Genomic DNA, 56,695 nt, shown 5'->3' with positions numbered 1-56,695 from the left:
TTATGATATGTTAGGTAGAAGTCTAGCTTCTAATGCCTTTTATCCTAAAGATATTTATACACTTTTACTTGAAGGAAATCTTTCACATTTTTTATATTCTAAAGATTTAAATTTTAATCATGAAAATTTTGATGCCATCATCTTGCCAACAAGCCCTTTGCTTCATCAAGACATACAAAATTTAAGTCTTTTTAGACGCTATCATGAAAAACCTATTGTGCAATTTGATTTTATTTTTGATGAATATCAAATTTTAGAAAGCTTAGTATATGGGGCTGATGCATTTATTGTATTTCCTAAAATGCTAAAAACTATGCAACTAAAAAAACTTTATAATTTTGCAATACATCTTGGTTTAGAGGCTATTTTTTACCTTGAAAGCAAAAGCGATCTTAATAATGCTATTTTAGCTGGAGCTAGAATTTTTTTATTAGAAGATGAAAAGCTATTACCTTTGATACCAAAAAATAAAGCTCTTATAAGTAAAAATATTAAAAATCTACATGCTTGCATAAAGGAGAGTTGATGGAGTATTTATACGCACCTTGGAGGGATGTATATTTTAACAATAAAGATAAAAATTTTTGCCCTTTTTGTCATTGTAAGCATGAACTTAATGAAGATGAAAAACTTGGGGTGATTTTTAGAGCTAAAGAATGTTTTGGCATTATGAATAAGTACCCTTATAGTCCAGGTCATTTTATGATTATCCCTTATGAGCATTTAGAAAATATAGAAGATTTAAGCGCTGATACATGGCTAGAAATTAGCCATTTTGTACGTATTGGAGTTAAAATTTTAAAAGAAAACTTTCACGCTAAGGGTGTTAATATAGGTATGAATTTAGGCAGTGCAGCAGGAGCTGGCATAGCACCACATTGTCATTATCATTTAATCCCAAGATGGCAAGGGGATACAAATTTTATCACTACCATAGGACAAACTAGAGTTTGCGGGAGCGATTTGGAAAAAGTTTATATTACCTTATGTAAAGCTTTTAAAGACTATGTATAAAGAAGTTGATTTTGAAAATTTTTTAAAATTTAATTTTGATCTTTTAATTGACGCAAGAAGCCCTAAAGAATACAAACTTGCTCATATAAAATCTGCACAAAATTACTACGCACTCAATGATAATGAATTTGAAGAAATAGGCACACTTTATAAGAAAAACAAAGGCTTAGCTAAAGCAAAAGGCGCAAGTTATATTTGTAAAAATATGAGCGAGCATATTAATAAAATTTATCAAAATTATAAAATAGGCTCTTTGGTGGGAATTTATTGCGCAAGAGGTGGTAAAAGATCAAAAGCTATTGCTTTAATTTTAGCTGAACTTGGCTATAGGGTTGTAAGATTAGAAGGTGGATATAAAGCTTATAGAAGTTATGTGAGTGAGTTTTTTAGAAAAGATTTAAATATTGAGTTTTTATGTCTTTGTGGTAATACAGCAAGTGGCAAAAGTGATTTAATCCAAACTTTAGATAATGCTTTAAATTTAGAAAAACTAGCCAACCATCAAGGATCAAGTTTTGGTAAAATTTATGGAGAACAACCAAGCCAAAAAGCTTTTGAAGATGAATTGTTTTATTTTTTAAAAGATTATACTTATAAAACTTGTTTTATAGAAGCTGAAAGCAGACAAATTGGAAATTTAACTATCCCGCTAAATTTATACAATAGCATGCAAAAAGCTAAGAAAATTTGGTGTGAATGTGACACGAATTTACGCATTCAAAGAGTTTTAAAAAACTATACTCCAATGGATAAAAAAGTATTTTATCAATGTGTTGAAAAAATATCACCTTATATCAGCAAGGATTTTAAATTAAGACTTTGTCAAAATTATGAAGAAAACAATTTAGAACTTTGTGTAAAAATGCTTTTTGAATATTATGATAAAGTATATAAAAAACCTTCAAAAATTGATTATTTTATCAATAGTTCTAATTTAGATGAAGCTAAAAAACATCTTATGAGTTTAAACTCATAAGATTGTGTTTACAAAGATAATAAAAATAATACTTGAAAGAATTCCAGCAACTGGTAAAGTAATCACCCATGCTAAACCAATAGGTTTCATCATAGCCCATTTAGCATTTTTATTAAATACCCCTATACCTAAAATAGCACCGATTAAAATATGGGTTGAGCTAACTGGAATTCCAAGTTGGGTAGCTAAAAGTATAACAATACTTGCGCCAAGTTCAGCACTAAAGCCTGTTGTTGGTTTAATTTCAGCAAGTTTTGAACCCACAGTTTGAATAACTTCTTTACCCAAAAACCAAAGTCCAATAACTAAAGCTATACCAAACATAAGCATTACAGCAAAAGGAACTGGTGAGCTAGGATTAATGGTGTTGTTTTTAAGTACATCTAAAATAGCAGCAAATGGTCCAAGAGCATTAGCTATATCATTAGCTCCATGTGAAAAAGCAAAACTTGAAGCAGTAAAAATTTGAAACCATGAAAAAATCTTTTCTATAGTCTTATTAACCTGAGTTTTTTTCATCAACCTCACAACTGCTAAAGTAACAATATAAGCAAAAATAGAAATGATCGAAACTATCCATAAATTTTGCATTACATCTAAAGTAGAAACATTATTTAAACCCTTAAATAAAAACATAGAAGCAATAGTCAATGCACCTACACCTGCTATTAAAGGAACATGAAATTTCATTCTTGAGAAAACATCTATGTTTTTTTCTTTTTCTTTTAACTCTTTGATTTTTAACTTATATTCACTTCTTTTTTCATCATCATCTAAAACAATAGCACTAAGTTCTTTGATTTGCTCTTCTTGGCTTTTGTTTTTTAAATTTTTAAAATATTCTTCTTTAAATGCTTTTTTTTCTTTTTTAATTTCTTTTACCACAAGAGTTATTTCTTCTGATGGCTTTAGGATTTTTTTATAAATATAAGCATAAATTAAATACGCCACAAGCCCACCAAGCAAAGGCGAAATAATCCAACTCATAGCTATTTTATAAATACCATTCCAATTTACCATAGATAATGCTTGATCTTGATCAAAAAATACAAAGCCCATAGCAATACTTGAACCTACAATACCTCCTATAATACTATGAGTGGTAGAAACTGGAAGTCCTTTTTTGGTCGCCACAAAAAGCCAAATTCCTGAACTTAATAAAGCTGAGAGCATTACGCATACAAATACCATAGGATTAATTCCATCAGGTAAAACTACTATACCACTTCTTATAGTATTTGTTACTTCCCCGCCTGCAAACACAGCCCCGCTTAATTCAAATACCGCTGCAATAATCAAAGCTTGTTTTATAGTAACTGTTTTAGCACCCACACTAGTACCAAATGAATTTGCTACATCATTACCACCAACATTAAAGGCCATAAAAATACCAAATACACTAGCAAGGATAAATAATATCATGGAATTATTAGGAATATAATTATACCCCCAAACAAAAAAGCATAAAACACTCACAATAAAAATAAAAAATGCAATAGCATTATCTTTACTCAAGCATTCTCCTTAAGAATTTATTTTAATGAATTAATTTTAGTAACTTTTACTTAGTTTTTTCTTTGATCTTTAAAAATTGCAAAGCAGATTTCACTGCTTGCATATAACTTTGTAAATTAATTTTTTCATTTTTATAAGCCCTATCATAAGCTGTACCATGATCAACGCTAGTGCGAATTATAGGTAAATTTAAACTTACATTGATACTTTTTTCAAAATACAAAGCCTTTAAAGGAGCTAAGCCTACATCATGGTACATACTCACTAAATACTTGCATTTACTTAGTGCAAAAGGGGTAAAAGCGCTATCAGCCACCAAAGGCTCACTTAAATAAGTATTTTCCTTACAAGAAAGTTCTTTTTCTTTTTGACTTAAAAAATCTTCATTTTCTAAATTTTGCAAATTCAACGCGTAATCTTTTAAAAATACATTTGCCATTCTTATAGCTTTTTTTATTTCCCTCTCTTCTTCTCCACCTATTACACCATTATCACTTGCATGAGGGTTAAAACTTAAAACACCAATTTTCTCAAATAAAGTGCATTGATAAAAATTAATTAAAAATTGCGCAAGTTTAAAAGCCTTAATCTCTTTATAAACATCTCTTAAAGCCATATGCTCAGTATATAAAGCCACAAAAAGCTCATCACACCCTAACATCATAATAGCATCTTGTTTGAAAAAATCTCTTAGTGCCTCAGTATGACCTTTATAACTCACTCCCCCCATTTGCCAAGTCTTTTTATTAATCGGTAAAGTTACCAAAGCATCTAAAAACAAATGCGTGCAATAACTAGCTCCTTCAAAACTTAAAAAAGAATAAACCCCACTTTTAGCGTCTAAATTCGCAGGATTTAACTCAAAATCAAAATCAATAATTTTACTAGCTTGATATGAAAACTCATAAATTAAAAAATTTTCTTTTTCTTCTTTAAAAGCAAAATGTGGTTTTAAAGCATTAGAAATTTCTACTAAATTGATTTTAGATTTAGGATTTATTTTCAAAAGCTTACTTGCTTTTTGAAATAATTCATAATGTACAAAATAATATGGCTCACAAATTTTTACTAGTTCATCATGACAAGATAATAAAATTTGCATACCTATACCATTTAAATCTCCTATGCTAATAGCAATTTTTTTCATCTTTTAATCAAAGCTTTCATTTGCAATATAGCTTTTTCTAAGCCCACAAAAACCGATCTTGCTACTATACTTTGGCCTATATTTAACTCTTCTATTTCTAAAATATCTACGATATTTTTTACATTTTTATAATTAAGCCCATGACCAGCTGCTACTCTTAAATTTAAACTCTTAGCCAAACTTGCACTTTGTCTTAATCTTTGGAGTTCATTTTCTAAAAGCTTTTTGAGTTCATTTTTACTTAAAATTAATTCAGGCAATGCATAAGAAGTTTGATTGATATTGGTATATAGTGCATTATGAATATTAGCATACAAGCCTGTATGAAGCTCTATAAAATCAGCATTTAAAGAAGATGATTTTTTGATATCTTCTAAATTTGGATCAATAAATAAAGAAACTTCGATTTGCTCTTGTTTTAAAGCATTAATGGTTTCTTGTAATTTTTCATTATCTAAATTTAAACCGCCTTCTGTTGTGAGTTCTTGTCTTTTTTCAGGTACTAAAGTAACGCGCGAGGGTTTGTATTTTAAAGCATATTCTATCATATTAATAGAACATTCTAAATTCACTACACATTTGCAATATTTTAAGATACTTTCTAAATCAAACTCATTAGCATGGCGACGATCTTCTCTTACATGGATAGTGATTTGATCAGCTAAATTTGCACTCAAAAACGCAGCTTCAAGTAAATCAGGATCATTTACTTTTCTAGCTTCTCTTAAAACTGCTATATGATCGATATTAACCCCTAAAAGCATAAGTTTTCCTTATAAGTTTTTTGCTATTATACTTTAAATTTTTTAAGGAGAGCTAGTGCTAGGTATTGATATGGGTTCAAATACATTAAGAGCTGTTTTAATGGATGAGAATTTTAATAAATTAAAAAGCGAAGAATTTATCATAGGCGCAGCTAAAAATATGCAAAATGACACCATTAGCGATGAAGCCATAGAAAGAATTTTTAGCGCTTTAAAAATCTTAAAAGAAAAAAATTATGATTTAAGTCAAGCCAAAGCAGTCGCCACAGCTGCTTTTAGAAAAGCAAAAAATACTGAGTTTATTTTTGAAAAAATTCAAAAAGAATTTAAACTTGATATAAAATTAATCGATGCAAAAACCGAAGCAAAACTAAGTATTTTAGGTATGCAAGAGCGTCTTAAAGCTCTTAAGCTTTTTAGAAAAGACCTAAACTATTGTGATTTAGGCGGTGCTTCTTGTGAAATTTCAAATGATAAGTTTAGTAAAAGTTATGATTTTGGAATCATTAGTTTTTATGAAAGAATGCATTTTAAAGCCATAAAATCAAGTGCTTATGTAAGATTTTTAAAAAAATATCCTCAAAATCTTGCACGTATTAAAGATGAAAAATTAAAAATTCATCTAAGCCCCTATCCTACACATCTAAAACAACTTGTCTTAAAAGCTTTTAATCTTAGTAAAGATATAAAATTAAAAGGAAATTTTTTCATATTAAATTCAGGAGTACCTACCACACTTTGTGCTTATAAACAAAACATAAAATACAAAGATTACCTAGAAGAAAATGTAAATGGCAAAATACTCAAACGCAAAGATTTTTTTGATTTTGCTTTAAAAATTTGGAATTTAGAACAAGAAAAAGCTAAAATTTATCTTGGGGAAAATAGAAAAAAATACCTCATAGCAGGCTCAATGATACTTTTTGCTTTATTTAATAAGCAAAAGCTCATTGTAATTGATGATGGTGTTAGAGAAGGTGTGTGTATAGCACATTTTAAAAATATCAAATTTTAAAGGAGAAAAAATGGGTTTAAAAGATCAAATTTTAGAAGATATTAAAGAAGCTATGCGTAATAAAGATGATTTTAAAAGAAACACTTTAAGAACGCTTAATGCTAGCTTTAAACAAATAGAAGTTGATGAGAGAATTACGCTTAGTGATGAAAGAATATATAAAATCATTGCAAGCGAGATTAAAAAACGAAATGAAGCAGCTTTGGCTTTTTCTAAAGGCTCTAGAGAAGATTTAGCACAAAAAGAACTCCAAGAAGTAGCTATTTTAAGTGCTTATTTACCAAAACAACTTAGCGATGAGGAATTAGAAAATGAGCTAAAAAAACTTATAGATAAATTACAAATTAGCTCTTTAAAAGAACAAGGTATTTTGATGAAAGAAGCTAAAGCAGCTTTTGGCGCAAGCGTTGATGGTAAAAGACTTAATGAAATGGTAAGAAAGCTTTTAGCATGAAAAAAGTTTTAACACTTTGCGCCTTAGCTTTAAGCTCTTTTGCTTATACTCAATATGAATTGCATCCTAGTTTTAAGTCATATTTTAAAGAATGCTCTTTATTGATGGATAAATATTATTATATTAATTGTTATGATTATAATTATAAAGGCACTAAGGCTATTGCTTATAAACTAGAAGCTAAAATTTTAAATCAAGGACACATCAAAAAACGCCCAAGATTTCAAGAAGATACAAATATACCTAAAAAATACAGAACTTATTGGGAGGATTATCTAAGAAGTGGTTATACAAGAGGGCATGTCGTGCCAAATCAATCCATGAATGCGACCCCACAAGCCCAACTTAGCACTTTTTTAATGAGCAATATCACCCCGCAAAAAAAAGATATTAATGCAGAAATTTGGAATGAAATCGAACAAAGAGAAAGATATTTAGCAAAGAAAAATAAAGAATTAGAAGTCTTAAATTTAGTACTTTATGATGATAAGCCAAAACGCATTAAAAACAACATAGCCATTCCTAGTTTTTATGTCAAAATTCTTAAGGCTAAAAATTTCAGCGAATGTTATAAAGTGCCAAATAATGATAATTTTGCAAGATTTGATAGAAATTATTTTAAGGAAGATTGTAAAAAATATATTGATTAAACTAGAAGCCTTGTTGCTTCTAGTTTAGTTTTTACTCAACTTCAGCATCGATTACATCATCGTCTTTTTTCTTTTGAGCGTTTGGTTCTTCTTTTTTATACATATTTTCTGCTAATTTATGAGAAACTTCACTTAAAGCTTTCATTTTGCCTTCGATTTCTTCTTTAGAAGCATTAGCATTTTTCAATATCTCTTTTAACTCATCTAAAGCTTTTTGAATATTTGCTTTATCATCATCGCCTACTTTATCTCCAAGCTCACTTAAAGATTTTTCTACTTGATGTACTAAACTATCAGCAGCATTTCTAGCTTCTACTGCTTCTTTGCGTTTTCTATCTTCTTCTTTGTGTAGCTCTGCATCTTTTACCATGTTATTGATCTCTTCTTCACTTAGTCCACTTGAACCTGTGATTTTAATCTCTTGAGCTTTACCTGTAGCTTTATCTTTTGCACTAACTGTTAAAATACCATTTGCATCAATATCAAAAGTTACTTCAATTTGTGGCATACCGCGAGGCGCTGGTGGAATTCCTTCAAGATTGAAATTTCCTAAAGATTTATTATCACGGCTAAATTCTCTCTCACCTTGTAAAACATTGATAGTAACTGCGCTTTGATTATCTTCAGCAGTTGAGAAAACCTGTTCTTTTTTAGTTGGTATAGTTGTACCTTTTTCAATGATTTTAGTCATCACACCACCTAAAGTTTCAATACCCAAAGAAAGTGGAGTAACATCAAGCAATAATACATCTTTAACATCACCTTTAATAACCGCACCTTGAATTGCCGCACCTATTGCAACAACTTCATCAGGATTTACTGATTTATTAAGCTCTTTTCCAAAAGCTTTTTTAACTTCTTCTTGTACCAGTGGAACACGGGTAGAACCACCCACCATAACGATTTCTTTTACTTCGCTTTTATCAAGCCCTGCATCTTTTACTACTTCGTTAATCTTACTAATAGTTTCAGCAACTAAGCCATCAATCATACTTTCAAATTTAGCTCTTGTTAGAGTTTTAGTTAAGTGTTTTGGACCACTTGCATCAGCTGTGATAAATGGTAAATTAATATTAGTTTCATTAGCTGAACTTAATTCTTTTTTAGCATTTTCAGCTGCTTCTTTTAATCTTTGTAAAGCCATTACATCGTTTTTAAGATCAATACCTGTTTCATCTTTAAACTCATTTGCTAAAAAGTCGATTAACTTATTATCAAAATCATCGCCACCTAAAAATGCATTACCACCGGTTGCTAAAACTTCTACAACATTATCACCTGTTTCAAGCACAGTAACATCAAATGTACCACCACCTAAATCATAAACTACAATTTTTTCACTTTCTTTTTTATCAAGTCCATACGCCAAAGCTGCTGCAGTTGGTTCATTGATAATTCTTAATACATTTAATCCTGCAATTTGTCCTGCTTCTTTTGTAGCTTTTCTTTGTGCATCATTAAAATACGCTGGAACAGTAATAACCGCATCTTCTACTTTCTCGCCCAAGAAAGCTTCTGCATCTTCTTTTAATTTCATTAAAACTTTTGCTGAAATTTCTTGTGGAGTATAAATTTTACCTGCTATTTCAATCGCACAAGCCCCATTTCTTTCTGTGATATGATAAGGTAAGCGATTTTTAGCTTCTTTTGCTGCTTCTTCATTGATCATTAAACCCATAATTCTTTTTATAGAATAAATAGTTTTTTCAGGATTAGTAACCGCTTGACGCTTAGCGCTATCTCCAACTAAAACTTCACCTTTATCTGTAAAAGCAACTACTGAAGGAGTAGTGTTTTTACCTTCTTTATTTGGGATAACTTTACTCTCACCTCTTTCATACACGCTCACACAAGAATTTGTTGTACCTAAATCTATACCTATAACTTTTGCCATTTTTTATCCTTTTTATTAAATTTTATTTTGCAACACTAACTTTTGCTGATCTAATCACTCTATCATTCATCATATAGCCCTTTTGTAAAAGCTGGACAATATGATTGCTTTCATAATCAGCACTTTCAACATGAAACATCGCTTCATGTAAATTTGGATCAAACTCACCATCTGCTTCTATTACTTTAACCATATGTTTTTCAAGTTTTTTCAAAAGCAAGTCTAAAGTGTTTTGAACCCCTTCTTTGATTTTCAAACTTATTTCATCATTAGCTTCTACATTAATAGCCGCCTCTAATGCATCAACTACATCAAGCAAATCTTTTGCAAAACTTTCATTTGCATAAATTGTTGCTGAAATTTTTTCTTTTTCCATTCTTTTTTTGATATTTTCAAATTCAGCATTTGCTCTTAAATAAGTATCTTTTAACTCATTATACTCTGCTTGAAGTTTTTCTAATTCATTGTTTTGACTTTCTGAATTTTCCACTGCTTCTTCTTGCATTTGCTCATTTTGCTTTTCTTCGCTCACGCAGCCTCCTTTATAATATTTAGCATTGTTTTAAAATCAGAATACACACTACCGGCAAAAACCACATTAGATTCTTTACCTAAAAATGTACTCTTAAGCTTTAACCCCATAAAACCCTCTTCAAACAAAGGATCAAATTGCAATTTATCATTAAAATAAAATCCAATTTGAGGAGATAAAAGCTTAGCAAATTCATCATTTTGATAAATTTGATAAGCCTTACTCTCATTATATCTATAATAAACCATAGCTTCTTTTAGCACGACAATTTTTTCCAATAACTCTTTAAACTCAACTCTAAAAGCTAAATTTTCAATACTTTTTAGATCAAGCCCTATAAGTCTTTGCAAGAAAATCAAACTATCTTGGCTAAATCTTAAAACCAACTCATTTTGTCCAAAATCAAGTATGATAAATTTATCATTAACCTTAGTAATATCTTGCAAAATAAGCTCATCACCACCATAAACTAAGGTATAAATTTCAAACTTATCAAGCAAAAACTCTAGCAAAGCAAGATCATTAATTACAATCTCATTTTCGCAAAGTTGCTCATACCAATAAGCCTTCATAGCACTAAAAGTTGGTATGCGACCACTGCTAATATGAAGTTGTGTTAATACACCCTCATCGCTTAATTTTTTAAAATAAACTCTTATAGTAGAAGCAGGTATGCTAACTTTATGATTTAACTCATTAGAACCCACAGGATTATTACCCTCTAGATAGGTCTCAATGATGGTTTTTAAAATTAAATCTTTTTTACTATAAGACTTCACTACAAAACCTTAGTTTTTTATTTTAGCACTCAATGTTTTTAAGTGACAAAATAATTATACAACTTTAGTATAATAATGTCAAGTTATTTTTAAATAAAAATATTTAAAATTATTTAGTCTATATAACTAAAGTTTATTTAGCCATTTATATATAATATATAAAAATTTCTTTTTCAGTTTTTTTAAAAGAAAAGATAATATAATTGCGTCTAGCAATATTTTTTAAAAGGTTTACAATAATGAAAAATCTTACTTTAAGAGAAAAGCAAGATCTTGAAGCTTATGTGTTTTCCAATATAGAAAGAAAAAAAATGGCTTTGAGTAGAATTTTAAAATTATATTATTTAAGATTTTTTAGATTAGTTTTTTAATTTATATTTTCTCATACCCTCTTTTGTGAAAGATAAGTCTTTAAAATCAGGGGATGAGATTAACTCCATACAAGTTTTATCCAAATTTTCCATTCCGCTTACTTGCATACTAGCTTGCAAATTCTCATCTAAATACAAATCAAAAACTACACAAGCTTGATTATTAACTTTATAAAGAATTTTTCCACCTTTTTTCTTATCTAGTTTATATGCTTGTAATTTATCATTTTTACTCATTTTCTTAATTTCATTTGCGAAAGATTGATGTAAAGTATAATAAATCATAAAATCACGCATAATATTTTTAATATCAGCAATTTCTTTTCTTAGTTTTGATAAATCTTTAGCGTATAAACTTATAAATTGCGTATTTAAGTATTCATTTAGACTTTTTTCATTTAAATTTTCACACAGTGGATAAATTTTAACCACGAAAGCCTTATTTTTAGCAAGCACTATATCCACACAAGCTTGTTTGTTTTGTTTGTATTCTAAAAATAAAGCTTGACTTGAGCTTAAATTTAGCGTGTTTTGTTTATTGTAAGCAAAATCACTTAGATCCTCATAAATATTTGCATAAGAAAAAATTCCCGCAAAAAGCAATAATAAAATTTTCATTCAAATAAATCTTTATGATGATTTTTTAAGTACTCTACTACTTCTAAGATCTCATCAACTCCTTCTTTTTGAGTATTTTGACAAACCTCATCAATACAATCAATATAAACCTCAATTGCTTTTTCTAATTTTGCTCTTTTTACCCCAGCAAACAAAAGCATTGCCTCTAAAACTATGCTTAATTCATATTGTAAATTTTCTATTTCTTCTTTAAAATCATGATTTGTTTTCATTATTTTCCTTTAATTCTTTGCTTTTAATTAAATCTACAAATTGTGCTTTTATGAAATCATAATTAGAGCTATCTTTATACGCAGCAAACAATCCACCGCTAGCATTTTTATGCCCTCCCCCATTGACCAAGCTTTTAGCCATCAAACTCACATCGATTTTATTATTTGCTCTAAAACTTAAGGTTTTTCTTGAACTAAGATCAACAAAAAAATCAAAATCGGGATTTTGCATTAAAAAATCATTTCCAATTACAGAAGTATTGCCTATATTTGAAGTTAATAAACCTTTACTTCCTTTATAAAATACACTAAATTTTTCTTTATTTACACTTAGTCTTTCTACCACAAATTTGGAAATTAAATTACTTAAAGTATCATCATTTTCTTTTTTAAAAAAAGATTTTTTTAAGCCATGCAAGTCATCATCTAAATTAATATGAGCATTTTTTTGATGAATGTATTTTCTACAAACATCAAAAAGATAAAAAAGATATTTGATATTTTCTTGTGCAAACATTACTCTATTGATTTCTTTTGCTCCAGAAACCATACCAAGCAGTACTTTTCCAAGTTCAAAATTCTCATCTTCACTCAACCAAATATCTACTGCATTTACCACATCTACAAATTCTGACAAAGCCTTATTTTCGCCATAACATTTACTAAAAAAATCATAAACAATCTTAGTAGCACATCTTTTATCATCTAAAAAATACCAAGGATATTTTTGCATACATTCTAAGCCACTTTGATGATGATCTAAAAGTAAAAGCTTGATTTTTTTACCTTCTATAGCTTTTTGAAAATCTTCACATTGACTTAAAGTTAAATTTAAATCCGTGATTAAAATCACAAATTCTTCATTAGGATTTTGCTTTAAATCTTCCTCTATATTTTTAAAAATCACATTAAAATTTTCATTAATCTCTTTACCATAATTAGAATTATAAAAATAACAATTCTTAAAATAAAAATCTAGCACATACTGACAAGCATAACCATCTAAATCGGTATGTGAAAGATGATAAATTTTCATATTTTTCCTTTATAAATTATCAACTTTTATGATGCCTTCTGTTTCAAATTTGGTATTTTCTGCAATCTCAGCAAAACTTAAAACCGTAATATTAATACCAAAATTAGAACAAATATCAGCGATAAATTTTCTAAGTTGTGGTTCAACACAAAGCAAGAAAGGCTTAATTCTTGTATTTGCCACACTTGCAAGTTCAGCTTTTAAAGCTTCCACCAAAGCACCAGTTTGAGCTACATTTATCATTAAATGATACGAACCATCTTTAAACTGCACATGCTCCATTAATTTTGCAGCCGCAGCAGCATCAAAAATATAAAAGCTAATTTGTCCTTTTTCATCCACATATAAATTTGTAATTGCTCTTGCTAAAGAGGCCCTTACATGCTCAATAATCATATCTAAACTCTTACTTACTTCAGCTATATCACTAATTGATTCTAAAATTGTAAGCATATCTTTAATAGGAATATGTTCTTTAAGTAAAGCTTTTAAAACTTTTTGGATTAAACCTATACTAGCAACTCTTAAACAATCATCTACCACGATAGGATAATCATTTTTGATTTTATCCAATAAATTTTGAACCTCTTGTTTAGTTAAAAGCTCTGAAGCATTAGCTTTTATAAGCTCACTCATATGGGTTGAAATCACACTTGCTGGATCAATTACAATATAACCATTTAACGTTGCCTCATCTTTTAAAGATGATTCTATCCACAAAGCATCAGAATTAAAAGCAGGTTCTTTAGTAGCTATACCTTCGATAGGTTCAGTGATAAAACCACTATCCATAGCTAGATATTTATCAGGATAAATTTCAGCACTAGCTATACCCACACCTTTGAGTTTGAAAGTATATTCATTTGGTTTTAATTGCAAATTATCTCTAATTCTAATTTTTGGCATTAAAAAGCCTAAACTTTGAGCTATATTGCGTCTTGTTGATCTAATACGCTCTGTTAATTCACTTTCTGCTAACTTAATAAGCCCATAGCCTAATTCTAATTCTAAAATTTCTAATTTTAAAATATCTGTGATTTTATTTTCTTCTTCTCTTAAAATTTCTTCTTCACTGCGTTTTTGAGGTTTAGCTTGCTCTTGCTCATCAGCTTCTTGGGATTTTTTAGCCGAAATTGCGTTGATTTGAATTTTACCCTCTTGTACTTGCTTTATCATATAACCAAGACCCAAAAATACCAAAGCCATAAAACCCAAAGAAAAATGTGGTAAACCAGGTACTAAAGCAAAAATAAATAAAACAAAACCTACAATTAGTAGTGTTTTATATTCTCCCAAAAGCTGATTGATAGAACCTTCAGCAAAATTATCCTCATCTTTACTAGCACGCGTGATAATGATAGCAGTTGCTGTTGAAGTTATAAGTCCAGGAATTTGAGAAACAAGTCCATCACCTATTGTTAATATAGTATAAGTTGAGGCACACTCTCCAAGCTCCATATCATGCTGAAAATAACCTATCATAAAGCCACCAATTAAATTTACAATAGTAATGATAATCCCAGCAACAGCGTCTCCTTTTATAAATTTAGAAGAACCATCCATCGCTCCATAAAAATTTGCCTCAGCTATGATTTCTTGACGTCTTGCACGTGCAGTTTTTTCATCAATCAAACCTGCATTTAAATCCGCATCAATAGCCATTTGTTTACCTGGCATTGCATCAAGAGTAAATCTTGCTTGAACCTCAGAAACCCTTGTACTACCTTTGGTTACAACCATAAAATTAATCAAAACCAAAATACAAAAAACAACCATACCTATAACATAATTACCGCCAACAACAAATTCACCAAAACTTGCCACTATATCACTAACAGCAGCTGGTCCTTGATGACCCTCACTCAAAATCATACGCGTTGTAGCTATATTAAGTGAAAGTCTAAAAAGCGTGATAATTAAAATCATAGTTGGAAAAGTTGTTAAATCCGTAGGCTTTGGTATATATAAAGAAATTAAAATAATTAAAACCGAAATTGCTATACTTAAAGCAAGAAAAAAGTCTAAAACTATACTTGGTAAAGGTACTATAATAATAGCTAAAATTGCAATAATTACAGCTACTATAGTTAAGCTTTTTGCCTTTAAAATAGGTGCAACAAGTGGAGCAACCCAAGGCAACACTAAGCTAAAAATATCTCTTTTAGCCATTATTTTGAATAATATCCTCTAAAGTAATAGAAACTAAAAAATCATCGATTTTATTTTGAAGTTTCACCAAAATAGGCATAATTTTACAATTATCTTCTTTTTGAGAAGGACAAATTCCATTGCTACACTCAAAAACATTAATAGATTTTTTCTCTACACTATTAATAATTTCTTTTAAAGTATATTCACTTGGCTTTTTAACAAGCATAAATCCACCTTTAGCACCCTTATAAGATTTCAAAAGTGCATCTTTAGCAAGAGCTTGTAAAATTTTTGCTAAAAAACTTTTAGGGATATCCAAAACGCTTGACATAGTATCTACATCTTGCGGTTCTTGAGATTTTGCTATATGAATTAAAGACAATAAAGCATATTCGCTAGCTTTGGTAAATAACATTTGTTCCTTTCAAGTTATAAATATAATATATTATTTTTTGGTTATTAATAAAAATTTTTATTATATCAAAAATAAGTATCGATAAATATTAAATTTCATATTTTTTAAATTCAGCATTTTTTTTGGTTTTTTAGTTATAATTACACCTTTTAATTAAATACCGCTCAGGAGGTCTATTATGGCTTTAGATTCGGCTAAAAAAGCAGAAATAGTTGCAAAATTTGCTAGAAAAGAAGGAGATACAGGTTCTCCAGAAGTTCAAATCGCACTTTTAAGTGCAAGAATTTCAGATTTAACAGAACACTTAAAAATCTACAAAAAAGATTTTTCTTCTCGTTTAGGTCTTTTAAAGCTTGTTGGTCAAAGAAAAAGACTTTTATCTTATCTAAAAAGAAAAGATTATCAAGCTTACACTAAATTAATCAGCGAATTAAACTTAAGAGATAAATAAGCCTCGTGCTTATTTATCTTTATATATTTTTTATTATATTTATTTACTACTACTTTAATTTAAGCTTTCAAAATTTTGATATTTTATTCACAAGAGTTTCACAATGTGATTTTAGCTTCTAAGCACCTAAAAATAGCAATTTAAGTTTTATGAATAAAAATATTTTTCACATTTAAATTTATTGATTTTTAAAGTTTTTTCACTTTTGCTATAAAAAACCCATCTGCATAGTCATCTGGCAAAACTCTTTTGGCAAATGATAAATCAAACTCATCACTTTTTGAGTAAATAAAATTAACATTAGCTAAATCAAAATCAAGCAATTCTAATTTAAAATTTTCATTTCTTAATGCATTTTCTAAAACCGCTTCATTTTCTTCTCTTAAAAATGTACAAGTGCTATACACTAACTCACCACCATGTTTTAAGGCTAGTAATGCTGAATGCAAAAGCTTTTTTTGTAAATTTGCTATCTGCTTAATTTCTTTTGTATTTTTTTGTATTTCAAAACCCATTTTTGCAAAAGTTGAGCAAGGTGCATCAAGTAAAATTTTATCAAATTTCAAAGGACAAGCCTTGCCTATAGTACGTGCGTCTTTTAAGAAGCATTTTACAATTTTAACTTGATAATTTTCCATAGTTTTTTTTAAGGTAAAAAAACGTGTTTTAGATAATTCACAACTTGCTAAATAACCCTCATTTTGCATAAAATTAGCTAAATTTAAGCTTTTTCCACCAGGAGCTGCACACATATCTAGCACATTCTCACCAGCTTTAACACCCAAAGTTTTAGCGCATAGGTATGAAGAATAATTTTGTATATAAAACTTACCCTCATCAAAAGCTTTCAGTGAACTTAATTTGCTTTTGAAAATACTTGGAATTTTATAACAATATAGATCAATTTTTTCAAATTCTATATTTTCATTATTTAAAATTTCTTCTAATTCATCATTATCAACAAGCAAGGAATTTCTAAAAATATTAATATATTTTTCTTGATTAAAACTTTGAAGGATTTGTTCTTTTTGCTCTTTTGTATAAATTTCATCTAAAGTTGTATTTAAATCAAGTAAGGCCATAAAAATCCTTTAAAAACAAATACGCAGCTAAAGAATCAAGTTTGCCATCTTTTTTCTTTAAATTCACCATGCCAAGTTCTTGTGCATTTTTAGAACTAAAACTCTCATCGACAAAAAAAACTTCTTTGTCAAAATCAAGTAAAGATATGAAATGTTCTACCCTTTTTCGCATTTCATCTTCACTAGATCCACCTAAAGGAACTCCTACCACCAAAGTATTTACATCATACTCTTTGATGTACTTTTTTACCTCATTTGCTGCTTGGTTGCGATTTTTTCTAATAATAGCTTCAAGTGGCATAGCTATACTTTTATTAATACACAAAGCAACACCAATACGCTTTAAGCCTATATCTAATGCTAAAGTTTTCATAAGCAAGCTCTTATTTTCACTCCAGATATTTCCACCAAACCCTCAAGTTCATATTCATAAACTCTATCACCAAATTTTTTTAAAACTTTTTCTAAATCATCTTCATGTTTTAAAAAACTTAATAAATCATCTTCGCTTTGCTCTTGATGAAACTCTCCAAACATTTTTACAAATTCATCAAAATCATGAATTAAATTTGCCTTTTTTGTTGCTAAAAGCAAATTTGTTCCTTCGCTTTCATTTTTCCTATGAGGTAATACATATATAGGTTTATTCATACTTAAAGCAAGTCTTGCACTTTGCATAGAACCACTTTTTAAATCAGCCTGGGCTATTATAATAACCTCACTTAAAGCAATAATAAGTCTATTTCTTAATAAAAAATCATAAGGCTTTGCCTTATAATTTCCTTCATTTTCACTTAAAGCCAAAGCATTTTCATAAATATTTAAAATTTCATTTGTGTTTGCTTTTGGATAAATCTCATCAAGCCCATTAGCAAATATAGCTATGGTTTGAGGATGGGCTATTTTAGCTGCTTGGATATCCACCCCTAAAGCCCCGCCACTTACTACACAAACCTTAGCTTTTTTTAACAAAGTCACCAATTCAACAAGACAATTTTTAGTATAAACACTCATTTTTCTAGAACCTATAATAGCCACTTTTCTAGCATTTAAAAGCTCTAAATTGCCTTTATAATAAATCTTTGAAGGCGGATTTAAAAGATTTTTAAAATCTTCAATATTCTCAATAAATTTCATTTAAATACACAAGCTCAACTGAATTTAACAAATCTTTACTTTGCACCAAGGCCTTAAAAGTCTTTTCTCTTGGATGACCAATAGCAATAGCAAAACCTTTCTTTTTTGCCTCTTCTACTGCTTGTTTGAGTTGATTTTTAATATATGTTATATCATCTTCATTATCTAAAAAAACATCTCTAGCTATATAAGGCTGATTAAACTGACTTGCTAAGTTTTTGGCTTTAGAATTTCCTATGGTTCTTGAATCAACAAAAATAAAATCATTTTGCTTAAAGGCACTAAATAATTTTTCCATAGCCTGTTTATTTGCAGTAAATAAACTTCCTGTATGGTTGTTAATAAATTTTACTTTTGGAAATTGCTCTTTTACAAAAGCTACGCGTTTGCTTATTTTTTGTATATCATCACTAGGATGCAAGGTATTTAATTCTGCCTTGTCATATTTTATAGCAGCAAGGGGCAAATGCACCATAAAAAAGTCAAAATCCTTTGCGAACTCAGCTGTATAAGGATGGCGTTTATCAGGTGGAAAAAAAGATGGGATTAATTTTAAATTTGTTTTTTTAAGCATATCTACATGAGTGTGACTTGCCATATCATCTATAATAATTGCTAGACGAGGTTTGGTATTTTTTTGCACTAGGATTTGAGTTTTATTATCCTCATTTTTATCTGATATATTTTGCTCTTTATTGATTAATTCTTTGCTTGTATTTTGATCTATTACTTCTAAAATTAAAGTTTGATTATCCTCTTTAGTTTGATTTAACTCTGTATTTACAGGGTTTAAATTTAAAATTTCACTAATATTTTTATCTAAAAATTCTAATTTTTCATTTTCTAAAGTCAAATTTATATCATTAAAACTAAAATTATTTTCTTGCTCTTTTGTGGGTGGCAATAGTTCTTTTTTAACTATGGTTTGATTATAGTCTAAGGTTTTATTTTCTTCTTTTTTTAAAAACAAAGCTCCAAATGCAAAAAGAAAAATTCCAATTATAACAAGACAAAGTGCTAGAAGCACTTTGTATTTTTTATTTATAGTTTTCAAATTAGTTTTTATCTTTATCAACTAATTTTTTAGCACTAATCCAAGGCATCATAGCGCGAAGTTCGCGTCCTGTTTTTTCTATCAAAGAATCATTCATTAATTTACGCTCTGCGTGCATTCTTGCAAAATTTACTCTTCTTTCTAAGATAAAATCTTTAGCAAAACTTCCATTTTGTATGTCTTTTAAAACACCTTTCATAGCCTCTTTAGTTTCTTTGGTAATAATCTTAGGCCCTGTGATATAATCTCCATATTCAGCTGTATTAGAAACAGAATATCTCATATCAGCAATACCGCCTTGATAAATCAAATCCACAATTAATTTCATTTCATGTAAACACTCAAAATACGCCATTTCAGGCTCATATCCTGCTTCAACTAAGGTTTCAAAACCAGCTTGGATTAAAGCACTAAGTCCTCCACAAAGCACTGCTTGTTCGCCAAATAAATCTGTTTCAGTTTCAGCTTTAAAAGTCGTTTCTATAATACCTGTTCTACCGCCACCTATAGCACTAGCATAACTTAAAGCTAAATTTTTAGCATTTTTACTTTCATCTTGGTGAATAGCAATTAAACAAGGAGTGCCCCCACCTATACTAAATTCATGTCTTACAGTATGACCAGGAGCTTTAGGAGCTATCATAATCACATCTATGCCTTTTGGAGCAACAATCTGTCCATAATGGATATTAAATCCATGTGCAAATGCTAGAGTTTTACCTGCTTTTAATTCAGGTTTAATTTCTTCATTAAAAATTTCACTTTGAATTTCATCAGGAGCTAAAATCATAATCAAATCTGCTTCTTTAGTAGCTTCTTTTACGCTTTTTACTATAAAATTTGCTTTTTGAGCTTTTGCCCAACTTTGTCCGCCCTCTTTTAAGCCTATGATCACTTCTACGCCACTATCTCTTAAATTCATAGCATGAGCATGACCTTGAGAGCCAAAACCTATAATAGCTACTTTTTTTGATTTTATTAAATTAATATCACAATCTTTATCATAATAAATTGATACAGCCATTATGCACTCCTAAAATTAAAATTAAAGCAAAGATTATAACTAAAAAATATAAATTTAATCCTTTTATGATAAAATTTAAGTTTTGAAAAATTACTATAAAGAGTCTTATGAAAGAATTATTTAATCAACTAAGTTATGGTCTAAATGCCAATGAAATTACCAATAAAAACAAGCAAATCATTAGAGAATTATTAACTTGTGATATTATTAAATTTTATAAAAATAAATACTATTTAAAAGATGGCTTTACTTTTGGTAAGATTGATATTTCTGTTAATAGAACGGGATTTTTAGAAAGTTTTGATCCTGCTTTTAAGCGTGATTTACTCATAGAAAATAAAAATTTAAAAGGAGCAAATTATGCTGATATAGTTGTGGCAAAATTACTCCCTCTTAAAAAAAAGCGCCCAAGTGCTAAAGTTATTTTAATACTTAAAAGAGTCCATGAAACATCTTTGGTTATGACTAAAAAATACGGCGAAGCAGTCCTTGGAGTAAATATTCAAACAGGACTTACATGCGCCTTAAAAGCCTCTCAAAAATCCTTAAAAGCTCTGCCTTTAGGAACTATTTTAAAAATAGAAAATCATGATAATAATATCACTGAAGTGATAGGGCATATTGATGATGATTTTGTAGATGAAAAAATTTCCTTAGCACTTTTTAATAAAAATGCAATTTTTGATAATTTATGTGAAAATGAAGTAAAAGCTTATGGAGATAAAGTTGATGCAAGTATGTATCCATCAAGAAAAGATCTTAGAAATTTAAATTTTTGCACCATTGATCCAATTGATGCAAAAGATTTTGATGATGCAATTTATTATGATAAAAATGAACATGCCATTTATATAGCCATAGCTGATGTAAGCGCTTATGTGCATGCTTATAGTGCTATTGACAAAGAAGCAAGATCAAGAGGCTTTTCGATTTATTTTCCTCATATTGCCATACCTATGTTGCCAAGAGCTTTGAGTGAAAATATTTGCTCACTAAAACCTAACGAAGATAGATTAGCATTTTGTTTTAAAATAAGTTTAGATCAAAATAATGAAGTGATTAAAGAAGAGCTTTTTGAGGCTATTATCAACTCAAAACGCCGTTTTAATTACGATGAAGTTGATGAGTATTTACAAACGCAAGAAGACTTAGGTGCGATTAATTGGCTTTATGAAGTTTTTAAAATCACTCAAAATTTACGTAAAAAACGTCTAAAAAATGCTTGTGAGTTTAAAACCCAAGAGCTAAGAATGACTTTAGATGAAAATAATAAACTCATAAAAATACGCCTTGAAAATGACACAGCCTCGCATAATTTAATCGAAGATTGCATGCTTTTAGCTAATAAAGCTGCAGCAAAACTCATCGATATAGGAGTTTTTAGAAATCACTTAAGTCCTGATTATAAAAAAATAGATCAATTACTAGCTGATCTTTCAACACTTAGCATAGATATTAATCCTAAAAATAATGTCATAGAATTATTTAAAGACATTCAAGTCTTAGCAAATGAGCTAAATATAAGAGAAGAAGTAGATAAGCTCATCATCAAAGCGCAAAAAAAGGCAGAATATTCTAGTGAAAATGCGGGACATTTTGGCTTAGGTTTTGATAAATATACCCATTTTACAAGCCCTATTAGAAGATATTCTGATCTTATTTTACATAGACTTTTAAAAGCTAAAATCAACAATGATGAAAAAATGTTTAATTATTTGCTTTTAAATATACAAAGCACTTGTGAGGAATTAAGCTTACTAGAAAGAGAGGCAGATAAAGTTGCTTGGCATTTCATGGATAGAAAATTTGCAAGATGGGCAAAAGAAAATATAGGAAAAAGATTTAAGGCTTTGGTAGTAGAAAATCAAAGTTCATTACAAGTAAAATTAAATGATGAAATTAAAGGAGCTTTGATTACCATCATAGGTTCAAGGGCAAATTTATTAGAAAATGTAGAAGTAGAAATCACTGAAGTAGATATTGTTAGTGCTAAAATTTTTGGCAAAATCACCAAGCATTTTAGTTTAGAAAGAAACCAAAATGTATAAAAATCAACTCCAAAGCTTACTTAATAGTAATAATTTTCCTAATTATTTCTTACTTTATGGAGCGGATAATTTCCAAATAGAACTTTATGCTAAATTTATTAAAGACAAATACTCTTTTGATGAGAGTTTAAGATTTTATTTTGAAGAATATGATTTTAAGCAAGCCTATGATTATTTATCTAGTGCTTCTTTATTTAGCGAGAGAAAACTGCTAGAAATCAAAACTCAAAAGAAAATCCCAAGCAAAGAACTCAAACAACTTTTACAGCTTTGTCAAAATTCGCAAGATAATTATTTTTTACTTGAAATTTATGATGAAAGCTCCAAACAAAGCGAAGCGGAAAAAATTTTTGCTAATAATTTTTGTAGATTTTATAAAGTAAATTCAGCCAAAGAAGGTATGGAATTACTAGCTTTAAAAGCCAAAGAATTAAATATTAACATCACTCAAAATGCCCTCTATGCTCTTTTTTATAATTTTAATGAGAATTTGTATTTAGCAGCTAATGAGTTAAATAAATTTAGCGGTTTAAATATCGATGAAAAAATTATTCAAGAGCATTGTTATAGCTTAAGTACTATTAGCTTTGAAAGTTTTTTTGATAAATTAATGCAAAAACAAGATTTAAGAAATGAACTTGAAAATATTTTAGAAAATTATAATGAAATAGCACTGATTAACGCCTTATATGCAAATTTTTCTAGACTTTTTAAAATTGCATTACATGTTAAAATTTATGGAAATTTAGACTTAAAAGAAATTTTAGGCTATGCCCCGCCTATTTCTGTGGCACAAAATCTTCAAAAACAAGCTCTTGTGATCAAAATATCACAATATAAACATATCTTTTTAACACTTTGTAATTGCGAATATGAATTAAAAAAGAATTCTAAAATAGAAAAAAAAGAGTTTTTAATCGCAACACTTTTACAACTTAGCTCCATATTAAAAAGTTAAATTAAGAAAACTTATGGTAAAATAAAATTTGCATTTTATGCAAAATCCTTGCCTAAAAATTTTAGGCTTTATATCCATAAGGAGAAATTAAATGAGACATTATGAAGTTTTATTCATATTAAAACCGACACTTACAGAAGAAGAAGTAAGTGCTAAGTTGGAATTCGTAAAAGAAGTTCTTACAAAAAATGGCGCAGAAATTGAAAGCGTAGTTCCAATGGGAACAAGAAAACTTGCGTATAAAATTAAAAAATACGAAAGAGGAACTTATTTTGTGATTTATTTCAAAGCTCCTACAAATTTAATAGCAGAGCTTGAAAGGGTATTAAGAATCACTGAAGAAGTAATTAGATTTTTAATCGTAAAATATGAAAATAAAAAAGAAATTGCAGCTTGGGAAAAACTAAGCAAAGGTATCAAACAAAATAAAAAAGAAATCAAAGCTAGTGAAAATACAGAAGGCTAATTAATGTTTAATAAAGTCGTTTTAGTAGGTAATCTTACAAGGGATATAGAGATGCGCTATGCTCCATCAGGTAGCGCAATAGGCTCTTCTGCTATAGCTGTAACAAGAAGATTTAGTACAAATACAGGAGAAAAAAGAGAAGAAACCTGCTTTATCGACATTAGTTTTTTTGGTAGAACAGCAGAGATTGCTAATCAATACCTTAACAAAGGTAGTAAAGTTTTAATTGAAGGTCGTTTGAGATTTGAGCAGTGGAGCGATCAAAATGGACAAAATAGATCAAAACACAGTATTCAAGTTGAGAATTTAGAAATGTTAGGTTCAACTGTACAAAATAACCAACAAAACAATTTTGACAATCAAAATTATGGCTATAATCAGAATTTTAACCAACAACAAAGTTTTGATCCTTATGCTCAAGTACAAACTAGAACAAACCCATCTAATACCTATCAAAATCCTCAAAAGGAAACCCCTATGAAGGAAATTGATATTGATAAATATGATGATGATACAGAATTACCATTTTAAAGGAAAAAATCATGGCAGAAAAAAGAAAATATTCACGTAAATATTGCAAATACACTGAAGCTAAAGTTGATTTCATTGACTATAAAGATACAGCATTATTAAAACATGCTTTATCAGAAAGATTTAAAATCATGCCACGCCGTTTAACAGGTACTAGCAAAAAACACCAAGAAATGGTTGAAGTTGCTATTAAACGTGCAAGACATGTAGCACTTATCCCTTACATCGTAGATAGAAAAGAAGTTGTTACTAATCCTTTTGAAGGACTATAATTATTAAATCAAACCCAAGCTTTTAAGCTTGGGAAAATAAAAGGTTGTTTTTATGTTTTCAGATATAGAATCTGAAATTTATATAATTTTACTTGCTTCTGTTGCTATTATAGCAGTTTTGAATCCTTTTGGAAATCTTCCTCAATTTCTTGCAATGACTGAGGGCTTAGATGCTGATACAAGAAAAAAACTTTTTAGAAATATCATTTATACTGCATTTTGTATTGTTTTAGTTTTTTTACTTTCTGGACCATTTATCATGAAATATTTATTTAAAATAGATATTAATGATTTACGAGTTGCGGGCGGTTTGATTTTAATCATTATGAGTACTAAAAACTTACTTTTTACTCCATCAAGTTCTCAATTTCAACATTATCAAGGATTAAGTCATAAAGAATTATTGAAAAAAAGTATAGTACCAATGGCATTTCCTATGCTAGTAGGTCCTGGAACACTTTCTACTATAGTGGTTATTTCAGAAGATCAAAATTTAGCTATAGCTATAGCTTCTGTATTGCTTACCTTTGCTTTTATTTTTGTTTTATTTCACTTTTCAGCTACTATTGAAAAAGTCATAGGAAAACTTGTGCTTTATGTTTTTTCGCGCATTGCTTTAGTTTTTATTATGGCTATGGGAGTAAAAATGATAGCTATTGGAGTTCAAACTTACATTCAATCTAATTTAGGATAAACAAAAAAACTTTTTTGTAAAAACACTTCTTCATTTACTGCTTTATTGTCATTTAATAACACGCTAATATTTACCGCTATAATGCTTTTTACATTAGCATCATTTGCTATCAATTTATATCCTTTACACTCACCCAAAGGATAGGCATAATCAATTCGTATTTTTATATTATTATATTCAAAATTATATTCATTTAAGCATTCTTTACCCTCTAAATAGGCTTGATATAAAAAATATTTAGAAAGCTCTTTTATATCATGAAGTAAAATCTTTCCTTGAGTATAAAGAGTTAAATCTTTCATAATTCTTGGAGAATATGAAGAAATTTTTATAACAAATACCATAACAAAAGAGATAAATAAAATAAAAGATATTGTATAAACCATAGCAAACGATTTTTTCATAAAAACATCCACTTAGATAAACATTCATTTTGACTTTTATCGCATATTAGAACTTTTAGCGTCTTATCATCTTGCTTGAAAATAAGCTTTGAAATATTTTGAGCTAGTAAAAAAGATCGTTTGTTATGATTTAAATCATCTATTTGCATATAAATATTTTCATTTTCTAAATATACTCTAACATAAGCATATAAAATAGTATAAAATCCACTAAATTTCTCATTAATAAAATGGATTTTCTCTCTATCATTCACTAATGCTTTATAAATTTTTGAATTTTGTATATCATAAAAATACATATAATCATTAGCATATATTTTTAACTTTTTTTCACTATGCATATCTTTATAATTACTTAAAATTCCTTTAGAACTTCCATTTTCTATAAAATGTAAATTACTTTTTGGACTAAAAAAACTTTCATTGTTTTCCAAAATAATGCCACTAAAGTTTAATTTTTTTAATGATAAATCATAAAAAATATCATCATTTGCACTCATATAGCACTCAAAAGAACTACTTGTTAATGTCACTTTTAAACAAGAATGATAAATTTTTTCCATACTAAGCAAAGTTTGGTTTAAATTTAAAAATACTGTGTTGGAATTTTTAATTTTGTAACTATGATTATAAAGATGTATGGCCGGATTACTTAAGATAATAATCAATACACCCAAGATAATAAGGCTTAGTGTAAGCTCTAATAAACTAAAAGCTTTTTTCATCTATAAAAGCTTCTTTATAGGATAAATCTTTTATTTTTAAAGATTTAAGTTTAAACTCATCACTAGTGTATTCTAAAAAGTTATAAGTGTTTATATTTACTTCTTTTGCTTTATATGAAGGATTTTGCATAAATAATTCTTTTTCTTCATTAAAAAGGATTTGATTTTGCCATATAACATTTAAAGATTTATTTGCAAATATAAGATAATAAGATCCAAAAACAAAAGATAAGATTACAATACAAAAAGCAAGCTCTAGGAGACTAAAAGCTTGCTTCATTTATTTAAACTTGCATTAAAAGCTTCAAAAAAAGTACCGCGCAAAGCTCTTTTTTCTAAAGCCTCAACCCCTCTTATAGTCACCCCTGCTGGAGAACAAATTTTTTCTTTGATAATAGCAGGATGTGTATGGTTAAACAAAGCACTAAAGCTTTCAAAACTTGCACGAGTAAGCTCATAACTAAGCTCATTTTTTAAACCATTTTTAACACCTGCATTTGCTAAGCTTTCTGCTACCAAAGCCAAAAATGCAGGGGCGCAGCCACTTAAAACCATAGCCGCATCAAATTCTTTTTCATTTTGCAAACTTATGGCTTTACCAAAAGTATTTAATAACGATAAAATTTCATCTTTATATAAATCATTTTCCATCAAATACGCAGTCGCTGAGGCTTTAAATTCAGCTGCTGTATTTGGCATGATTTTTATATAATTTTGCGCATTAACACAATGAAGTTGCTCAAAAGTAGTATTTGCTAAAACTGAAATAAGCCATCTTGCCTTGCCTTTTAATTTAACAGCTACTTCTTCTAAAGCATAGGGTTTAAATGCTAAAATAACATTTTTATCTTCTAAATCAAATTCTTTATAAGATAAAACCTCTAAATTTAAGCTACTAGCTTTTTTTAAATCCCTAGCAACAATAACTACTTTATAAGTATCTTTCAAACCTTTAGCTATAGCACTTGCCATAGCACCATTTCCTAAAATATAAATTTCAGACATTATTTTGTTTGTTTAATAAAAGCCGAAATCTTTTCAGATTGAAAATAATTAGGATATTTACTTGTATCTAAAATCACTTGCACTAAAGAATTATTATCATAATTCATAACAACAGGTGCTAAAAAATTCACAGTTGACTCTTCCAATGGCTCATTAATAGCCACTATAACAAATACACCAAAATTAGTTTGTTCATTTAAAGCTAATAATTCTTGATAATAATCAGGTACTTCAAAATCATAATCAGGACGGATCATATAAGGATCAATCATCACAAAAGAAAAATCTTTACCATCAAGGCTTTTAAGTCTATAAAAAACCTCATCTATTTTGTAAAAGTTCATATTTTTGGTATCTTCAAACCCCAAAATAGGACATTTAACTTCTAAGTTCATTTTGCCTCCTAAAATCTATTGACTAAGAAATTACAACTCATAAAGCAATTTTAGTTCCAACTTTTTCAATTGTGCTAATTAAAACTTTTTGATTATAATTTTAATTTAAAAATTAACATTTTCATAAACATAAAAACACTATAATTGTAAATTATTAAATTTATAAGGTAACACCATGAAAAAACTTTTTATTTTTTCGCTTATTATCGCAGGTTTATTTTTAGGAGCATGTAGCTCAAAAAAAGCCGAAGATTTATATAATCTAAGTTCAATGGAATGGTATCAACAAATTATAAAAGATTTACAAGAAAAAAATCTCGAAGCAGCTGATAAACACTATACCTCAATGGCGGCTGAGCATATTGCTGATCCATTATTAGAACAAACTTTGCTTATATTAGCTCAAGCTCATATAAGCGAAGAAGAATACGAAATGGCAAATTTTTATCTTGATGAATACTTAAATAAATTTGGTGATTCAAAAAATGTAGCTTATATAAGATATTTAAAAATCAAAGCCAAATTTGACTCTTTTGCTGTACCAAATCGTAACCAAGCACTAATGTTAAAAACAATAGAAGAAATCAATGAATATAATCAAAACTACCCTAATGTGCAATATAATGATTTAATTGACACCATGCTTACTAAATTTAATCTTGCAGTTTTTTACCTTGATACTAGCATAGCAGAGTTATATCAGAAAAAAAACAGAGAGCAAAGCTATGAAATTTATAAGCAAAAAATAGAAAATTCCGATTTTAATAAAATCGATATGATTAAACCAGAACTTCCATGGTATAGAAAAATATTTGAAGAAGGTATAATGTAATGAAATTAGAAAATACTCAAAACTATCCGACAAAACTTCCTGTTCTTGTGGAAGATGAGCTTTTTTTATACCCTTTTATGATAACACCAATTTTTTTAAATGATATGCAAAATATCAAAGCCTTAGATACTGCTTTACAAAATGAAAGTATGATTTTTGTGGCACCATCAAAAATTGAAGGTGGGCGTGGTTTTGATGATATTTATGATTGTGGTGTTATTGGAACTATTATGAGAAAAGTTCCACTACCTGATGGTAGGATTAAAATTTTATTTCAAGGTTATGCTAAAGCTAAGATTGTTGAAAAAATTTCAGATGATCCCTTACTTGCTCTAGTTGATTTAATCCACCAAGAACCATTATGCAACACAAAAAAAGAAGCAATTATCGAAGTGGTAAGAGAAAAGGCTAAAGTTTTATCGACTGTGAGTCATTATTTTCCACCTGATCTTTTAAGAACCATAGAAGAAGATGTTGAGCCTAGTAGAATTTGTGATTTAATACTAAATTCTATCAAAATCAAAAAACAACAAGCATATGAATTTTTTATCGAAACTAATTTAGAAACCAAGCTTTTAAATTTAATTGATTATTTAGCTAAAGAAATTGAAGCAAACAAAATCCAAAAAGAAATCAAAAACAAAGTTCATTCTAAAATAGATAAAGTCAATAAAGAATATTTCCTAAAAGAACAACTCAAGCAAATTCAAAGAGAGCTTGGAAGTGACATACAAAAAGAAAGCGAAGTAGAAGAATATAATAAAAAATTAGAAAAGAAAAAAGCTTTTATGTATGAAGAAGCTTATAAAGAAATCAAAAAACAAATTCAAAAATATGAAAGAATTCATCAAGACAACTCAGAAGCCTCTATGGTGCAAACTTACATAGAAACGGTTTTAGACATACCTTTTGAACACTCTTCAAAGAAAAAGCTTAATCTAAAAGATGTGTCTTTACAGCTTAATAGCGATCATTATGCATTAGAAAAACCAAAAGAACGTATTGAAGAATACTTTGCAGTTAAAGAACTTTTAGAAAAACGCAAAATTAAAGATAGAGACGGTGCTAAAGTTATCTTGTGTTTAGTTGGGCCTCCAGGTGTTGGTAAGACTTCTTTAGCAAATTCAGTTGCAAAAGCGCTAAAAAGGGAATTAGTACGCATAGCTTTAGGTGGTTTAGAAGATGTAAATGAATTAAGAGGACATAGAAGAACCTATATAGGAGCTATGCCAGGACGCATTATACAAGGACTTATAGAGGCAAAACAAAGTAATCCTGTGGTTGTACTTGATGAGATTGACAAACTAAGTCGTAATCACAGAGGAGATCCAAGTGCAGTTTTACTTGAAATCTTAGATCCTGAGCAAAATACTAAATTTAGAGATTATTATCTAAATTTCAACATTGATTTAAGTAAAATCATTTTCATAGCTACTGCAAATGATGCTAGTTTAATCCCACCTGCTTTAAAAGATAGAATGGAATTTATAGAACTTAGTTCTTACACTCCTCAAGAAAAATTCCAAATAGCCAAAAACTATCTCATACCTGATGAAATAAAAAAACATGGATTAAAAAAAGAAGAAATTAGCTTTAATGATGAAGCTATAGAATTGATAGTCAATGAATATACCAGAGAATCAGGTGTAAGAAATTTAAGAAGAAAGATTGCGGAAGTTTGCAGAAAATGTGTTAAAAAACTTCTTTTAGAAGAAAATACTAAACACATTCAAATCAATACTGAAAATTTAAAAGATTTTTTAAGTAAGAAAGTTTTTGAGATAGAAAAACATGAAAAAGAAAATAAAATCGGTCAAGTAAATGGACTTGCATGGACTGCAGTGGGTGGAGATGTTTTAAAAATAGAAGCCATTAAGATCAAAGGCAAAGGCGAGTTAACTCTTACAGGAAGCTTGGGTGATGTGATGAAAGAATCAGCTAAAATTGCTCAAAGTCTTATTAAAAATTTAATTGATGAAGAACAAATCAAAACGCCAAAAAATCTTTCTTATAAAGAAGATGAAAGCATTTATAATCAATACAATCTTCATATTCATGTTCCAGATGGTGCAACACCAAAAGATGGACCAAGCGCAGGTATAACAATTACCACAGCCATTGCCTCTATTTTTAGCGACAAAAAAGTAAGATCTAATGTTGCAATGACAGGAGAGATTGACTTGATGGGTAATGTTTTACCAATAGGTGGCTTAAAAGAAAAATTAATTGCTGCTTATAAAGCTGATATTAAAACGGCTATTATTCCACACAAAAACTACGAAAGAGATTTAAAAGATATCCCAGAAGAAGTAATAAAAAATATGGAAATAATTGGGGTAAAAACTTTAAATGAAGTATTAAAAATAGCTCTTGTGTAAAAAACTAGAAGCTCATTAAGCTTCTAGTTTATCCATAATTAATTTACTATCTTTTTCTAACTCTCTTATGTCACTAATAATTGAATCATAATCTTCTTTTGAAATATTTTCTTTTTTAGCTATTTCTATAGCTTTATTTGCAGAGTGTTGTATTTTTTCGCTCTTAGAATCCATTTCATTTTGAGAGATTAAAGGACAGAAAATACTTTTTGCATCTTCATCTTTACATAGACTAGAGATTGGATCAAGATTTTGTAGATTTTGCTGAGAACCATTAAGAGTTAGATAAACATCTGATTTATATAAAATATGGTCTATTTTCATAGCCGATAAAGTCAAATCAGAAGCAAAATTAACAAATTCTTTTCCTAAATGAGAGCTTTTATCCTCTAATTCTCTAAATGCTTCACTAAAATCAGCGATTTTACTATTAGAAGAATTTGCAATATCAAATACCTTTTCACTATTTTCTTGTATTGAGCCAATTTCTTGATTCATTACTTGAATTGCCAAGGTAATCTCGCCAGTTGCTTTTTGTGTTTTTTCAGCAAGTTGTCTTACCTCATCTGCAACTACCGCAAAACCTCTTCCATGCTCTCCTGCACGAGCAGCCTCAATAGCCGCATTTAGCGCAAGAAGATTAGTTTGATCTGCTATATCTCTAATAACTTCCACAATTGCATTAATACTCTGAGCATTAGATGCAAAAGTATCAACAGCATTTTTACTCTCATCAGCCACTTGCATCATAGAAGAAATCGAATCTTGCAAATTGCCCACTTCTAAACCATTCTTTTGAGCAGTATCTGATATGATTTTGATATCACCAAAAACTTCTCTCATCAACTTAATAATACCATTTAAAGCAGAAGATAAGTCATTTAAATTTTCATTTTGACTATTTAAACTCAAATCCATCAATTCTCTTGATAAAGCATTTTTAAAAACAGATTTTCCTGTTTTTTCTATATCATCTAAAGCTTTATTGATAAAGTTAATATTATGAACAAAAATTCCTTTTAAACCCTCAGGAATAGCTCTTCTAAAATACTCACCCTTTTGAGAACAAGCAATAGAGGTATTAATTTCTCTCAAATAAGCTTCTAAACCATCTATAGTATTATTAAGATTATCTGCAATTTCTTTAAGTTTTTTATTGCTACATTTAATGTATACAATTCTTGAATCAAAATTACCATTTTTTAATTCTCTGCTAAGATCTAAGATTTTATCACTAAATTGATCTTCTTTTTTTAAAACAACAAAAGCAAAAGCAAACAATAAAAACAAAGCCAAAGAAAATCCAAAGGAAATAAAATCCATAAAATATATAGAATTTGCACAAGATAAAACACCCAGACCAATACCAACTAATACTATATTTTTCATCAACATCCTTTTATTTTTGAATTTGTATTATTAATTCATTGTAGCTCATCCCATAAGATTTTACTACAGCATTTAATTCTTCAAGTCCTGCTTTTATACCGCCTTCCTTTTCTTTTCTTACAAGAACTTTATAAATTTCTTCTATTGTTTTAACAGCTTCTGCTTTAGGTTTTCTTCTTACTGAATAATAATTTAAAATATTTTCATTAGCATCGCAAGAAGCAGTTACATTTGCAAAAACCCAATAATAATCATTAAATTTTGTTTTATTTTTTACAAAAGCAAAAACCTCTCTTTTCGTTTGAATATTATCCCATAGATATTTAAAGACAGTTCTTGGCATATCAGGATGACGCATAATACTATGAGGTTTATATAAAATTTCTTCAATTTTATAATCAGAGTATTTTAAAAAATCCTCATTAGCATAAATAATTTCACCTTTTAAATTAGTTTTTGATGTTATTAAAACATCTGAAGTTAGAACTTTTTCCAAAGACATAGATAATTTCCTTAAATTTAAATTAATCAGACTTATTATGCCTTTTTTTAAAAAACATTTTTTAAATATTTTTATAAAATTATTTTTGAAGCTCTAAAATTAGCTGATTATAACTCATACCATAAGAATTAACTATCTTCATAAGTTCATTCACTCCAGCTTTTATACCTCCAGTTTTTTCAGTTTCTAATAAAACCTTATAAACTTGCTCTATAACCAGTATAGCCTCTCTTTTAGGTTTTCTTCTTACTGAATAATAATTTATAATATTTCCTTGATCATCAAATGAGGCTGTAACATTAGTAAAAACCCAATAATAATCATTTTGTTTGGTTTTATTTTTTACAAAAGCAAAAATTTCTTTTCCATCTTGTATATAATCCCACAAACACTTAAAAACCGTTTTTGGCATATCAGGATGACGCACAATATTATGTGGTTTATACAAAATCTCATTCATTTTATAACCAGCATATTTTAAAAAATCATCATTAGCATAAATGATATCTCCTTTTAAATCTGTTTTAGAAGTTATCAATGTATCTGGTTCTAAAATTTTCTCTTGTGGCACTTTTACCCTTTTTTTTGGTTTTATTTAAAAAATATTATATTTAATATATCATAAAATTTCATTAAAATTAAAACCTTTATCATAAAGTATCTTTCTAACTAATTCTTGATGCTCCTTTCCTTTAGTTTCTAGAGTGATTGAAATCATCGCATCGCCATACTCAAGCTTAGTTGAAAATCTATCATAATCAATTTTAACTATATTTGCTTGAGCTTCTTTAATAGCATCACTTAAAGCACTCAAAGCACCCGGCTTATCAATCAAAGTAACATTAATAAGCATTTTTCTAAAAGCTTTAAATAAACCTTTTTCTATAATGATATTTAGCATTTGCACATCGATATTTCCACCACTTAAAATCACTCCGATTTTTTTATGGTTTTTCAAATCTATTTTTTTATGCAAAAGTGCGGCAACTGCTGATGCTCCTGCTCCTTCGACTGTAATTTTATGCTTTTCAAGTAAATACAATACTGCATTAGCTATCTCTTCATCATCAACTTGAATAAAATCATCAACACATTCAAGAATAATATCAAAATTAATTTTATTCACATCACGCACTGCTATACCATCAGCTATAGTTCTAACAGCTTTTGAATTAATCATTTTTTTGCTTTTAAAACTCTCATACATCGCAGGAGCTCCCTTAGCACTCACTCCAACGACTTTTATAGCAGGATTAATTTGCTTAGCAGCACTTGCCACTCCACTAATCAAACCTCCCCCACCAACTGGAGCTAAAATCATATCCAAATCACTTATTTCATCAAGCATTTCAAGCATTAAAGTGCCCTGCCCTGCTATAATACTTTCATTTTCAAAAGGGTGAATAAAATTTAAATGATGTTCTTTAGCATAATTTAGTGCATATGCATAAGCCTCGTCAAAATTATCCCCTTTTAAAATCACTTTTGCACCTAAATTTTTAGTCGCACTTACTTTTAATAAAGGCGTAGCTTCAGGCATAACAATCACAGCTTCTATGCCAAATTTTTTAGCACTAATTGCTACTCCTTGTGCGTGATTTCCTGCACTTGCAGCTATTACACCTGCTTGTTTTTGTTCTTTAGTTAAATTAGCTATTGTATTATAAGCTCCTCTGATTTTATAAGCACCTGTTTTTTGCAAATTTTCACATTTTAAAAAAACATCAGTTTCTAAAAACTCACTCAAAAAAGAAGAATGCACAAAAGGGGTTTTTAATACAAAATCTGCAATTTTTTGTTTTGCTTGATAAATTTTATTTAATTCAACCATGATTATCCTTTTTGTAGTTCTATTTTAATGCAACGATCTTGAACGCAATTTATACCATATTTTTTACATTTTTGCATTATTTCTTCATTGATAATGCCAAGTTGCATCCAAAAATTTTTAATCTTTTTACTCAAAAGATCTTCAAAAATTTCATTTGCAAAACTTGCTTTTCTAAACATTACAACCGTATCAACCTCAAAAGGGATTTCTTTTAAGTTTCTATAAACTCTTTCATTTAAAATAAAATCTTCTTTAGGATAGATGGGATAAATTTTATAACCTAAATCTTGTAAATATTTACTTACAAAATGAGAAGGTTTATCTTGATTAGGGCTAAGTCCTATGATGGCTATATTTTTCATAGTACTTAGTATTTTATAACTATCACACAATGCTTTTTCCTTTTTAAAGCATTGTATCTAAAATCATATTAATAAGAAGCTTTTTTTACAACCAATAAACAATACAAAATCAAAGCCATTGCAACCAATAAAGCACAAAAAGCATAAACATTAGCAAAACCTATACTTGGCTCTATAATGCCTAGCAAATAAGGACTTACTCCTATACCAAAATCTAAGGCTATAAAAAACGTAGAATTAGCCAAGCCCATTTTTTCTTTAGGTGCAAGTTTTATAGCTAAAGCTTGAGCGCTTGAAGTAGCATTAGCATAACCTAACGCACAAAAAACTCCAGCTAAAATAATCATATAAAAATTTAATGCAAAAGCAAGCAAAAGCAAACATACTATAAAACTCAAAAAGGAAAAAATCATCACAATGTTAGCACCATAATTATCAAACACTTTACCAGCAAGTGGTCTAAAAACCATAGAAAATCCAGCATATATTACAAAAAACATAGATCCAGCAAAAGCTAAATTTAAACTTTGGGTATAAGCACTCATATAAGCTATAATAGCACCAAAAGGACATGCGAGTAAAAAAGTCACTAAGGCTAAATTTAAAACTGATTTTTCAAAATAATTATAAATACTAAATTTTCTTTTTGTATGATGATGTTTTTTAAATCTTCTTACTTTTAAAAAAATAGATAAAACTAATGCAAAGACAATACTCAAACAAGCTATTAAAAAACTAAGCCAAAATTGATTGATAGAGTCAAGTTTTATAGCCAAAAAAGGCCCTAAGGCTGAAGTTAAAACAACGCTTGTAGCATAATATCCTATACCAACTCCTCTTTTATTGCTAGGTATTATCCTAGCAATAGCTGCCCCACAAGCACAAGAGCAAATTCCATAACAAACCCCTGCTAAAAAGCGTATTAAAATCAAAAAATATACATTATAAAATTTCAAATACATCAAATTAATAAAAAGATAAAACAAAAGCGAAAATACTATAACCTTTTTTATATTAACATCATCGATTATAGAACCAAAATAAAGTCTAGAAAGCAAAGCACCTATAACAAAAGCTCCCATAATAAGACCTGCGGTACTAGTTTGAAGGTTTAAAACACCTAAAACATAATCTGTACTAGAAATAGTACTCATATAAAAAACAAGACAAATAGCAAAATTTATCCCAAAAATACAGAAAAAATTTACATTAAATAAATTATATTTTTTACTTAATCCCATGAAAAACCTTTTAAATTTTCTCATTGATATAATCAAGTAATTTTAAAAGTCTTTCTTGATCTTTTACATCTAAGATATCTAAAACATTTCTTTCATATTTTCTTATATGAGCATTTGCATCTAAAAAAATTTCCTTACCTTTAGCGCTTAAAGTAATGATTTTTTCTCTTTTATCATCTGCTTTTAAAAACTCTATATATTCAAGTTTTGCTAATTTAGAAACAACTCTAGAAAGTATAGCTTTATCCATCTGATAAAACTCACATATTGGAGCTAAAGTACTATAGCCATGCTGATTTAAATATACAAAAACCCTCCAATCACTTGATTTTAGTCCAAAGGGTTTTAAAATTTCATTGACTTTATAGAGTATTTTTCTATTTGTATAAGTAATTTTTTGAAATAAAATAAGAAATCCTTTATAAAAATTAATTGATTAAATCAACTATTTTTATAATAACAAAGCTTGTATAAATTCTAACTTATACTAAGCTTTTATTCTTAAATGCACCCCACATTCAAGATGAGGAGTATTGGCAAATTGATCAAAAAAGGCTAAATTTAAAATTTCATGACTTTGACATAAGATTTCAAGATTTTCTTTTAAAGTGATAGGATTGCACGAAATATAAATGATATTTTCATAATTTTTAATAAGTTCAATCACACTTAGATCAAGCCCTGCTCTTGGAGGATCAACCAAGACATGAGATATTTTAAAGCTATCTAAATCTATGCCTTTTAAGCGGTTAAATTCTCTTTCTTTTTTCAAAGCTTGACTTAACTCTTCACTAGAAAGCCTTGTAAAAGTTATATTTTCAATAGAATTTAAAACGCAATTTTTTAAAGCAAATTCGATATTTTTTTTAGAAATTTCAGTTGCTAAAACTTTGTTAAAATTTCTTGCTAAAGCTATGGTAAAATTTCCATAACCACAGTAAAGCTCTAATAAATCTTGCTTAAAATCACTTCCAATACAAGATATAACCCATTCAATCATCTTTTCATTGATAAAAGTATTAGGCTGGATAAAACAATCATTATTAAACTCATATAAAAATTCATTTGTATTGATTTTTAAAGCTTGTCTTAAATTCTCCCCATTAAATATAAGTTTTTTACCCCTGCTTCTTGCTATGAGTTTGAGATTTAATTTTTCTGCTAATTCTTGTAAATCTTGTGCAATTAGCTCTATATTTTTATGGAAAAGTAAAGTTATACTTAAATCTAATTTTGTAGCTAAAAACTCTACTCCAAAAAGCTTTTGTTTTAAATTTTCATTTAGATTGTTTAATAAAATAGGCATATGTTTTTGAATTTTTTCATCTGCTATATCAAATTTTTCAATAGGAATTTTTTTCTTATTTTCAAACATTGCATAAGAAATTTCCCCATTTTCATGATGATATATAGAAAATTCTGCCCTAGTTCTATAAGCTTTTAAAGGTGATTCAAAGCACTGAATTTCTCCATCATATAAAGAAGAAAACAATGCTTTATTTAAAGCAATTTTTTCTTCAAAATGCATTTACGCATCTACCTTTTTGCCAACTACAAAAAGTAAAGCTATCATAGCTAAGATTCCAAAAACAAGCCCTAGCCATACATTAAGTCCTAGTGCTACTGGTAAATAACCACAAAGAATACTAATAGTACAAACACTCAAAGCATAAGGCATTTGCGTGCTAACATGAGCTAAAAGATCGCACTTACTTCCCATAGATGAAAGTATCGTAGTATCAGAAATTGGCGAGCAATGATCTCCAAAAATAGCTCCTGTTAAAACCCCTGAAATATTAATAATCATATATTGGTGCAACTCTGCTCCGCTTAATTCATTATGAACCCCAACAGCCATAGCTAAAGGAATAGCTAAAGGCATTAAAATACCCATAGTCCCATAACTAGTTCCTGTTGAAAAAGAAATAATAGAAGCAAAAATAAAAATTGCTGTAGGAAGCAAGTAAATAGGTGTTTTATCTGAAAATAAATCAATTAAATATTTAGAAGTTCCTAAATCCTTAATCACAGAAGCTAACGACCATGCACAAAGTAAAATAATCACAGTCATAATCATAGTTCTCCAACCATGAGTCCAAACCGCAATAGCTTCTTTTAAAGTAAATATTTTTCTATACATTCCTAAAATAATAGCTACTATGGTAGCTAAAAGTGCTGCTTGAAACAATACTACAGAAGCATCAGCTGCACCAAAAGTTTCTCTAAAGGCAAATAAACTAAGCGGTGCTGCATCAATTTGTGCTTTAATACTCGCATCATCTAGGGCATTATAACCACTAAAATAAAAACCTATAAATGAAAATACAATCAAAACAGCTAAAGGTATAATGGCATTAGAAGCTTGTAATTTCACATGCTCTTTTGGCTCTAAAACCTTATCTTCTATATTATCAATTTGCTCATGACCATGCGAAAATTTACCCGCTCTAGCTCTAAGCTCAGCTTTTAACATAGGTCCAAATTCTCTACCTGTATAAATAGTTAAAACAACAAAAATCAGCATAAAAAGATTATAAAATCTATAAGGTAAGGTTTGTACAAAGATTTCAAAAGCATTGATTTCTTCTTTTACTATACCTAAATGCGCAAAAGTTGCATTATCGATTAAATCATATCCGCTACGAATTAAAGAAATTTCAAGTCCTATCCAAGTAGAAATGATAGCAAGACCAGTAATTGGCGCTGCAGTTGCATCCATGATAAAAGCAAGTTTTTCACGACTTACTCTAAATTTATCTGTCACTGGACGCATGATAGGACCTACGATTAATGAATTAGCATAATCATCAAAGAAAATAAAAATCCCCATACACCAAGTAGCAAATTGTGAGCTTTTTGCCTGCTTAGCTTTAGTAGAAAGCCAAACCGCAACTGCTTTTGTACCACCTGTTTTAGTAATAAGAGCTACAACCCCGCCTATAGTTAAAACTTGTAATAAAATTCCTGCATTACCCGGACTTGCCATAGCATTTACCACTTTAGAAATAAAGCCTGTAAAAGAAGCAATAATAGCATGATAAATGCTATTTTCAATAAGTCCTAGCATAAAAGTACCACTTAATGCGCCAATAAACAACGAAAGCACCACATCTTTAGTAATAAAAGCTAAAATAATAGCTATCACCGGTGGTAAAAGCGTCCAAACTCCAAAAAGTTCTGCATTTGCTTGTGCATCAGCAAATAACAATAAAGGAGCTAATAATAAATAAAAAATTTTCATATTTTTCCTTAAGTTTTTATATTTTCTCGCTAAAAGTTCCTGCCCATGTTTGAGTCACAGGCATAAGTTCAATTTCGTTAATATTAATATGCTCAGGCAAGCTAATAATAAAAGTAATAATTTTTGCTATATCTTCAGCTTTAATATATTTAGTATTTTCATAAACCTCATCGGCTTTTTTAATATCACCTTTAAATCTAACTTCACTAAATTCAGTCTTACAAAGTCCTGGAGCAATATTTGTTACCTTTATATTACTTCCGCGCAAATCCGTTCTTAGGGCTTTAGAAAATTGTGCCACAAAAGCCTTAGTTCCACAATAAACATTACCTCCATAATAAGGCACATTTGCCGCAATTGAACCAAGATTAATCACATGAGCATTTTTTGCCTTTCTAAGTAAAGGTAAAGTAGCTCTTGCTATGTATAAAAAGCCTTTGATATTAGTATCTACCATGGCTTCAATATCTTCAATGTCCAAAGAATCAAACTCATTTAAACCCAAAGCAAGACCTGCATTATTAACAAGCAAAGAAATATTTTGCAAATCTTGAGGTAAATTTTCAATTGCTGTAAAAACTGCTTGTTTATTTCTAACATCAAGCACGATAGGATAAATTTTATCCCCATAAAGCTCTTGTAGTTTTTCCAATCTTTCTTTGCGTCTTGCTATGGCTATAACCTTATAATCAAGCTCTATCAAAGCTTTTAAACTTTCTAATCCAAAACCTGAACTTACCCCTGTTATTAAAGCAATTTTCATGGTTGCGCCTCTTCATATAACATCAAATTTTCATTTTCTTTTAAACCAAGTTTTTTTAAAAATTTAATATTTTCATCTTTTTTTGCAATGATGGCAAAATCAAGAGCATTAAATCCTAAATCATCTATTTCTTTATAATTAGCTTTATAATCTATAAGTAGTTTAAGCATTTTTACATCAGCATAATTTGCTCCATGCATAAAGATATTTTTAGAAGTATGCTCAAGTGCACATAAGGTGATAAAATATGGCGTATTACTTCCCATACTAGCAATAGAAAGTTTTTCATTATCATTAATGTATTTTTGATTTACATTTGCACCATTTTCAAGCAAAAGCTTGGCAACTTTATAGTTGTTATATTCAACAGCATAAAACAAAGGTGTTTTTCCAAAAGAATTTTTATAATCAACCACCGCTTCATTTTCAAGCAAAAGCTTAACATTTTCTGCATTATCTAGTGCAAAAAATAAAGCAGATTCATAACCTTCATTTATTTTTACACCCAATTTGATAAATTCTCTTATAATCTCACTTTCTCTATTATTTAACAAAGCTGATTTAAAACCATTGTTTAATTCTAAATTACTAATTTTTTTAGTATAAATATACTCTTTAATCTGCTCTAAAGAATTATTTCTATTAGCTACAAATTTTTCAAAATCTGAAATATCTTTAAAAATTTTAGTCTCGCCAACTGCCCAATTTAAAAATTCATTCAAAGCATTACTAGCAAAATAAATTGCACTTGCTTTATCTAAATTAAATTCCTTTTGAAAATATCTTGTTAAAGGATTAATCGCATTATTATATTCTTTCCAAAATTCCTTGAAAAGTTTAAAATTTCCAATGCTTTGATAAGCCCAAAATCTAAAATACGCTTTTAATTTTGCAAATTTTTCTTCAAGTATTATAGGATCTTGTAAAGTCTTTTGATAGCCTTGTGGATCAAGTGCAATTTCTAATAATTTAAAATCAAATTTTCTCAAATCACTAAAATATTCTCCACCCATGCAAGCACTATTGCTTCCTCTAATTTCATTAGCAAGCTCATATAATCTTTTTGTGATTTGATGGTTTTTTAAAGAAAAAGCACAATTTAAATCCACTTGAGCAAAATCTTGTGTATTTTTTGGCTCAAATTCTTTGAAAAAATTAGTCTTATTTTCCTTAACATACTCACAACTATAATCCAAAGCTAAAGCATTTAAACTTATAATCAAACTAAATAATAAAATCTTCAAATATTTTCCTTGAATATAAATTAAATCACTATTTTAACTAAATTTTTGCTTTAATAACAATTAATTAATTTAAAATTCATACAATGCTTGCTTTTAAATAAGGAAAAATATGTATCAAAGTTTTTATAAAGCTAGTTTTGCTTATATTCTTTTACAAAGTGATAAAGATAAGCTTATTAATGTTGATTTTACTATATATAAGCCTGATTTTACCAAAGATAAACACCTTGTTTTAGAACAAGCCTTAGAAGAACTAGACCTTTATTTTAACAAAAAGCTTTTTACTTTTAACACTCCCTTAGCTCTTCAGGGAAGCAAATTTGAGCAAAAAGTATATAAAGCTTTGATAAAAATTCCTTATGGGCAAACTAAAACTTATCAAGAAATTGCTTCTTTTATCAATCATCCAAAGGCTTTTAGAGCAGTAGGTAATGCAAATTCTAAAAATAAACTTGCAATTTTTATACCTTGCCATAGAGTAGTAGCTAAAAATCACTTAGGTGGATACAATGGTGGTTTATTTATCAAAGAGGCTTTACTTAAATTAGAAGGCGCACTTTAAAATGCCAAGCTTATTGCTAGCAAGTTTTATTTGGGCTTTTTCTTTTCCATTAATTGGACATTTTATTACCTTAGAAATGGATAGTTTTTTTGCAGCATTTGCAAAAGTTTTTTTGTCTTTATTGGTATTTTTACCTTTTTTAAATTTTAAGCTAAATTTGCATTTAAAATTAAAACTCATAAGCATTGGAGCTTTACAACTTGGCGTGATGAATTTATTTTATTATCATTCTTTTTTATATTTAAGTGTAAGCGAAGTAGCGCTTTTTACGATTTTTACACCTTTTTACGTTGTGCTTTTTTATGGGCTTTTTTCAAAAAATCTTAGATATTTATATTTTATAAGTATTTTTATATGCATTATGGGTGCTTTTGTAGTTAAATTTGATAATATTAACTCTAATTTTTTATATGGATTTTTACTTATTCAAGGGGCTAATTTAGTATTTGGAGCTGGACAAAGTTTTTATAAAATTTTATTAGAAAAAAATACAAATTTAAGCCAAAAAGAAGCTTTTGCTTATTTTTATCTAGGCGCAACCAGTATAACCTTACCTGCATTTTTATTTTTTGGAGATTATAATAATTTACCATCCAATTTAAGTTCTTGGATAGCCTTGATTTATCTTGGGACTATTGCTTCAGGACTTGGATATTTTTTATGGAATAAAGGCTCTACTGAAGTAGATAGTGGAGTTTTAGCCTTGATGAATAATGCCATTATACCTATAAGTATTTTTATCAACATGAGTATTTTTGGAGTAGATGTAGAGTTGCTACCTTTTTGCATGGGGACTTTAATCATTCTTTTTTCATTTTTTATACATAAAAAAATCATGCATTATTATAATAAGAAATCTTACTCAAATACAAACCACTAGCAGGAGCTAAAAATCTACAATGAGCTTTTTTAGCATTAATTTGTTCTAAAAGCTCATTTTGGCTCATTTTTCCTTCTAATACTTTTAAAATACTTGCCATCATCATTCTAATTTGCGATCTTAAAAAACCATTTGCTTCAAAATAAAACACAGTGTAATTTTTATAAGCATAAACTCTAGTTTTATACATTTTTCTTATGCTTGTTTTATTATCAGAGCCTTCTTTTTGAAAAAGTTTAAAGTCATGCTCTCCTTCAAATAAAAATGCAATTTCATTGGCTAATTTAATATTTATTTTTGGATAAAAATACACATAAGAGGCTAAAAAAGGATTATATTTTTCATGACTTATAATGTAGCGATATGCTCTTTTTTGCACATCAAAACGCACCTGGAAATTTTCTTGCATTCTTTGAATATGCTTTATATGTATAAATGGGTGTGCAAAATGATTGATTTTATTTTTTAAATATACAAAATCTTTAAAATGCTCTCCCGCTTTTACACAAGCGACTGCATTAAATGCATGCACACCTTTATCAGTTCTTGAAGCAAATAAAGGCTTTTCATAAATACCCAAATGCGACAAGGCCTGCGCTAAGGTATCTTGGACACTAAGCTTATGTGGCTGGGTGGCTGAACCTTGAAATTTAGAACCATCATAAGAAAAAGTTAATTTTAAAAGCATTAATACTTACTTGCAATTTTTGCTTTAAAATAAAACAAAGAAGTAATTAAAAAGCTTGAAAAAATCACAGCAATAGCTACAAAAGGAGGATTATAAAAACTAATCAAAAGCGTAAAATAAGCAAAAATAATCACAAAAATTCCAAAATAAGCAAAACCTTTTTCATAACGATAAGTTACTATACCAAAAGAGAGTGCAAAAAGCACGCTAGCTAAAGGGAATAAAGCTATAAGAATATAAATAACAAATTCTTTTGCTTTTTCTTTATTGCTTGTTATATCAGACCAATACCCATAAAAACTTTGAGTATTTAATTCTTTAGAAGAAAGTTTGCTTTTAATTAATAAATTTTTAAAACTAGAAATATGCCAATCTTCTTCTTTAATCTCATAAGCTTTTCCCTCATCTAGCTTAAAAGTAATAACCCCATCATTTGTTTCTAACTTTCCTTCTTTGGCTAAAATCACTTGTTCTTTATCTTGTGGGTTTTTCTTTGGATGATACATTATGATATTTTTATAAGTTTCATCAGAATTTTTAGCATCGATAAAAACAAGCCATTCTCCATATCTTTGTCCAAATTCCCCTGTTTTTATACTTACTTTAGCGCTAATTTTTTTATAATCTACAAAATTATCAAAAAGTTCAAAAGATATAGGTATAAAAACCAAAACCACCAAAAGCATAAAAGCACTTACCAAAGCTGCAATTTTTGCAAAAAAACTTGCTATCATACTTGGAGCTATACTCAAAGCAAACAACACCGTGCTTTCATTTTCCCTAGAAAGTCTATAAAAGGCCAAAGTCAAAGCTATGAAAAAAGATATGGGTAAAGTAAAAATCAATATCTTTGGTAAAAGAAAAATATATAATTTGATTAATTCAAAAAAAGTAATTTCAATATAAGCAGTAATTTTAGCAAGTTGTATAAAAAATATAATCGAAACAATAATAAATAAAGTAAAAAATAAAGACAACATTGTGCTTAAAAACTGATTAAGCAAATACTTATAAACTAGTTTCATAATATACTTTCTACACTTAGATTAATCAAAATTCCGCAAAATAAAAAAGGAATCATAGGCATTTGATAATCTTTCTTGGCTATTTTTATAAACATCAAAAGACTTAAAAAACTTGCAATAAATAAAATCAAAAAGCCTTTTTCATAGCCAAAAATTCCAAAAATCAAAGCTATTATTATAACATCACCTTCCCCTAAACTTTCTAAAATTTCATCTCTTTTTTTAAAATTTTTAATAAAATTAATCACACTTTTTAGTATGAAAATTAACCCCGCCCCAAAACACACTCGAAATAAAAAGCTATCTTGAAAATCCTCTAAATTTAAACCATTTTGCAAAAAATCAAAACAAAAAGCTAAAATAAATAAAATCCAAAGCCAAAGCTCACTCACTGCTTTTAGATAATAATCCATCCAGGAAAGTGCTAATAATATAGCTAGCATACAAGCAAAAATTAAAATTTGAAAAACATCTTCGATTAAATAAAAAGCAAAGACAAACAAACACGCACAAAGAAATTCATTAAAAGGATAAATCAAAGAAATTCTTTCCTTACAAAAAGCACATTTGCCTTTTAAAAATACAAAAGATAACAAAGGAAAAAGATGATAAAATTTCAAAGTTTTAAGACACTTAGGACATTTTGATCTTGGACTTATTATGCTTTCTTTATTAATCGTTCTTAAAATCAAAACATTGACAAAAGAACCAACACAAAGTCCTAGTAATAAAAAGAAAAATATCATTTACCAAAGGTTCTTTTGCGTTTTTTAAACTCAGTAATAATATTTGCGATTTCCTTTTTAGTAAGTGCAGGAAATAAAGTTTGACTAAAATAAATTTCTGCATAACTTGATTGCCATAATAAAAAATTTGAAATTCTTTTAGCACTCCCTACTCTTAAAAACAAATCCACATCCTCGCTTAAGTCAAGATTTGCTTGTATATTTGCTTCGTTAATTTCAAGATTTTTTTCAATCACTTTTTTAACCGCTCTAACTATTTCATCCTTACCTCCGTAAGAAATAGCTAAATTAACGCATAATTTTGTGTAGTTTTTAGTTTGTTCTTGAAAATTTTGTATTTTTTTTAAGGTTAATTCATCTAAAAGACTTAAATTTCCTATGGCTTTAAAACGCACTTCATTGGCTACAAATTTATTTAAAGACTCATCAAGATATTTATTTAATAGTTTAAAAAGAAACTCCACTTCTTCTTTTGGTCTTTGCCAATTTTCTGTACTAAAAGCATAAAGGGTTAGATTTTGAATTTTTTCATCTATACATACTTCTATGATTTTTTCAACAACTTTAGCACCTTGACTATAGCCAATTTTTTCTAAAAGTCCATTTTTTCTAGCCCATCTTCTATTGCCATCCATTACTACAGCAAGATGTTTTAACTCATTCATTCTATCCCTTTATATCCATCAATCTTTTAAAAACAAACATAGGATTAAGCGTATTAACTACTTCAAATTTAAAATACTCGTTTAAAAAATGTGCTACTTTGGCAAAAGGTGTTTGTATGCGTGTGATTTTACCATTATCAATTATAATTTTTAAAGCACCAAAAATTTCAAAATACAAATACACTTCTAAAATATTTCCACTTTTCTTAGCTTCAAACAAAGCCCTATTGCCCTCATAAACAAAAGGTATATGATAAATTCCTTCAAAAAATGCAAAAAACATTTCCTTATAAATTTCAAACTCATACGCACTTTTGCTTTCCATAAGCCTTTGAATAATGAATTTTTTATACCAAGCTTTTTCATCACCTTCTTGCAAAAGCTTTTCTATAAGTTCGGTTCCTTCTTCAAAAAGTCTAATTTTAGGCTTTTTCAAAAGATTTTTAAAAGAAATTACACCTTTGTCTTCATAAACTTCAGCTAAATATTCCTCCCCTACTTCAAGCTCTATCATACTTTTTGTTTCAAGCTTTTTAGTGTTTAAAAGCAATACGTAGCGATTATATGCGCGTTTTTCTAAAATTTGCATTCTTACAGGTAAGGTAGAATTGATAATATTCACCAAAGTTTCCTTAATTCTTGTGCTAAAACAAAGCCAAGTTTTTCTTTGCTTTGTTTAGAACTTTGAGAGATGCCATCTTTAGTGATAAAACAAATGCTATTTTCATCACTTCCAAAGTTCATTTGCTCATTTAAGACATTTAAACACACCATATCTAAATTTTTACTAACTAAAGATTTTTTAGCATTTTCTAAAGCATTTTGCGCGTCAAATTCCATCTTAAAGCCTATTTTTTTGCCTTTAAAATCTAAATTTTTTAAGATGTCTTCATTCAGCTTTAATTTTAAATCAAGTCCGTTTAAATACTCATCTTTCTTAATCTTACCCTTGTAAGCTTTTAGAATAAAATCACTCACAGCAGCAGCCATAATTAAAGCATCAAAATCTTTGTATTTTTGCAATTTTTCTTTTAGTTCTAAAGAAGATTTAAATTTTTCTAATTTATAAGGTGTTTTAAACTCTACTGAGCTAACTAGCACCACCTTAGCACCTAAAAAATATAAAGCATCAGCAACCGCCTTTGCCATTTTTCCACTTGAAAAATTACTAATACATCTTACATCATCAATTTTTTCTTTAGTCCCACCACCGCTTACAATAAAACTTTTATCTTTAAAAAAATCTTCTTGCATTAAGCTTCTTTTTAAAGCATTTATAATGCTATCAAGCTCAGCCAAAGCCCCCAAACCCTCATCTTTACAAGCTAGAGTTTTAACTATAGGATCAATGATAATATAGCCTTGTTCTTTTAAATTTTTTAAAGAATTTTGAGTACTAAAATGCAAATACATGTTTGTATTTGCAGCGGGTGCGATTAAAAATGGTTTATTTTTATCTACTGCTATTAAAGTTTGAATAAATAAATTATCTGCTATACCATAGTTTAATTTATTAATAGAATTTATACTAGCAGGCGCAAAAAGCACACAATCACAAGTCTTGCTAAAGGCTATATGATTATTAGTATTTTGCCAACTTTCATTATCTTCACATAAAATTTCATCCGCTAAAGCTTCAAAGCTAAGCTTAGTGCCAAATTTTAAAACTCCCAAGCTTAGCAAAACTTTAACCCTAAAACCTTCTTTTTTTAATAAAGAAATAAGCTCATAAGCTTTATAAAAGGCTATGCTTCCACTTACTGCTAGTAAGATTGTTTTCATTTTTTACCTAGTTTTTTATAGTAAAAATCTTCTATGATTTGCACTTTTGCCCTATTAATATGTAAAGAACCTTTTTCTACATCCTTACACACAGTGCTTCCTGCTGCGATGATTACCTCATCTTTTATCTCAACCGGAGCGATAAATTGTGTATCTGAACCTACAAAAACATTTTTACCTATTTTAGTTTTATGCTTTTTAACCCCATCATAATTACAAGTGATAGTACCACAACCTATGTTAGTACCCTCATCTATCTCACAATCTCCTAAATAACTCAAATGCCCTGCTTTAACTCCATTCAATAAAGCATTTTTACATTCTACGAAATTTCCTATATGGGTATTTTTAAGCTGACATTTTGGACGCAAATGCGCCAAAGGCCCTACATCGCTATTTTCCACTATACTATCTTCAATCACACTTGAACTTTTAATGATAGAATTAATGATTTTTGATTTTCCTTCTATACGCACATTTTCATATACTTCACACTCACCTACAAACTCAACCTCATCTGAAATAAAAGTCGTCGCAGGCATGTGAAAAATCACTCCTTGCTTCATCCATTCTTTTTTAATCGCTTCTTGCATAAGATCTTGAGCTAGGCAAAGCTCAATTTTATCATTTACCCCCATAAAATCTTGCTCATTTACAAACACCGCATCGATTTCATAGCCCTTTTCTTTTGCTAAATAAACCGCATCGGTTAAATAATACTCTTTAGCTTTATTATCATTTTTTATCAAAGGTAATACTTCTTTTAAAATTTGTGCTTTTATAGCATAAACACCGCTATTGCAGGTGTTTATATCAAGTTCTTCTTTGCTTGCATCTTTTGTTTCTACTATTTTTTGAATTTTATTTTCTTTTAATACTATTCTTCCATAACTTTTTGGATCTTTTGCCTCAAAAACTGCCACATTAAAATCACTCTCATTTAAAGCTATTTTTTCTAAATCATCTGCTTTAACCAAAGGCATATCGCCACATAAAATCAAAACTTTTTCATGCTTACTCTCATAACCCCTTAAAGCCCCTGCAGTACCTGGAAAATTTTGCAAGTCTTGCTCTAAAAAGCGTGTATTTGGAAAATGCTCTAAAACAACTTGTTCAACCTTTTCTTTTTGATGAGAAAGCACCACACATACATCATCACTAATTTTATATGCTTGTTTTAAAATATGTAAAATCATTGCTTTTGAGCAAATTTTTTGAAGCACTTTTGGATTTTGTGATTTCATACGCGTGCCAAGTCCAGCAGCCAAAATAAGCACAGAAATTTTCATAATTTACCTTTGTTTTAAAAATTATTGCTTATTTTAACAAGCTAAAGTAAAAATTATTATTTTTTATAAAATCATTTTTATTCTTTTAAGAGTAAAATTGCTAAAATAATGCTTTTAATTTTAACCAAGGAAATATTTTGAGGGTTTTACTAGCTTTATTTTTATCAAGCTTGGCTCTTTTAGGCGCTGAAGCAACCATACCAACTGTAAATTTAAGTCTTAGTGCTCCAAATAGCCCACAACAACTCGTAACAACCCTAAATATAGTCATAGTTTTAACCATACTAGCTCTTGCTCCTACCATTGTTTTTGTAATGACTTCATTTTTAAGACTTGTTGTAGTATTTTCTTTTTTAAGAACAGCCCTTGGTACTCAAACTATGCCACCAAATACTATTTTGGTTACCTTAGCTTTGATTTTAACTTTTTTCATTATGGAGCCTGTGGCTACAAAATCATACAACGAAGGTATAAAACCCTATATCGCTGAACAAATAGGTTATGAAGAAGCTTTTGCTAAAGGTGTTAAGCCTTTTAAAGATTTTATGCTAAAAAACACTAGGGAAAAAGACTTAGCGCTTTTTTATAGGATTAGAAATTTAGAAAATCCAAAAACCATAGATGATGTGCCTTTAACAGTTTTAGTGCCAGCCTTTATGATAAGCGAGCTTAAAACTGCTTTTGAAATAGGCTTTTTACTTTTCTTGCCATTTTTGGTTATTGATATGGTAGTAAGCTCGGTATTAATGGCTATGGGTATGATGATGCTGCCTCCTGTTATGATTTCTATGCCTTTTAAACTTTTGATATTTGTGCTTGTGGATGGATGGAATTTACTCATACAAAATTTAGTCAAAAGCTTTTTAACCTAGCAGAATAAAATGTATATTTTTTCTTCCTTATTTAGTATATTTTGTTTGCTTTTTGGTGGATATTTTGCTAAAAAAATCAAAATTTTAAAACAAAAACAAGCGCGTGCTTTTTTAGATTTTGCTATTATTTTTGCCTTGCCTTGCTTGATTTTTGAGCGTGCTTATCATTTAAATTTTGATTTTTCTTTAATTGTTATTATATTGCTTGGGTTGGGCTGTGCTATTTTTTCAGCATTATGTTGTGTATTTTTAGCTCTTTGCTTTAAATTTAGCAAAAGCACTCTTGTAAGTATTTTTTTACTTTCTAGCTTTGGAAATACTTTATTTGTAGGTATACCTATCATTAGTGGAATTTATCAAGATTCTCATTTTTTAGGCGAGATTATCCTTTATGATGCACTTGCTACTTCTTTGCCAGTGGCACTGCTTGCTCCCTTTATCATATCTTTAGCTAGTGAGCAAAAAGTAAGCTTTTTACAAAATCTTAAAAAAGTTTTTACTTTTCCACCTTTTGTTGCTTTGATTTTAGGACTTTGTTTTAAGTTTACCACACTTCCTGATTTTATCTTTGAACCTTTGCGTATGCTTGGAGCTAGTGCCACACCTATAGCGCTTTTTGCCATAGGTTTAAATTTAGGCTTTTTAAGTATAAAAACTTCTTATAAAGCAACTATAATAGTCATTTTTGGTAAAATGATACTCACACCTTTAATCTTTTTAGTGCTTTTAAAGCTTTTAAATTTCAAATTAAATCCTAGCTCTATCATCGCCTTACTTGAATCAGCTATGCCTACTATGACAATGGTTGCAGCTATGATTATGAAAGCAAAACTTGATACGAATTTAGCGGTTAGTTCTGTGGCTTTTGGTATAGTTTTTGCCTTTATTTCTTTACCTATTTGGGTATATTTTCTAAGCTAAGGATATAAATGGCATTTGCTATTTTTGGAAAATATCTTTATGATGATCTTGCTTTTACTCTTAAAGCTCACACTCAAAAAGAAAGTAAAAAAGCTTTTAAAATCATAGAAAAATACAAAAATCAATATTATTTTTTAGGTTATATTCAATATGAATTTTATAAATATCTAGAAGATAAAAATTATAAAAGTAAAGAGCCTTTTTTATATTTTTTTGCTTTTAAATCAAAAAAAATCTTTACAAACGAAGAAAAAAATTTAGACTTTTATCCAAGTTTTTCATCCAATTTAAACCAAGAAAAGTATTTTGAAAACTTTGACAAAGTTAAAGATACTATAGCTAAAGGCCAAAGTTATCAAGTTAATCTCACTCAAGAATTACACTTACAATCAAATCTTAATATGTATGAGAGTTTTTTAAGCCTTTATCCTAAGCAAAATACCCCTTATAAAGCTTATATGAAAAATGAATTTTTAGAACTAGCTTCATTTTCACCTGAGCTTTTTTTTAAAATCAAAAATAAAAAAATCATCACAAAACCCATGAAAGGCACAATCAAACGCTCAAATAATCCAAAAGAAGATGAAAATCTAAAAAACTTTTTAAAATGCGATGAAAAAACCATTAGCGAAAATGTAATGATAGTTGATTTATTACGCAATGATATTTCAAAACTCATCAAAAAACATTCTTTAAAATGCGAACTTTTTAAGGTTAAAACCTATCCTACCTTACACCAACTCATTTCAAAAATAAGCGGAAAATTAAAGCAAAAAAATGATTATTTTAAAATTTTCAAAGCCCTTTTTCCATGTGGATCCATCACAGGTGCGCCCAAAATAGAAACCATTAAACTCATAGAAAATTTAGAGCAAAGAAAACGCGGAATTTATTGTGGAGCTATAGGCTTAATCCATAAAAACAAAGCAAAATTTAGCGTAGCTATACGCACTTTAGAGAAAAAAAATAATAATGATTTTTTAAGATATGGTGTGGGAAGTGGGCTTGTGTGGGACTCACAAAAACAAGATGAATTTGAAGAATTAAAACTAAAAAGCAAAATTTTAGAACCTAACTTTTACTTGTTTGAAACAATGTATTATAAAAATCATTCTATTTTATTTTTCAAAGAACATTTACAAAGAATTTTAAGCTCAGCTAATTTTTTTGGCTTTGATACTCAAATATTAATGCATGATTTTAAAAATATACTAGATAGCAAAGATAAAAAATTCCATTGTAAATCTTTACAAAATTTTAATAATTTTGTTTTCAACCATCATCATTTTTTTACAAAAAGTAATTTTACTCAAAAAGGTTCAAAAGCTATTAAATTAAAACTTTTTAAAAATGGCCTTTATGAGTTTGATTTTAGCAATATACAAGAAAATTCAAGCAAAAAACTACTCATAAGTAAAGATATCGTAAAAGTAAATCTTTTAACACACCATAAAACTTCTCTGCGTAGTTTATATGAAGCAAATTCTCATCTATGGAAAGAAAACATTTGCTATGATATAGTTTTTTTTGATGAAAAAGGCATGCTTTGCGAGGGTTCAAGAACTAACATTATCATAAATTTAAATGATGAGTATTTTACTCCTTATGCTAAAAACTGCCTCAATGGTATTTATAGACAAGCACTCTTAAAACATAAGCTCATCAAAGAAAAAGATATCACTAAAGATGAGCTTTTAAATGCTAAAGAAATTTATACTATAAATTCTTTAAGAGGCTTAAAAAGGGTGTTTTTGTGAAAGTTTTGATTATAGATAATTATGATTCTTTTACCTATACCATAGCCTTTTATTTAAAAGAATTAAATATTACTTATAAAATCATCAAAAACGATAAATTTAAAAACCCAAAAAAGCTTAAAAAATATGATTTTACCCATCTTTTAATCTCCCCTGGACCAAATTCTCCAAAAGAATCAAAGTTAAGCTTAAAAGCTGTAAAATATTTTAAAAAAGGTAAAAAAATTCTTGGAATTTGTCTAGGACACCAATGCATAGCACATGTTTTTGGTGGTAAAATTTCTAAACTTCCAAATCCAACTCATGGTAAGGTAAAAACTATAAAATTTAAACCAAACCCACTTTTTAAAAATCTTGAACAAAATTTTAAAATTTGTTTATATCACTCTCTTTATGTTAGCCATATAGGTAAAAAATGTGAAATTTTAGCCCAAAGTGAAGATAATATCATCATGGCTTTAAAACATAAAAAATACGACATTTATGGAGTTCAATTTCATCCTGAAGCCATACTAAGTCAAAATGGCAAAAAGCTACTTAAAAATTTTCTTGCTTTATCATTACTTTAAGTTATATTTTCTATAATAAAACAAAAAGTTTAAAAATGAAAATTTTATATTTACTTTTCTTGCCCTTATTTTTGCTAGCTAATAATCTTAAAGAATTTATAGATTTAAGTTTAAACAATGAAAATTACTTACAAAAGCAACTCCAATTTTCAAAAAGTATTTTAGAACAAGAAAGCGTGCAAAATGCTTATTTGCCAAGTTTACATTTAGGTGTTTCTTATCTTGGCTCAAACAAAGATCGCTTTATCATAGAACCCCAAGAAAGTCTAATGAGTACTCTTTCGCTTAAATTTTTACTTTTTGATGGGGGTAATAGAGAAGCAAAAATCGCTAGCATGCAAAGTCTAAAACAACTTGCTCATCTTGAAAAAGAAAACACGGCAAATTATATGGCACTTAGTGCTAGTGTTTTGTATTTTAATTATCTTAGTTTAGAAAGTATTATAGCAAGTGATAAACAAAAAGAAATTACTCTGCAAAATCAACTCAAGCGCTTAGAAAATTTTTACCAAGCTGGACTTGCTAGCCAAAGTGAGCTTGAGAGCATAAGAGCAAAATTTGAGTTAAGCTCTTATGAATTGGCTCAAAATGAATTAAAACTATATGAATTAAAAAATGAAATTTATAATCTTAGCAAAACGCATTTTACGCCTTCTTTTCAAAATATTTTACAAGAACCAAGTGCAGAAAAAAACAAAAGCTATGAAATAGCCCTTATGCAAGAAAAATTAAATTTAGAAAATTTAAAAATAGACTCTGCTAGAGCTGAGTTGTTTCCAAAAATATTTTTACAAAATAGTTTTAGTTTTTATGATATGAACTACAATCCTAAATTACCGCATGAGCTAAAATCAACAAGCGAAAGCTTTTTAAAAGAACATGGGCAAAGCAATCGTTTTATTTTAGCTTTTGAGTGGAAAATTTTTGATTTTGGCGCTAATCAAAAAGCCTTAGAAGCTCAAAAATATACAAGTAAAATCACTCAATTAGAGCTTGAAAAAACTAAAAGAAAAGTAAATATAGAACTAGATAATCTTTTACAAGAAATTGAAATTTCTAAAGTTAAAATAAAAGCATTAAATGCAAGTTTCAAAGCAGCTAACTTAGCTTTTGAGGCTATTGAGAAAAAATACACCGCAGGACTTTGCTCATATGTAGAATACCTAAATGCATTAGAATTAAAATACAAAAGTCAAAGTCAGCTTGAACTAGCCAAAAATGAATATGAAATTACAAAAGCAAGGTATTATTTTACAGCTGGAATTGATATAAAAACAAAGGTTTTAGAATGAAACTGGTATTTCTAACTTTATTTTCTCTACTCGCTTTAAAAGCTGAAGAAATTTATGCTAGTTTTGATGTGCTTGCACAAAATCAATCAAAATTATCCTTGCAAAGTGCTGGTATAGTTAAAGCAATTTATGTGAATGTTAATGATAAGGTAAAAAAAGATCAAGTTTTACTTAAACTTGAAGATTCTAGCGAGCAAATAGCCTTAAAATTAGCACAAAATGAATACAAACTTGCCACTCTTGCACTAGAACATGCTAAAAGTTCTTTAGAAAAATTTAAAAAGGTACAAGAAGTTATAGATAAGCAAAGTTATGAAAATGTTTTATTTGAGTTTCAAAAAGCACAAAGCTTGCAACAAAAAGCCTTTTTAAATATACAACATTACAAAGACTTAATCGATAAAAAAACCCTAAAAGCACCTTATGATGGGATTATTTCTAACAAATATATTGACATAGGCGATGGAGCTAGGGGAATTTCTCATGTTTTATTTGATTTTTTTTCTTATCCAAAAGTAAAATTGCTTTTAAGTTTTGATGAAAAATTTAAAGATAAGGTAAAAATTGATGATATTTTTATTTATAAAATAGACTCAAATGAAAAAGAATATCAAGGCAAAATCACACTTATTTATCCAAGTATAGACATAAAAACACGAAAAATTTATGCAGAAGTTGAGGCCTTAAACTTTACTCCAGGTTCTTTTGGAGAAGGAAAAATCATCACCAAGGATTAATCTTGTATCGTTTTGCTATTAATAATCCTATTGCTGTTTTGATGTTTTTTATCGCTTTGGTGATTTTTGGTACTTTTTCTATTTTTAGTATGCCCATTAATCTTTATCCAAAAGTAGATATTCCTTTGATTAAAATCACAACAACCGCCAATGGGGATTTAAAATTCATAGAATCTAAAATAACCAAAGAAATAGAAAATGCAATTTCAGATGTACAAGGGATAAAAAATATCAATTCTACAAGTTATAATAATTTTTCTATTTCTGTTGTTGAATTTGAATTAGGCAAAAACTTAGAAGTAGCTGCAAATGATATTAGAGATAAACTTAATACTATTAATCTTCCAGCAAAGCCAACTTTAGAAAAAATATCCCCTGATGCAGGATCTGTTATATCATTATTTTTAAGCTCCAAAGATCATTTAAAACTTATGCGTAAGATTGACAATGATATAAAACCATTTTTACAAAAAATTTCAGGAGTTGGAACGATCAATGATATAGCCTTTTTAAAACCACAAGTTCAAATCAAACTCCTGCCTAATGCCTTACAAAAATACCACATTAATGCACTTGATGTAGCTAAAATCATCCAAAGCCATAATTTTAAACAATATCTAGGTGAGTTTGAAAATTCAAAAGATAATTTCACTATCAAAGGATATTTTGAAGCACAAAATTTAAAAGAGTTAGAAAATATACGCATTTTTAGTGGAATATTTTTAAAAGATATAGCAAATATTAGCTATGGTTTAGAAGATCAAAAGCAGTTTGCAATGCTTGATACAAAAGATGGGGTATTACTTGAGCTTAATAAAATTTCTGGTTACAACTCCTTAAAAGTTATAGAAAATATCAAAAATTCCTTAAAAACACTACAAACAATAGTAGGCAATGAGGTAGAAATTAAAATAGTTTATGATAAAAGCCAAAACATCTTAAAACATATCAATCAAGTTATTTTTGATATGGTTTTTGGTGTGATTTTAACACTTTTAATAGTGTATGTATTTTTAAGAAATATCAGCGCGACTATTTTAGCTTTTATTGTTTTGCCAACTTCAATTATTTCTAGTTTTTTTCTCATTAATCTTTTAGGTTATGATATTAATCGCTTAACCATCATAGCTCTTACTTTAAGTATAGGAATTTTTATAGATGATGCTATAGTCATCATTGAAAGTATAGCCAAAAAAGCAAAAACACTTCCTCCTTTACAAGCTTCATTTGAAGGGATCAAAGAAATAGGCTTTAGCGTCTTAAGCATTAGTGCGGTTTTATTGTGTGTATTTATACCTATTGCTTATATGAATTCAG

At 28.6% G+C, this 56,695-nt stretch carries 64 protein-coding genes (2 of these 64 only partly in view); 25 read left to right on the top strand and 39 right to left on the bottom strand.

What is annotated here, in order from left to right; all coding sequences use genetic code 11:
- The 3 genes in view from CAMP18497_RS02745 to mnmH are tightly spaced (each overlapping or abutting the next) and all read left to right on the top strand, a layout consistent with a single transcriptional unit that may run on beyond the window.
- Positions 1-526 carry the 3' portion of an indole-3-glycerol-phosphate synthase TrpC gene (locus CAMP18497_RS02745; protein WP_261544818.1) on the top strand. It extends 77 nt beyond the left edge of the window, so only the last 526 of its 603 coding nucleotides appear in the window; the start codon falls outside the window, past its left edge; its stop codon occupies positions 524-526.
- Positions 526-1,014 (top strand): HIT family hydrolase, FHIT branch, encoded by a 489-nt coding sequence (locus CAMP18497_RS02740; protein WP_039628407.1) that lies wholly within the window; start codon positions 526-528, stop codon positions 1,012-1,014. The genes CAMP18497_RS02745 and CAMP18497_RS02740 overlap by 1 nt, the downstream gene beginning before the upstream one ends.
- Positions 1,007-1,990: a tRNA 2-selenouridine(34) synthase MnmH gene (gene mnmH / locus CAMP18497_RS02735; RefSeq protein WP_337212391.1), complete on the top strand. Its 984-nt coding sequence runs from the start codon at positions 1,007-1,009 to the stop codon at positions 1,988-1,990. The genes CAMP18497_RS02740 and mnmH overlap by 8 nt, the downstream gene beginning before the upstream one ends.
- Here the strand turns inward: mnmH and CAMP18497_RS02730 are convergent.
- The 3 genes from CAMP18497_RS02730 to CAMP18497_RS02720 are packed head-to-tail and all read right to left on the bottom strand — an operon-like array spanning position 1,985 to position 5,416.
- A complete protein-coding gene (locus tag CAMP18497_RS02730) occupies positions 1,985-3,505 on the bottom strand; it encodes an inorganic phosphate transporter (protein ID WP_337212390.1) in 1,521 nt (506 codons plus the stop codon). The two genes, mnmH and CAMP18497_RS02730, sit on opposite strands and share 6 nt — an antisense overlap.
- A 46-nt stretch (positions 3,506-3,551) precedes the next feature.
- Positions 3,552-4,652, bottom strand: a complete 1,101-nt coding sequence (gene pdxA, locus CAMP18497_RS02725; RefSeq protein ID WP_337212389.1) for a 4-hydroxythreonine-4-phosphate dehydrogenase — start codon at positions 4,650-4,652, stop codon at positions 3,552-3,554.
- A complete protein-coding gene (locus CAMP18497_RS02720) occupies positions 4,649-5,416 on the bottom strand; it encodes a pyridoxine 5'-phosphate synthase (protein ID WP_263677545.1) in 768 nt (255 codons plus the stop codon). The genes pdxA and CAMP18497_RS02720 overlap by 4 nt, the downstream gene beginning before the upstream one ends.
- Positions 5,417-5,471: 55 nt before the next feature.
- Between CAMP18497_RS02720 and CAMP18497_RS02715 the strand changes: the two genes are divergently transcribed.
- From CAMP18497_RS02715 to CAMP18497_RS02705, 3 genes are read left to right on the top strand one after another with little or no spacing between them, the layout of a single operon-like run.
- Positions 5,472-6,431 carry a Ppx/GppA phosphatase family protein gene (locus tag CAMP18497_RS02715; protein ID WP_263677544.1) on the top strand — a complete coding sequence of 320 codons (960 nt, stop codon included), beginning with the start codon at positions 5,472-5,474 and terminating at the stop codon, positions 6,429-6,431.
- A 10-nt stretch (positions 6,432-6,441) separates the two neighbouring features.
- Positions 6,442-6,885, top strand: coding sequence for a GatB/YqeY domain-containing protein (locus CAMP18497_RS02710; protein WP_263677542.1), 444 nt, complete (start codon positions 6,442-6,444; stop codon positions 6,883-6,885).
- A complete protein-coding gene (locus CAMP18497_RS02705) occupies positions 6,882-7,535 on the top strand; it encodes a DNA/RNA non-specific endonuclease (RefSeq protein WP_263677541.1) in 654 nt (217 codons plus the stop codon). The genes CAMP18497_RS02710 and CAMP18497_RS02705 overlap by 4 nt, the downstream gene beginning before the upstream one ends.
- A gap of 31 nt (positions 7,536-7,566) precedes the next feature.
- Here CAMP18497_RS02705 and dnaK read toward each other — a convergent pair whose 3' ends face one another.
- From dnaK to CAMP18497_RS02690, 3 genes are read right to left on the bottom strand one after another with little or no spacing between them, the layout of a single operon-like run.
- Positions 7,567-9,429: a molecular chaperone DnaK gene (gene dnaK, locus CAMP18497_RS02700; protein WP_263677540.1), complete on the bottom strand. Its 1,863-nt coding sequence runs from the start codon at positions 9,427-9,429 to the stop codon at positions 7,567-7,569.
- A 22-nt stretch (positions 9,430-9,451) separates the two neighbouring features.
- A complete protein-coding gene (grpE, locus tag CAMP18497_RS02695) occupies positions 9,452-9,961 on the bottom strand; it encodes a nucleotide exchange factor GrpE (RefSeq protein ID WP_263677538.1) in 510 nt (169 codons plus the stop codon).
- Positions 9,958-10,740 carry an HrcA family transcriptional regulator gene (locus tag CAMP18497_RS02690; protein WP_263677536.1) on the bottom strand — a complete coding sequence of 261 codons (783 nt, stop codon included), beginning with the start codon at positions 10,738-10,740 and terminating at the stop codon, positions 9,958-9,960. Before CAMP18497_RS02690 ends, grpE begins: the two co-directional genes overlap by 4 nt.
- A 239-nt stretch (positions 10,741-10,979) precedes the next feature.
- On the opposite strand from CAMP18497_RS02690, the gene CAMP18497_RS02685 reads away from it, so the two are divergent.
- The gene (locus CAMP18497_RS02685; protein WP_256374638.1) at positions 10,980-11,111 is read left to right on the top strand and encodes a hypothetical protein; all 132 of its coding nucleotides are present in this window, start codon (positions 10,980-10,982) and stop codon (positions 11,109-11,111) included.
- On the opposite strand, the gene CAMP18497_RS02680 is transcribed toward CAMP18497_RS02685, so the two are convergent.
- From CAMP18497_RS02680 to CAMP18497_RS02660, 5 genes are read right to left on the bottom strand one after another with little or no spacing between them, the layout of a single operon-like run.
- The gene (locus CAMP18497_RS02680; RefSeq protein ID WP_337212388.1) at positions 11,100-11,729 is read right to left on the bottom strand and encodes a hypothetical protein; all 630 of its coding nucleotides are present in this window, start codon (positions 11,727-11,729) and stop codon (positions 11,100-11,102) included. The genes CAMP18497_RS02685 and CAMP18497_RS02680 overlap by 12 nt on opposite strands.
- Complete coding sequence (locus CAMP18497_RS02675) at positions 11,726-11,962, bottom strand: hypothetical protein (RefSeq protein ID WP_039641679.1); 237 nt, start codon at positions 11,960-11,962, stop codon at positions 11,726-11,728. Before CAMP18497_RS02675 ends, CAMP18497_RS02680 begins: the two co-directional genes overlap by 4 nt.
- Positions 11,946-12,998: a DHH family phosphoesterase gene (locus CAMP18497_RS02670; protein ID WP_039618500.1), complete on the bottom strand. Its 1,053-nt coding sequence runs from the start codon at positions 12,996-12,998 to the stop codon at positions 11,946-11,948. The genes CAMP18497_RS02675 and CAMP18497_RS02670 overlap by 17 nt, the downstream gene beginning before the upstream one ends.
- Before the next feature lie 9 nt (positions 12,999-13,007).
- Positions 13,008-15,167, bottom strand: a complete 2,160-nt coding sequence (flhA, locus tag CAMP18497_RS02665; protein ID WP_263726525.1) for a flagellar biosynthesis protein FlhA — start codon at positions 15,165-15,167, stop codon at positions 13,008-13,010.
- Positions 15,160-15,564: an Rrf2 family transcriptional regulator gene (locus CAMP18497_RS02660; RefSeq protein ID WP_263695407.1), complete on the bottom strand. Its 405-nt coding sequence runs from the start codon at positions 15,562-15,564 to the stop codon at positions 15,160-15,162. The genes flhA and CAMP18497_RS02660 overlap by 8 nt, the downstream gene beginning before the upstream one ends.
- A gap of 178 nt (positions 15,565-15,742) precedes the next feature.
- Here CAMP18497_RS02660 and rpsO point away from each other — a divergent pair, with 178 nt between their 5' ends.
- Positions 15,743-16,015: a 30S ribosomal protein S15 gene (gene rpsO, locus CAMP18497_RS02655; protein WP_039618506.1), complete on the top strand. Its 273-nt coding sequence runs from the start codon at positions 15,743-15,745 to the stop codon at positions 16,013-16,015.
- Positions 16,016-16,203: 188 nt separating this feature from the next.
- Here rpsO and CAMP18497_RS02650 read toward each other — a convergent pair whose 3' ends face one another.
- The 5 genes from CAMP18497_RS02650 to ilvC are packed head-to-tail and all read right to left on the bottom strand — an operon-like array spanning position 16,204 to position 20,312.
- A complete protein-coding gene (locus tag CAMP18497_RS02650; RefSeq protein WP_337212387.1) occupies positions 16,204-17,097 on the bottom strand; it encodes an RsmB/NOP family class I SAM-dependent RNA methyltransferase in 894 nt (297 codons plus the stop codon).
- A complete protein-coding gene (gene ruvX, locus CAMP18497_RS02645; RefSeq protein ID WP_257936489.1) occupies positions 17,084-17,470 on the bottom strand; it encodes a Holliday junction resolvase RuvX in 387 nt (128 codons plus the stop codon). Before ruvX ends, CAMP18497_RS02650 begins: the two co-directional genes overlap by 14 nt.
- The gene (locus CAMP18497_RS02640; protein ID WP_337212386.1) at positions 17,467-18,234 is read right to left on the bottom strand and encodes a DNA-processing protein DprA; all 768 of its coding nucleotides are present in this window, start codon (positions 18,232-18,234) and stop codon (positions 17,467-17,469) included. The genes ruvX and CAMP18497_RS02640 overlap by 4 nt, the downstream gene beginning before the upstream one ends.
- Positions 18,221-19,288 carry a divergent polysaccharide deacetylase family protein gene (locus CAMP18497_RS02635; protein WP_337212385.1) on the bottom strand — a complete coding sequence of 356 codons (1,068 nt, stop codon included), beginning with the start codon at positions 19,286-19,288 and terminating at the stop codon, positions 18,221-18,223. The genes CAMP18497_RS02640 and CAMP18497_RS02635 overlap by 14 nt, the downstream gene beginning before the upstream one ends.
- 1 nt (position 19,289) lies before the next feature.
- The gene (gene ilvC / locus CAMP18497_RS02630; RefSeq protein WP_337212384.1) at positions 19,290-20,312 is read right to left on the bottom strand and encodes a ketol-acid reductoisomerase; all 1,023 of its coding nucleotides are present in this window, start codon (positions 20,310-20,312) and stop codon (positions 19,290-19,292) included.
- A gap of 107 nt (positions 20,313-20,419) precedes the next feature.
- Here ilvC and CAMP18497_RS02625 point away from each other — a divergent pair, with 107 nt between their 5' ends.
- From CAMP18497_RS02625 to CAMP18497_RS02600, 6 genes are all read left to right on the top strand, one after another.
- Entirely contained in the window at positions 20,420-22,360 is a 1,941-nt protein-coding gene (locus CAMP18497_RS02625) for a ribonuclease R family protein (RefSeq protein ID WP_337212383.1), read from the top strand.
- The gene (gene holA / locus CAMP18497_RS02620; RefSeq protein ID WP_337212382.1) at positions 22,353-23,318 is read left to right on the top strand and encodes a DNA polymerase III subunit delta; all 966 of its coding nucleotides are present in this window, start codon (positions 22,353-22,355) and stop codon (positions 23,316-23,318) included. Before CAMP18497_RS02625 ends, holA begins: the two co-directional genes overlap by 8 nt.
- A gap of 91 nt (positions 23,319-23,409) precedes the next feature.
- Complete coding sequence (gene rpsF / locus CAMP18497_RS02615; RefSeq protein WP_263663175.1) at positions 23,410-23,784, top strand: 30S ribosomal protein S6; 375 nt, start codon at positions 23,410-23,412, stop codon at positions 23,782-23,784.
- 3 nt (positions 23,785-23,787) lie between these two features.
- The gene (locus CAMP18497_RS02610; protein ID WP_115645698.1) at positions 23,788-24,315 is read left to right on the top strand and encodes a single-stranded DNA-binding protein; all 528 of its coding nucleotides are present in this window, start codon (positions 23,788-23,790) and stop codon (positions 24,313-24,315) included.
- A gap of 11 nt (positions 24,316-24,326) precedes the next feature.
- Positions 24,327-24,587 (top strand): 30S ribosomal protein S18, encoded by a 261-nt coding sequence (gene rpsR, locus CAMP18497_RS02605; protein ID WP_039618521.1) that lies wholly within the window; start codon positions 24,327-24,329, stop codon positions 24,585-24,587.
- 52 nt (positions 24,588-24,639) lie between these two features.
- Positions 24,640-25,281, top strand: a complete 642-nt coding sequence (locus tag CAMP18497_RS02600; RefSeq protein ID WP_263674570.1) for a MarC family protein — start codon at positions 24,640-24,642, stop codon at positions 25,279-25,281.
- Here the strand turns inward: CAMP18497_RS02600 and CAMP18497_RS02595 are convergent.
- The 5 genes from CAMP18497_RS02595 to fliW are packed head-to-tail and all read right to left on the bottom strand — an operon-like array spanning position 25,263 to position 27,810.
- Positions 25,263-25,685 carry a hypothetical protein gene (locus tag CAMP18497_RS02595; RefSeq protein WP_337212381.1) on the bottom strand — a complete coding sequence of 141 codons (423 nt, stop codon included), beginning with the start codon at positions 25,683-25,685 and terminating at the stop codon, positions 25,263-25,265. The two genes, CAMP18497_RS02600 and CAMP18497_RS02595, sit on opposite strands and share 19 nt — an antisense overlap.
- Entirely contained in the window at positions 25,682-26,410 is a 729-nt protein-coding gene (locus CAMP18497_RS02590) for a hypothetical protein (protein WP_337212380.1), read from the bottom strand. The genes CAMP18497_RS02595 and CAMP18497_RS02590 overlap by 4 nt, the downstream gene beginning before the upstream one ends.
- Positions 26,394-26,690, bottom strand: a complete 297-nt coding sequence (locus CAMP18497_RS02585) for a hypothetical protein (protein WP_214114776.1) — start codon at positions 26,688-26,690, stop codon at positions 26,394-26,396. The genes CAMP18497_RS02590 and CAMP18497_RS02585 overlap by 17 nt, the downstream gene beginning before the upstream one ends.
- Complete coding sequence (locus CAMP18497_RS02580; RefSeq protein ID WP_337212379.1) at positions 26,687-27,415, bottom strand: pyrroline-5-carboxylate reductase; 729 nt, start codon at positions 27,413-27,415, stop codon at positions 26,687-26,689. The genes CAMP18497_RS02585 and CAMP18497_RS02580 overlap by 4 nt, the downstream gene beginning before the upstream one ends.
- The gene (gene fliW / locus CAMP18497_RS02575; protein ID WP_012661666.1) at positions 27,415-27,810 is read right to left on the bottom strand and encodes a flagellar assembly protein FliW; all 396 of its coding nucleotides are present in this window, start codon (positions 27,808-27,810) and stop codon (positions 27,415-27,417) included. The genes CAMP18497_RS02580 and fliW overlap by 1 nt, the downstream gene beginning before the upstream one ends.
- 175 nt (positions 27,811-27,985) lie before the next feature.
- Here fliW and CAMP18497_RS02570 point away from each other — a divergent pair, with 175 nt between their 5' ends.
- Both CAMP18497_RS02570 and lon read left to right on the top strand, forming a co-directional pair.
- The gene (locus CAMP18497_RS02570; protein WP_258108478.1) at positions 27,986-28,642 is read left to right on the top strand and encodes an outer membrane protein assembly factor BamD; all 657 of its coding nucleotides are present in this window, start codon (positions 27,986-27,988) and stop codon (positions 28,640-28,642) included.
- Positions 28,642-31,020: an endopeptidase La gene (gene lon / locus CAMP18497_RS02565; protein WP_337212378.1), complete on the top strand. Its 2,379-nt coding sequence runs from the start codon at positions 28,642-28,644 to the stop codon at positions 31,018-31,020. The genes CAMP18497_RS02570 and lon overlap by 1 nt, the downstream gene beginning before the upstream one ends.
- Positions 31,021-31,035: 15 nt before the next feature.
- Here the strand turns inward: lon and CAMP18497_RS08320 are convergent, their stop codons facing one another.
- The 11 genes from CAMP18497_RS08320 to CAMP18497_RS02510 form a co-directional block, all read right to left on the bottom strand.
- Entirely contained in the window at positions 31,036-31,770 is a 735-nt protein-coding gene (locus CAMP18497_RS08320) for a methyl-accepting chemotaxis protein (protein WP_412175265.1), read from the bottom strand.
- A 649-nt stretch (positions 31,771-32,419) separates the two neighbouring features.
- Positions 32,420-32,911, bottom strand: coding sequence for a PAS domain-containing protein (locus CAMP18497_RS02555; protein ID WP_263677285.1), 492 nt, complete (start codon positions 32,909-32,911; stop codon positions 32,420-32,422).
- 79 nt (positions 32,912-32,990) lie between these two features.
- Positions 32,991-33,482 (bottom strand): PAS domain-containing protein, encoded by a 492-nt coding sequence (locus tag CAMP18497_RS02550; RefSeq protein WP_263677284.1) that lies wholly within the window; start codon positions 33,480-33,482, stop codon positions 32,991-32,993.
- A gap of 48 nt (positions 33,483-33,530) precedes the next feature.
- Positions 33,531-34,742, bottom strand: a complete 1,212-nt coding sequence (gene ilvA / locus CAMP18497_RS02545; RefSeq protein WP_337212377.1) for a threonine ammonia-lyase — start codon at positions 34,740-34,742, stop codon at positions 33,531-33,533.
- A 2-nt stretch (positions 34,743-34,744) separates the two neighbouring features.
- On the bottom strand, positions 34,745-35,104 hold the full coding sequence (locus CAMP18497_RS02540) for a CoA-binding protein (RefSeq protein WP_052243414.1): 360 nt from the start codon (positions 35,102-35,104) through the stop codon (positions 34,745-34,747).
- Positions 35,105-35,172: 68 nt separating this feature from the next.
- On the bottom strand, positions 35,173-36,345 hold the full coding sequence (locus CAMP18497_RS02535) for an MFS transporter (RefSeq protein ID WP_263677282.1): 1,173 nt from the start codon (positions 36,343-36,345) through the stop codon (positions 35,173-35,175).
- A 10-nt stretch (positions 36,346-36,355) separates the two neighbouring features.
- Positions 36,356-36,697: a MarR family winged helix-turn-helix transcriptional regulator gene (locus tag CAMP18497_RS02530; RefSeq protein WP_263677298.1), complete on the bottom strand. Its 342-nt coding sequence runs from the start codon at positions 36,695-36,697 to the stop codon at positions 36,356-36,358.
- A 135-nt stretch (positions 36,698-36,832) separates the two neighbouring features.
- Entirely contained in the window at positions 36,833-37,873 is a 1,041-nt protein-coding gene (gene trmA / locus CAMP18497_RS02525) for a tRNA (uridine(54)-C5)-methyltransferase TrmA (RefSeq protein WP_263674577.1), read from the bottom strand.
- A complete protein-coding gene (locus tag CAMP18497_RS02520) occupies positions 37,874-39,586 on the bottom strand; it encodes a Na+/H+ antiporter NhaC family protein (RefSeq protein ID WP_337212376.1) in 1,713 nt (570 codons plus the stop codon).
- 16 nt (positions 39,587-39,602) lie between these two features.
- A complete protein-coding gene (locus CAMP18497_RS02515) occupies positions 39,603-40,349 on the bottom strand; it encodes an SDR family NAD(P)-dependent oxidoreductase (protein WP_263736412.1) in 747 nt (248 codons plus the stop codon).
- The gene (locus tag CAMP18497_RS02510) at positions 40,346-41,593 is read right to left on the bottom strand and encodes an ankyrin repeat domain-containing protein (RefSeq protein WP_337212375.1); all 1,248 of its coding nucleotides are present in this window, start codon (positions 41,591-41,593) and stop codon (positions 40,346-40,348) included. The genes CAMP18497_RS02515 and CAMP18497_RS02510 overlap by 4 nt, the downstream gene beginning before the upstream one ends.
- 109 nt (positions 41,594-41,702) lie before the next feature.
- Here CAMP18497_RS02510 and CAMP18497_RS02505 point away from each other — a divergent pair, with 109 nt between their 5' ends.
- Positions 41,703-42,155, top strand: a complete 453-nt coding sequence (locus CAMP18497_RS02505; RefSeq protein WP_337212374.1) for a methylated-DNA--[protein]-cysteine S-methyltransferase — start codon at positions 41,703-41,705, stop codon at positions 42,153-42,155.
- A 1-nt stretch (position 42,156) separates the two neighbouring features.
- Positions 42,157-43,035: an EamA family transporter gene (locus CAMP18497_RS02500; RefSeq protein ID WP_337212373.1), complete on the top strand. Its 879-nt coding sequence runs from the start codon at positions 42,157-42,159 to the stop codon at positions 43,033-43,035.
- On the opposite strand, the gene truA is transcribed toward CAMP18497_RS02500, so the two are convergent.
- Genes truA through glmU form a run of 7 tightly spaced genes read right to left on the bottom strand, consistent with a single transcriptional unit; the run spans position 42,989 to position 49,230 of the window.
- Entirely contained in the window at positions 42,989-43,723 is a 735-nt protein-coding gene (gene truA, locus CAMP18497_RS02495) for a tRNA pseudouridine(38-40) synthase TruA (protein WP_337212372.1), read from the bottom strand. The genes CAMP18497_RS02500 and truA overlap by 47 nt on opposite strands.
- Positions 43,723-44,748 carry an LptF/LptG family permease gene (locus tag CAMP18497_RS02490; RefSeq protein ID WP_337212371.1) on the bottom strand — a complete coding sequence of 342 codons (1,026 nt, stop codon included), beginning with the start codon at positions 44,746-44,748 and terminating at the stop codon, positions 43,723-43,725. The genes truA and CAMP18497_RS02490 overlap by 1 nt, the downstream gene beginning before the upstream one ends.
- Complete coding sequence (locus tag CAMP18497_RS02485) at positions 44,745-45,494, bottom strand: prepilin peptidase (RefSeq protein ID WP_337212370.1); 750 nt, start codon at positions 45,492-45,494, stop codon at positions 44,745-44,747. Before CAMP18497_RS02485 ends, CAMP18497_RS02490 begins: the two co-directional genes overlap by 4 nt.
- Complete coding sequence (uppS, locus tag CAMP18497_RS02480; protein ID WP_263674584.1) at positions 45,491-46,159, bottom strand: polyprenyl diphosphate synthase; 669 nt, start codon at positions 46,157-46,159, stop codon at positions 45,491-45,493. The genes CAMP18497_RS02485 and uppS overlap by 4 nt, the downstream gene beginning before the upstream one ends.
- Before the next feature lies 1 nt (position 46,160).
- Positions 46,161-46,781, bottom strand: coding sequence for a hypothetical protein (locus CAMP18497_RS02475; RefSeq protein WP_337212369.1), 621 nt, complete (start codon positions 46,779-46,781; stop codon positions 46,161-46,163).
- Entirely contained in the window at positions 46,778-47,941 is a 1,164-nt protein-coding gene (gene coaBC, locus CAMP18497_RS02470; RefSeq protein ID WP_337212368.1) for a bifunctional phosphopantothenoylcysteine decarboxylase/phosphopantothenate--cysteine ligase CoaBC, read from the bottom strand. Before coaBC ends, CAMP18497_RS02475 begins: the two co-directional genes overlap by 4 nt.
- Positions 47,938-49,230, bottom strand: a complete 1,293-nt coding sequence (gene glmU / locus CAMP18497_RS02465; RefSeq protein ID WP_337212367.1) for a bifunctional UDP-N-acetylglucosamine diphosphorylase/glucosamine-1-phosphate N-acetyltransferase GlmU — start codon at positions 49,228-49,230, stop codon at positions 47,938-47,940. The genes coaBC and glmU overlap by 4 nt, the downstream gene beginning before the upstream one ends.
- Before the next feature lie 137 nt (positions 49,231-49,367).
- On the opposite strand from glmU, the gene fliP reads away from it, so the two are divergent.
- The 7 genes in view from fliP to CAMP18497_RS02430 are tightly spaced (at most 35 nt apart) and all read left to right on the top strand, a layout consistent with a single transcriptional unit that may run on beyond the window.
- Positions 49,368-50,102 (top strand): flagellar type III secretion system pore protein FliP, encoded by a 735-nt coding sequence (gene fliP / locus CAMP18497_RS02460; protein ID WP_012661688.1) that lies wholly within the window; start codon positions 49,368-49,370, stop codon positions 50,100-50,102.
- Between the two features lie 9 nt (positions 50,103-50,111).
- Complete coding sequence (locus CAMP18497_RS02455) at positions 50,112-51,023, top strand: AEC family transporter (protein WP_337212366.1); 912 nt, start codon at positions 50,112-50,114, stop codon at positions 51,021-51,023.
- An 8-nt stretch (positions 51,024-51,031) separates the two neighbouring features.
- Positions 51,032-52,780: a bifunctional anthranilate synthase component I family protein/class IV aminotransferase gene (locus CAMP18497_RS02450; protein ID WP_337212365.1), complete on the top strand. Its 1,749-nt coding sequence runs from the start codon at positions 51,032-51,034 to the stop codon at positions 52,778-52,780.
- A complete protein-coding gene (locus tag CAMP18497_RS02445) occupies positions 52,777-53,349 on the top strand; it encodes an anthranilate synthase component II (RefSeq protein WP_337212364.1) in 573 nt (190 codons plus the stop codon). The genes CAMP18497_RS02450 and CAMP18497_RS02445 overlap by 4 nt, the downstream gene beginning before the upstream one ends.
- Positions 53,350-53,384: 35 nt before the next feature.
- On the top strand, positions 53,385-54,641 hold the full coding sequence (locus CAMP18497_RS02440) for a TolC family protein (protein ID WP_337212363.1): 1,257 nt from the start codon (positions 53,385-53,387) through the stop codon (positions 54,639-54,641).
- On the top strand, positions 54,638-55,378 hold the full coding sequence (locus CAMP18497_RS02435) for an efflux RND transporter periplasmic adaptor subunit (protein ID WP_337212362.1): 741 nt from the start codon (positions 54,638-54,640) through the stop codon (positions 55,376-55,378). The genes CAMP18497_RS02440 and CAMP18497_RS02435 overlap by 4 nt, the downstream gene beginning before the upstream one ends.
- A 2-nt stretch (positions 55,379-55,380) precedes the next feature.
- A protein-coding gene (locus tag CAMP18497_RS02430; protein ID WP_337212361.1) for an efflux RND transporter permease subunit crosses the window boundary here: on the top strand, positions 55,381-56,695 show its 5' portion. Its footprint extends 1,700 nt past the window's final position; only the first 1,315 of its 3,015 coding nucleotides appear in the window; its start codon is at positions 55,381-55,383; the stop codon falls past the right edge of the window.

Origin of the sequence: Campylobacter sp. W0066.1 (assembly GCF_024723635.1) — a bacterium.
GTDB lineage: Bacteria > Campylobacterota > Campylobacteria > Campylobacterales > Campylobacteraceae > Campylobacter_D > Campylobacter_D lari_C.
The sequence above is the reverse complement of the archived record's forward strand: the minus strand, read 5'-3'. Positions and strand labels throughout refer to the sequence as shown.

Excerpts from the sequence above, each read along its gene's own strand:
- CAMP18497_RS02680 (WP_337212388.1), bottom strand. The coding sequence starts at position 11,729 with ATGAAAATTTTATTATTGCTTTTTGCGGGAATTTTTTCTTATGCAAAT.
- mnmH (WP_337212391.1), top strand. The coding sequence starts at position 1,007 with ATGTATAAAGAAGTTGATTTTGAAAATTTTTTAAAATTTAATTTTGAT.
- CAMP18497_RS02660 (WP_263695407.1), bottom strand. The coding sequence starts at position 15,564 with ATGTTATTTACCAAAGCTAGCGAATATGCTTTATTGTCTTTAATTCAT.
- CAMP18497_RS02685 (WP_256374638.1), top strand. The coding sequence starts at position 10,980 with ATGAAAAATCTTACTTTAAGAGAAAAGCAAGATCTTGAAGCTTATGTG.
- truA (WP_337212372.1), bottom strand. The coding sequence starts at position 43,723 with ATGCTTTTAAAATTAACTTTTTCTTATGATGGTTCTAAATTTCAAGGT.
- trmA (WP_263674577.1), bottom strand. The coding sequence starts at position 37,873 with ATGCATTTTGAAGAAAAAATTGCTTTAAATAAAGCATTGTTTTCTTCT.
- CAMP18497_RS02710 (WP_263677542.1), top strand. The coding sequence starts at position 6,442 with ATGGGTTTAAAAGATCAAATTTTAGAAGATATTAAAGAAGCTATGCGT.
- fliW (WP_012661666.1), bottom strand. The coding sequence starts at position 27,810 with ATGAACTTAGAAGTTAAATGTCCTATTTTGGGGTTTGAAGATACCAAA.
- rpsR (WP_039618521.1), top strand. The coding sequence starts at position 24,327 with ATGGCAGAAAAAAGAAAATATTCACGTAAATATTGCAAATACACTGAA.
- pdxA (WP_337212389.1), bottom strand. The coding sequence starts at position 4,652 with ATGAAAAAAATTGCTATTAGCATAGGAGATTTAAATGGTATAGGTATG.
- CAMP18497_RS02580 (WP_337212379.1), bottom strand. The coding sequence starts at position 27,415 with ATGTCTGAAATTTATATTTTAGGAAATGGTGCTATGGCAAGTGCTATA.
- CAMP18497_RS02600 (WP_263674570.1), top strand. The coding sequence starts at position 24,640 with ATGTTTTCAGATATAGAATCTGAAATTTATATAATTTTACTTGCTTCT.
- rpsF (WP_263663175.1), top strand. The coding sequence starts at position 23,410 with ATGAGACATTATGAAGTTTTATTCATATTAAAACCGACACTTACAGAA.
- CAMP18497_RS02505 (WP_337212374.1), top strand. The coding sequence starts at position 41,703 with ATGTATCAAAGTTTTTATAAAGCTAGTTTTGCTTATATTCTTTTACAA.
- CAMP18497_RS02440 (WP_337212363.1), top strand. The coding sequence starts at position 53,385 with ATGAAAATTTTATATTTACTTTTCTTGCCCTTATTTTTGCTAGCTAAT.
- lon (WP_337212378.1), top strand. The coding sequence starts at position 28,642 with ATGAAATTAGAAAATACTCAAAACTATCCGACAAAACTTCCTGTTCTT.
- CAMP18497_RS02740 (WP_039628407.1), top strand. The coding sequence starts at position 526 with ATGGAGTATTTATACGCACCTTGGAGGGATGTATATTTTAACAATAAA.
- CAMP18497_RS02500 (WP_337212373.1), top strand. The coding sequence starts at position 42,157 with ATGCCAAGCTTATTGCTAGCAAGTTTTATTTGGGCTTTTTCTTTTCCA.
- CAMP18497_RS02555 (WP_263677285.1), bottom strand. The coding sequence starts at position 32,911 with ATGTCTTTGGAAAAAGTTCTAACTTCAGATGTTTTAATAACATCAAAA.
- holA (WP_337212382.1), top strand. The coding sequence starts at position 22,353 with ATGTATAAAAATCAACTCCAAAGCTTACTTAATAGTAATAATTTTCCT.
- coaBC (WP_337212368.1), bottom strand. The coding sequence starts at position 47,941 with ATGAAAACAATCTTACTAGCAGTAAGTGGAAGCATAGCCTTTTATAAA.
- CAMP18497_RS02435 (WP_337212362.1), top strand. The coding sequence starts at position 54,638 with ATGAAACTGGTATTTCTAACTTTATTTTCTCTACTCGCTTTAAAAGCT.
- CAMP18497_RS02485 (WP_337212370.1), bottom strand. The coding sequence starts at position 45,494 with ATGATATTTTTCTTTTTATTACTAGGACTTTGTGTTGGTTCTTTTGTC.
- CAMP18497_RS02535 (WP_263677282.1), bottom strand. The coding sequence starts at position 36,345 with ATGGGATTAAGTAAAAAATATAATTTATTTAATGTAAATTTTTTCTGT.
- dnaK (WP_263677540.1), bottom strand. The coding sequence starts at position 9,429 with ATGGCAAAAGTTATAGGTATAGATTTAGGTACAACAAATTCTTGTGTG.
- CAMP18497_RS02450 (WP_337212365.1), top strand. The coding sequence starts at position 51,032 with ATGGCATTTGCTATTTTTGGAAAATATCTTTATGATGATCTTGCTTTT.
- uppS (WP_263674584.1), bottom strand. The coding sequence starts at position 46,159 with ATGAATGAGTTAAAACATCTTGCTGTAGTAATGGATGGCAATAGAAGA.
- CAMP18497_RS02625 (WP_337212383.1), top strand. The coding sequence starts at position 20,420 with ATGAAAGAATTATTTAATCAACTAAGTTATGGTCTAAATGCCAATGAA.
- CAMP18497_RS02490 (WP_337212371.1), bottom strand. The coding sequence starts at position 44,748 with ATGAAACTAGTTTATAAGTATTTGCTTAATCAGTTTTTAAGCACAATG.
- ruvX (WP_257936489.1), bottom strand. The coding sequence starts at position 17,470 with ATGAAAACTTTAGCATTAGATATAGGCTTAAAGCGTATTGGTGTTGCT.
- glmU (WP_337212367.1), bottom strand. The coding sequence starts at position 49,230 with ATGAAAATTTCTGTGCTTATTTTGGCTGCTGGACTTGGCACGCGTATG.
- CAMP18497_RS02590 (WP_337212380.1), bottom strand. The coding sequence starts at position 26,410 with ATGAAAAAAGCTTTTAGTTTATTAGAGCTTACACTAAGCCTTATTATC.
- flhA (WP_263726525.1), bottom strand. The coding sequence starts at position 15,167 with ATGGCTAAAAGAGATATTTTTAGCTTAGTGTTGCCTTGGGTTGCTCCA.
- CAMP18497_RS02595 (WP_337212381.1), bottom strand. The coding sequence starts at position 25,685 with ATGAAAAAATCGTTTGCTATGGTTTATACAATATCTTTTATTTTATTT.
- CAMP18497_RS02640 (WP_337212386.1), bottom strand. The coding sequence starts at position 18,234 with ATGAAATTTATTGAGAATATTGAAGATTTTAAAAATCTTTTAAATCCG.
- ilvC (WP_337212384.1), bottom strand. The coding sequence starts at position 20,312 with ATGGCTGTATCAATTTATTATGATAAAGATTGTGATATTAATTTAATA.
- ilvA (WP_337212377.1), bottom strand. The coding sequence starts at position 34,742 with ATGGTTGAATTAAATAAAATTTATCAAGCAAAACAAAAAATTGCAGAT.
- CAMP18497_RS02650 (WP_337212387.1), bottom strand. The coding sequence starts at position 17,097 with ATGGCCTTACTTGATTTAAATACAACTTTAGATGAAATTTATACAAAA.
- CAMP18497_RS02585 (WP_214114776.1), bottom strand. The coding sequence starts at position 26,690 with ATGAAGCAAGCTTTTAGTCTCCTAGAGCTTGCTTTTTGTATTGTAATC.
- CAMP18497_RS02515 (WP_263736412.1), bottom strand. The coding sequence starts at position 40,349 with ATGAAAATTGCTTTAATAACAGGGGTAAGTTCAGGTTTTGGATTAGAA.
- CAMP18497_RS08320 (WP_412175265.1), bottom strand. The coding sequence starts at position 31,770 with ATGATGCAAGTGGCTGATGAGAGTAAAAATGCTGTTGATACTTTTGCA.
- CAMP18497_RS02610 (WP_115645698.1), top strand. The coding sequence starts at position 23,788 with ATGTTTAATAAAGTCGTTTTAGTAGGTAATCTTACAAGGGATATAGAG.
- CAMP18497_RS02675 (WP_039641679.1), bottom strand. The coding sequence starts at position 11,962 with ATGAAAACAAATCATGATTTTAAAGAAGAAATAGAAAATTTACAATAT.
- CAMP18497_RS02670 (WP_039618500.1), bottom strand. The coding sequence starts at position 12,998 with ATGAAAATTTATCATCTTTCACATACCGATTTAGATGGTTATGCTTGT.
- CAMP18497_RS02455 (WP_337212366.1), top strand. The coding sequence starts at position 50,112 with ATGTATATTTTTTCTTCCTTATTTAGTATATTTTGTTTGCTTTTTGGT.
- CAMP18497_RS02520 (WP_337212376.1), bottom strand. The coding sequence starts at position 39,586 with ATGAAAATTTTTTATTTATTATTAGCTCCTTTATTGTTATTTGCTGAT.
- CAMP18497_RS02540 (WP_052243414.1), bottom strand. The coding sequence starts at position 35,104 with ATGAAAAATATAGCCATCATAGGACTTAGCCCTAATCAAGATAAACCT.
- CAMP18497_RS02570 (WP_258108478.1), top strand. The coding sequence starts at position 27,986 with ATGAAAAAACTTTTTATTTTTTCGCTTATTATCGCAGGTTTATTTTTA.
- rpsO (WP_039618506.1), top strand. The coding sequence starts at position 15,743 with ATGGCTTTAGATTCGGCTAAAAAAGCAGAAATAGTTGCAAAATTTGCT.
- CAMP18497_RS02705 (WP_263677541.1), top strand. The coding sequence starts at position 6,882 with ATGAAAAAAGTTTTAACACTTTGCGCCTTAGCTTTAAGCTCTTTTGCT.
- CAMP18497_RS02720 (WP_263677545.1), bottom strand. The coding sequence starts at position 5,416 with ATGCTTTTAGGGGTTAATATCGATCATATAGCAGTTTTAAGAGAAGCT.